The sequence below is a fragment of the Bradyrhizobium sp. 170 genome (genome assembly GCF_023101085.1).
GTDB lineage: Bacteria > Pseudomonadota > Alphaproteobacteria > Rhizobiales > Xanthobacteraceae > Bradyrhizobium.
In genome coordinates this window covers 9129019-9184465 of sequence record NZ_CP064703.1, presented here as the reverse complement: position 1 = coordinate 9184465, position 55447 = coordinate 9129019, and the positions used below count along the sequence as shown (strand labels likewise).

At 63.1% G+C, this 55447-nt stretch carries 59 protein-coding genes and 2 pseudogenes (1 of these 61 cut by a window edge); 24 read left to right on the top strand and 37 right to left on the bottom strand.

The window, feature by feature from the left end:
• Genes IVB05_RS43335 through IVB05_RS43325 form a run of 3 tightly spaced genes read left to right on the top strand, consistent with a single transcriptional unit; the run spans position 1 to position 2874 of the window.
• Positions 1-705 (top strand): Tim44/TimA family putative adaptor protein, encoded by a 705-nt coding sequence (locus IVB05_RS43335; protein WP_247782345.1) that lies wholly within the window; start codon positions 1-3, stop codon positions 703-705.
• Positions 683-2284: an MltA domain-containing protein gene (locus IVB05_RS43330; RefSeq protein WP_247782343.1), complete on the top strand. Its 1602-nt coding sequence runs from the start codon at positions 683-685 to the stop codon at positions 2282-2284. The genes IVB05_RS43335 and IVB05_RS43330 overlap by 23 nt, the downstream gene beginning before the upstream one ends.
• Positions 2281-2874, top strand: a complete 594-nt coding sequence (locus IVB05_RS43325; protein WP_247782339.1) for a Smr/MutS family protein — start codon at positions 2281-2283, stop codon at positions 2872-2874. Before IVB05_RS43330 ends, IVB05_RS43325 begins: the two co-directional genes overlap by 4 nt.
• 5 nt (positions 2875-2879) lie before the next feature.
• Here the strand turns inward: IVB05_RS43325 and IVB05_RS43320 are convergent, their stop codons facing one another.
• The 7 genes from IVB05_RS43320 to hslV all read right to left on the bottom strand — a co-directional run bounded on the left by IVB05_RS43320 (position 2880) and on the right by hslV (position 8821).
• Positions 2880-4004, bottom strand: a complete 1125-nt coding sequence (locus IVB05_RS43320; protein ID WP_247782336.1) for a hypothetical protein — start codon at positions 4002-4004, stop codon at positions 2880-2882.
• 208 nt (positions 4005-4212) lie between these two features.
• The gene (gene hslU, locus IVB05_RS43315) at positions 4213-5514 is read right to left on the bottom strand and encodes an ATP-dependent protease ATPase subunit HslU (protein ID WP_247782334.1); all 1302 of its coding nucleotides are present in this window, start codon (positions 5512-5514) and stop codon (positions 4213-4215) included.
• A 9-nt stretch (positions 5515-5523) separates the two neighbouring features.
• Positions 5524-6600, bottom strand: coding sequence for a hypothetical protein (locus tag IVB05_RS43310; protein ID WP_247787407.1), 1077 nt, complete (start codon positions 6598-6600; stop codon positions 5524-5526).
• A gap of 67 nt (positions 6601-6667) precedes the next feature.
• Complete coding sequence (locus IVB05_RS43305; protein WP_247782333.1) at positions 6668-7279, bottom strand: DUF2585 domain-containing protein; 612 nt, start codon at positions 7277-7279, stop codon at positions 6668-6670.
• Positions 7276-7734, bottom strand: coding sequence for a GNAT family N-acetyltransferase (locus IVB05_RS43300; RefSeq protein WP_247782329.1), 459 nt, complete (start codon positions 7732-7734; stop codon positions 7276-7278). Before IVB05_RS43300 ends, IVB05_RS43305 begins: the two co-directional genes overlap by 4 nt.
• Positions 7735-7777: 43 nt before the next feature.
• Positions 7778-8260 (bottom strand): GNAT family N-acetyltransferase, encoded by a 483-nt coding sequence (locus IVB05_RS43295; protein ID WP_247782328.1) that lies wholly within the window; start codon positions 8258-8260, stop codon positions 7778-7780.
• A 9-nt stretch (positions 8261-8269) separates the two neighbouring features.
• On the bottom strand, positions 8270-8821 hold the full coding sequence (gene hslV / locus IVB05_RS43290; protein WP_247782326.1) for an ATP-dependent protease subunit HslV: 552 nt from the start codon (positions 8819-8821) through the stop codon (positions 8270-8272).
• A 182-nt stretch (positions 8822-9003) separates the two neighbouring features.
• Here hslV and hisB point away from each other — a divergent pair, with 182 nt between their 5' ends.
• The 7 genes from hisB (at position 9004) to coaA (ending at position 13720) form a co-directional block, all read left to right on the top strand.
• On the top strand, positions 9004-9597 hold the full coding sequence (hisB, locus tag IVB05_RS43285) for an imidazoleglycerol-phosphate dehydratase HisB (protein WP_028348312.1): 594 nt from the start codon (positions 9004-9006) through the stop codon (positions 9595-9597).
• Between the two features lie 39 nt (positions 9598-9636).
• Positions 9637-10170 carry a DUF2628 domain-containing protein gene (locus IVB05_RS43280; RefSeq protein ID WP_247782325.1) on the top strand — a complete coding sequence of 178 codons (534 nt, stop codon included), beginning with the start codon at positions 9637-9639 and terminating at the stop codon, positions 10168-10170.
• Entirely contained in the window at positions 10167-10817 is a 651-nt protein-coding gene (gene hisH, locus IVB05_RS43275; RefSeq protein WP_247782322.1) for an imidazole glycerol phosphate synthase subunit HisH, read from the top strand. The genes IVB05_RS43280 and hisH overlap by 4 nt, the downstream gene beginning before the upstream one ends.
• Positions 10805-11554, top strand: a complete 750-nt coding sequence (gene hisA, locus IVB05_RS43270; protein WP_247782319.1) for a 1-(5-phosphoribosyl)-5-[(5-phosphoribosylamino)methylideneamino]imidazole-4-carboxamide isomerase — start codon at positions 10805-10807, stop codon at positions 11552-11554. Before hisH ends, hisA begins: the two co-directional genes overlap by 13 nt.
• Positions 11555-11564: 10 nt before the next feature.
• Complete coding sequence (gene hisF / locus IVB05_RS43265; protein ID WP_247782318.1) at positions 11565-12341, top strand: imidazole glycerol phosphate synthase subunit HisF; 777 nt, start codon at positions 11565-11567, stop codon at positions 12339-12341.
• A gap of 83 nt (positions 12342-12424) precedes the next feature.
• Positions 12425-12748: a phosphoribosyl-ATP diphosphatase gene (locus tag IVB05_RS43260; protein WP_214488182.1), complete on the top strand. Its 324-nt coding sequence runs from the start codon at positions 12425-12427 to the stop codon at positions 12746-12748.
• Positions 12749-12763: 15 nt separating this feature from the next.
• A complete protein-coding gene (coaA, locus tag IVB05_RS43255) occupies positions 12764-13720 on the top strand; it encodes a type I pantothenate kinase (protein ID WP_247782317.1) in 957 nt (318 codons plus the stop codon).
• A gap of 126 nt (positions 13721-13846) precedes the next feature.
• Here the strand turns inward: coaA and IVB05_RS43250 are convergent, their stop codons facing one another.
• On the bottom strand, positions 13847-16081 hold the full coding sequence (locus IVB05_RS43250) for an ATP-binding protein (RefSeq protein ID WP_247782314.1): 2235 nt from the start codon (positions 16079-16081) through the stop codon (positions 13847-13849).
• Positions 16082-16312: 231 nt separating this feature from the next.
• Positions 16313-16711, bottom strand: a complete 399-nt coding sequence (locus tag IVB05_RS43245) for a hypothetical protein (RefSeq protein ID WP_247782312.1) — start codon at positions 16709-16711, stop codon at positions 16313-16315.
• Positions 16712-17658: 947 nt separating this feature from the next.
• Here IVB05_RS43245 and IVB05_RS43240 point away from each other — a divergent pair.
• Positions 17659-18009, top strand: a complete 351-nt coding sequence (locus IVB05_RS43240; RefSeq protein WP_247782311.1) for a hypothetical protein — start codon at positions 17659-17661, stop codon at positions 18007-18009.
• Positions 18010-18113: 104 nt separating this feature from the next.
• Here IVB05_RS43240 and IVB05_RS43235 read toward each other — a convergent pair whose 3' ends face one another.
• From IVB05_RS43235 to IVB05_RS43635, 8 genes and pseudogenes are all read right to left on the bottom strand, one after another.
• A complete protein-coding gene (locus tag IVB05_RS43235) occupies positions 18114-18833 on the bottom strand; it encodes a cytochrome c3 family protein (RefSeq protein WP_247782310.1) in 720 nt (239 codons plus the stop codon).
• Positions 18834-18841: 8 nt separating this feature from the next.
• A complete protein-coding gene (locus IVB05_RS43230) occupies positions 18842-19339 on the bottom strand; it encodes a nitrate reductase cytochrome c-type subunit (RefSeq protein ID WP_247782309.1) in 498 nt (165 codons plus the stop codon).
• Complete coding sequence (napA, locus tag IVB05_RS43225) at positions 19312-21807, bottom strand: periplasmic nitrate reductase subunit alpha (protein WP_247782308.1); 2496 nt, start codon at positions 21805-21807, stop codon at positions 19312-19314. Before napA ends, IVB05_RS43230 begins: the two co-directional genes overlap by 28 nt.
• A 3-nt stretch (positions 21808-21810) precedes the next feature.
• Positions 21811-22074: a chaperone NapD gene (locus IVB05_RS43220; RefSeq protein WP_247782303.1), complete on the bottom strand. Its 264-nt coding sequence runs from the start codon at positions 22072-22074 to the stop codon at positions 21811-21813.
• The gene (locus IVB05_RS43215) at positions 22071-22352 is read right to left on the bottom strand and encodes a 4Fe-4S binding protein (protein WP_247782302.1); all 282 of its coding nucleotides are present in this window, start codon (positions 22350-22352) and stop codon (positions 22071-22073) included. Before IVB05_RS43215 ends, IVB05_RS43220 begins: the two co-directional genes overlap by 4 nt.
• Before the next feature lie 7 nt (positions 22353-22359).
• Positions 22360-22563 (bottom strand): nitrate reductase, encoded by a 204-nt coding sequence (locus tag IVB05_RS43210; RefSeq protein ID WP_247782301.1) that lies wholly within the window; start codon positions 22561-22563, stop codon positions 22360-22362.
• A gap of 258 nt (positions 22564-22821) precedes the next feature.
• Positions 22822-24276, bottom strand: a pseudogene (locus tag IVB05_RS43205) (YifB family Mg chelatase-like AAA ATPase); the annotation flags it as partial.
• Positions 24277-24292: 16 nt separating this feature from the next.
• The gene (locus tag IVB05_RS43635) at positions 24293-24424 is read right to left on the bottom strand and encodes a hypothetical protein (protein WP_256473128.1); all 132 of its coding nucleotides are present in this window, start codon (positions 24422-24424) and stop codon (positions 24293-24295) included.
• A gap of 413 nt (positions 24425-24837) precedes the next feature.
• On the opposite strand from IVB05_RS43635, the gene IVB05_RS43200 reads away from it, so the two are divergent.
• Positions 24838-25179 (top strand): DUF3892 domain-containing protein, encoded by a 342-nt coding sequence (locus IVB05_RS43200; RefSeq protein ID WP_247782300.1) that lies wholly within the window; start codon positions 24838-24840, stop codon positions 25177-25179.
• A gap of 228 nt (positions 25180-25407) precedes the next feature.
• Here the strand turns inward: IVB05_RS43200 and IVB05_RS43195 are convergent, their stop codons facing one another.
• The 8 genes from IVB05_RS43195 to rsmI all read right to left on the bottom strand — a co-directional run bounded on the left by IVB05_RS43195 (position 25408) and on the right by rsmI (position 33650).
• Positions 25408-25977 (bottom strand): hypothetical protein, encoded by a 570-nt coding sequence (locus IVB05_RS43195; protein ID WP_247782299.1) that lies wholly within the window; start codon positions 25975-25977, stop codon positions 25408-25410.
• A 671-nt stretch (positions 25978-26648) separates the two neighbouring features.
• Positions 26649-27593 carry a ParB N-terminal domain-containing protein gene (locus IVB05_RS43190; RefSeq protein WP_247782298.1) on the bottom strand — a complete coding sequence of 315 codons (945 nt, stop codon included), beginning with the start codon at positions 27591-27593 and terminating at the stop codon, positions 26649-26651.
• 18 nt (positions 27594-27611) lie between these two features.
• Positions 27612-29252, bottom strand: a complete 1641-nt coding sequence (locus IVB05_RS43185; RefSeq protein ID WP_247782297.1) for a recombinase family protein — start codon at positions 29250-29252, stop codon at positions 27612-27614.
• A 432-nt stretch (positions 29253-29684) separates the two neighbouring features.
• Positions 29685-29996, bottom strand: coding sequence for a hypothetical protein (locus IVB05_RS43180; protein WP_247782296.1), 312 nt, complete (start codon positions 29994-29996; stop codon positions 29685-29687).
• A gap of 132 nt (positions 29997-30128) precedes the next feature.
• Positions 30129-31112, bottom strand: a complete 984-nt coding sequence (locus IVB05_RS43175) for an MBL fold metallo-hydrolase (RefSeq protein WP_247782295.1) — start codon at positions 31110-31112, stop codon at positions 30129-30131.
• A 145-nt stretch (positions 31113-31257) separates the two neighbouring features.
• On the bottom strand, positions 31258-32205 hold the full coding sequence (gshB, locus tag IVB05_RS43170) for a glutathione synthase (protein ID WP_247782294.1): 948 nt from the start codon (positions 32203-32205) through the stop codon (positions 31258-31260).
• Between the two features lie 91 nt (positions 32206-32296).
• Positions 32297-32710, bottom strand: coding sequence for a YraN family protein (locus tag IVB05_RS43165; RefSeq protein WP_247782292.1), 414 nt, complete (start codon positions 32708-32710; stop codon positions 32297-32299).
• The gene (gene rsmI, locus IVB05_RS43160; RefSeq protein ID WP_247782291.1) at positions 32697-33650 is read right to left on the bottom strand and encodes a 16S rRNA (cytidine(1402)-2'-O)-methyltransferase; all 954 of its coding nucleotides are present in this window, start codon (positions 33648-33650) and stop codon (positions 32697-32699) included. The genes IVB05_RS43165 and rsmI overlap by 14 nt, the downstream gene beginning before the upstream one ends.
• Positions 33651-33882: 232 nt before the next feature.
• On the opposite strand from rsmI, the gene IVB05_RS43155 reads away from it, so the two are divergent.
• Positions 33883-35091, top strand: coding sequence for a penicillin-binding protein activator (locus IVB05_RS43155; RefSeq protein ID WP_247782289.1), 1209 nt, complete (start codon positions 33883-33885; stop codon positions 35089-35091).
• Positions 35092-35221: 130 nt separating this feature from the next.
• Here the strand turns inward: IVB05_RS43155 and IVB05_RS43150 are convergent, their stop codons facing one another.
• From IVB05_RS43150 to rph, 6 genes and pseudogenes are all read right to left on the bottom strand, one after another.
• Positions 35222-36097: a hypothetical protein gene (locus IVB05_RS43150; protein WP_247782288.1), complete on the bottom strand. Its 876-nt coding sequence runs from the start codon at positions 36095-36097 to the stop codon at positions 35222-35224.
• Positions 36094-36801 (bottom strand): annotated as a pseudogene (locus tag IVB05_RS43145) (aminotransferase class I/II-fold pyridoxal phosphate-dependent enzyme); the annotation flags it as partial. The gene IVB05_RS43150 and the pseudogene IVB05_RS43145, both read right to left, overlap by 4 nt.
• A 48-nt stretch (positions 36802-36849) precedes the next feature.
• Positions 36850-37197, bottom strand: a complete 348-nt coding sequence (locus tag IVB05_RS43140) for a hypothetical protein (RefSeq protein ID WP_247782286.1) — start codon at positions 37195-37197, stop codon at positions 36850-36852.
• 205 nt (positions 37198-37402) lie between these two features.
• On the bottom strand, positions 37403-38575 hold the full coding sequence (gene hemW, locus IVB05_RS43135) for a radical SAM family heme chaperone HemW (protein WP_247782285.1): 1173 nt from the start codon (positions 38573-38575) through the stop codon (positions 37403-37405).
• A complete protein-coding gene (gene rdgB, locus IVB05_RS43130) occupies positions 38568-39197 on the bottom strand; it encodes an RdgB/HAM1 family non-canonical purine NTP pyrophosphatase (RefSeq protein WP_247782283.1) in 630 nt (209 codons plus the stop codon). Before rdgB ends, hemW begins: the two co-directional genes overlap by 8 nt.
• Positions 39198-39208: 11 nt before the next feature.
• Positions 39209-39922, bottom strand: coding sequence for a ribonuclease PH (rph, locus tag IVB05_RS43125; RefSeq protein ID WP_247782282.1), 714 nt, complete (start codon positions 39920-39922; stop codon positions 39209-39211).
• 157 nt (positions 39923-40079) lie between these two features.
• Here rph and hrcA point away from each other — a divergent pair, with 157 nt between their 5' ends.
• A complete protein-coding gene (gene hrcA, locus IVB05_RS43120) occupies positions 40080-41168 on the top strand; it encodes a heat-inducible transcriptional repressor HrcA (RefSeq protein WP_247782281.1) in 1089 nt (362 codons plus the stop codon).
• Positions 41169-41286: 118 nt separating this feature from the next.
• Complete coding sequence (gene grpE, locus IVB05_RS43115; protein WP_247782279.1) at positions 41287-41892, top strand: nucleotide exchange factor GrpE; 606 nt, start codon at positions 41287-41289, stop codon at positions 41890-41892.
• A 12-nt stretch (positions 41893-41904) separates the two neighbouring features.
• On the opposite strand, the gene IVB05_RS43110 is transcribed toward grpE, so the two are convergent.
• The 4 genes from IVB05_RS43110 to IVB05_RS43095 form a co-directional block, all read right to left on the bottom strand.
• Positions 41905-42333, bottom strand: coding sequence for a VOC family protein (locus IVB05_RS43110; protein WP_346771815.1), 429 nt, complete (start codon positions 42331-42333; stop codon positions 41905-41907).
• 79 nt (positions 42334-42412) lie between these two features.
• Positions 42413-43264, bottom strand: coding sequence for an AraC family transcriptional regulator (locus IVB05_RS43105; protein ID WP_247782278.1), 852 nt, complete (start codon positions 43262-43264; stop codon positions 42413-42415).
• 27 nt (positions 43265-43291) lie between these two features.
• Entirely contained in the window at positions 43292-44005 is a 714-nt protein-coding gene (gene pncA / locus IVB05_RS43100) for a bifunctional nicotinamidase/pyrazinamidase (RefSeq protein ID WP_247782277.1), read from the bottom strand.
• A 510-nt stretch (positions 44006-44515) separates the two neighbouring features.
• Complete coding sequence (locus IVB05_RS43095; RefSeq protein ID WP_247782276.1) at positions 44516-45466, bottom strand: hypothetical protein; 951 nt, start codon at positions 45464-45466, stop codon at positions 44516-44518.
• Positions 45467-46059: 593 nt separating this feature from the next.
• Here IVB05_RS43095 and dnaK point away from each other — a divergent pair.
• From dnaK to IVB05_RS43055, 8 genes are all read left to right on the top strand, one after another.
• On the top strand, positions 46060-47961 hold the full coding sequence (gene dnaK, locus IVB05_RS43090; protein WP_247782275.1) for a molecular chaperone DnaK: 1902 nt from the start codon (positions 46060-46062) through the stop codon (positions 47959-47961).
• A 143-nt stretch (positions 47962-48104) separates the two neighbouring features.
• On the top strand, positions 48105-49235 hold the full coding sequence (gene dnaJ, locus IVB05_RS43085) for a molecular chaperone DnaJ (protein WP_247782268.1): 1131 nt from the start codon (positions 48105-48107) through the stop codon (positions 49233-49235).
• A 209-nt stretch (positions 49236-49444) separates the two neighbouring features.
• A complete protein-coding gene (locus IVB05_RS43080; protein WP_247782267.1) occupies positions 49445-50047 on the top strand; it encodes an rRNA adenine N-6-methyltransferase family protein in 603 nt (200 codons plus the stop codon).
• Positions 50048-50093: 46 nt separating this feature from the next.
• Entirely contained in the window at positions 50094-50672 is a 579-nt protein-coding gene (locus IVB05_RS43075) for an NAD(P)H-dependent oxidoreductase (RefSeq protein ID WP_247782265.1), read from the top strand.
• Positions 50673-50678: 6 nt separating this feature from the next.
• A complete protein-coding gene (gene pyrF / locus IVB05_RS43070; RefSeq protein WP_247782264.1) occupies positions 50679-51392 on the top strand; it encodes an orotidine-5'-phosphate decarboxylase in 714 nt (237 codons plus the stop codon).
• Between the two features lie 23 nt (positions 51393-51415).
• Positions 51416-51718: a DUF1330 domain-containing protein gene (locus tag IVB05_RS43065; RefSeq protein ID WP_247782261.1), complete on the top strand. Its 303-nt coding sequence runs from the start codon at positions 51416-51418 to the stop codon at positions 51716-51718.
• A 217-nt stretch (positions 51719-51935) separates the two neighbouring features.
• A complete protein-coding gene (gene dapB, locus IVB05_RS43060; protein WP_247782260.1) occupies positions 51936-52751 on the top strand; it encodes a 4-hydroxy-tetrahydrodipicolinate reductase in 816 nt (271 codons plus the stop codon).
• 33 nt (positions 52752-52784) lie between these two features.
• Positions 52785-53408 carry a 2,3-bisphosphoglycerate-dependent phosphoglycerate mutase gene (locus tag IVB05_RS43055; protein ID WP_247782259.1) on the top strand — a complete coding sequence of 208 codons (624 nt, stop codon included), beginning with the start codon at positions 52785-52787 and terminating at the stop codon, positions 53406-53408.
• Between the two features lie 106 nt (positions 53409-53514).
• Here IVB05_RS43055 and IVB05_RS43050 read toward each other — a convergent pair whose 3' ends face one another.
• Complete coding sequence (locus IVB05_RS43050; RefSeq protein WP_247787403.1) at positions 53515-54411, bottom strand: bifunctional helix-turn-helix domain-containing protein/methylated-DNA--[protein]-cysteine S-methyltransferase; 897 nt, start codon at positions 54409-54411, stop codon at positions 53515-53517.
• A 55-nt stretch (positions 54412-54466) separates the two neighbouring features.
• A complete protein-coding gene (locus tag IVB05_RS43045) occupies positions 54467-54988 on the bottom strand; it encodes a DUF2244 domain-containing protein (RefSeq protein WP_247782257.1) in 522 nt (173 codons plus the stop codon).
• 22 nt (positions 54989-55010) lie between these two features.
• Between IVB05_RS43045 and nth the strand changes: the two genes are divergently transcribed.
• Positions 55011-55447, top strand: partial view of an endonuclease III gene (gene nth, locus IVB05_RS43040; protein ID WP_247787401.1) — the 5' portion only. Its footprint extends 352 nt past the window's final position; 437 of the gene's 789 nt are visible here — the first part of the coding sequence; it begins with the start codon at positions 55011-55013; its stop codon lies off the right edge, out of view.

Below are 55447 nucleotides of genomic sequence, written 5' to 3'. Positions count from 1 at the left end.
GTGGATATTTACACCATCATCTTCCTGGCGCTGGCGGTCTTTATCTTCCTGCGCCTGCGTAGCGTCCTCGGACAGCGCACCGGAAGCGAACGGCCGCCCTACGATCGCGCCGCGCCCAACGTCGTGCAGCGAACGCAGGACAACAATAATGTCGTTCCGATGCCGGGTGCGGTGATCGATCAGGCGCCGCTGGCGCCGACCGCCGATGTCGCGCCGGCCGATCGCTGGAAGGGCGTCGCCGAGCCGGGCACGCCGCTGGCTGCCGGCCTCGATGCCATTGCCGCCCAGGACTCCTCGTTCGATCCGCTGCATTTCATCTCCGGTGCCCGCGGCGCCTATGAGATGATCGTGCTGGCCTTCGCCAATGGCGACCGCCGCGCCTTGAAGGATCTCTTGTCCGGCGAGGTCTATGAAAGCTTCGAGGCCGTGATCAAGGATCGCGAGAAGCATGAGCAGAAGACCGAAACGCGGTTTGTTTCGATCGACAAGGCCGAGCTGGTGAGCGCGGAAGCCCGCGACCGCGCGGCGCAACTGACTGTTCGTTTCGTGTCGCAGATGATCTCGGTCACCCGCGACAGGACCGGCGCCATTGTCGACGGCAACCCCGATAAGGTCGCCGATATCACCGATGTCTGGACATTCGCCCGCGACACGAGCTCTCGCGATCCGAACTGGAAGCTGGTTGGCACCGGAAGCGCGGCCTGACGCGCGACGCCTTGCGAGGCTCGCGTTTGGCGTGATCGCTTTGGCGTGTTCGCTGGCTCCGGTGGATGCCCTTGCGACACGTCATGCGCGTTCGCAAAGGCCTTCGCATCCGCCGTCCGTCCGTCACCTGCCATATCCACAGCTTGAAATCCCGTTTCAGATTAACGGCGGCCAATATGCACCGGTCGCCTGGTCCGGGATCGCGGGCTGGGCCGAGGACGATCATCTCGCCGCCTACAAGGCGTTTCGCGTTAGCTGCAAGCCGATATCGATTCAAGTAAAGCCGCCGGCCGATCCGAAGGCGCTCGGTACGTCGTTGCGCGATCCTTGCCGCATTGCCAAGGGTCTCGAACTAGCCGACGGCGCCAAAGCGAAGGCGTTCTTCGAGGAGCACTTCCTTCCTTTGCGCATTTCGCGGCTTGGCGAAGGCGAGGGCTTTGTCACCGGCTATTACGAGCCCATCGTCGACGGCTCGCGGACGGAGAACGAGGTCTACAAGGTGCCGGTCTATCGCCGGCCGTCCAATCTGTTCGTCCGCGGCACCACACAGAGCTCGGCCGGCTTGCCCAACAAGGGCCAGGTGTTTCGCAAGATCGGCCGCCGCAAGCTGGTGCCCTATTATGATCGCGGCGAGATCGAGGACGGTGCGATCGCCGACCGCGGGCTCGAAATCTGCTGGCTGAAGGAACAGACCGACCTGCTGTTCTCGCAGATCCAGGGTTCGGCGCGGGTCAGCCTCGACGACGGCTCGACCGTTCGCATCAATTACGATGCCCATAATGGCTATCCCTATACGGCGGTCGGCCGCATCCTGATCGAGCGCAACATCATCCCCAAGGATCAGATGTCGATGCAGAAGATTCGGGAGTGGATGGAGCAGAACCCCAATGAGGCCGACGAGCTGCGGCGGCAGAACAAGTCCTACGTCTTCTTCCGCGAAGTGCAGCTTTCCGACAAGGACGAGGCGGTCGGCGCCCAAGGCGTGCCGTTGACGCCGGGCCGCTCGATCGCGGTCGACAAGTCGCTGCATGTCTATGGCACGCCGTTCTTCATCGAAGGCGAGCTGCCGATCGAATCCGAACTGTCGAAAACGCCATTTCGCCGCCTGATGATCGCGCAGGACACCGGTTCCGCCATCATCGGCCCCGCGCGCGCCGATCTCTATTTCGGCGCCGGTTTAGAGGCGGGCAAGGTTGCCGGCCGCCTCCGTCACAATGCGCGCTTCGTCATCCTGGTGCCGAAGAGCCTCGATCCGGTGGCGCTCGGCCGCAAGATGCCGGTGCCCGACGACCGCCCCTCGGAGACGATCGCAAAACTGTTCCCGCAAACCGATCCGTCGAAAGATCCGTCCAGGGAGCAGAAGAACGCTGCGAGGCCGCCCGAGGTTACCGCGGCGACCAACACCGGGCCCGCGACTCAGACAGCACCGCCGACGCCTGCAACGGTGCCTTCGCAAGCCCCGGCGATCCAGGCAGCGGTGGCGAAGCCGGTGCCGCTTCCCGAGCCGCGGCCGAAGGTGGAAGCGGCCTCCGTAAAGCCGCATCAGCGTCACCCGCGCCGCTATCGCCATCGTCGATGAAACGCCGGTCGTCGAGCTTGATTCCCGAATTGCCGGAGCCGCCGCGACGCAAGCGCGGCCTGAGTGAAGAGGAGCGTGCGCTATGGGAGAGCGTCGCCAAGCAGGTCAAGCCGTTGCGCAAGCGGCGTGCCTCGAAACCGTCGGTCGCCTCCGTGGAAGCCGATACCAACGCCGTGCAAAAATCCGCTGCTGTACCGAGACACGTCGCGCTAGCGCGTATCGTTGCTCCTTCGAAACCGGAGCCGCCGCCGCTGGCGCCGATCGGCCGCCGCGAGCGGTCGCATCTGTCGCGCGGCCGGAAGGAGATCGATGCAAGGCTCGACCTGCATGGCATGACGCAGACGAGGGCGCATCGCGCGCTGTTCGGCTTCCTGCAGCGCGCCCATCATGACGGGCTGACCTTCGTGCTCATCATCACGGGCAAGGGCAAGATGGGCGCTGAGTCCGAGCGCGGCGTTTTGCGCCGGCAGGTGCCGCAATGGCTCGGTCTGCCGGAATTCCGTTCGCTGGTGGTCGGCTTCGAGGAAGCCCATATCGGCCATGGCGGCGAGGGCGCCTTGTATGTCCGGGTGCGGAGATCGAGAAGTTAGACCTGTCAGAACGGCCGCACGATTCCGACTCGCGGAATCAGCGTCACGATCCAGCCGAACACCATTGTCTTCCGATCATCGCCCGATATCGGCGGCACTTCCTTTGAAGCCGGCAGCGTCTTCACCGCGTGCAGGATCAGGAAAAGGCACACCGCCCAGTTCGAAATCCACCTCGAGTAATCGAAGATCATCGCGAACATGATGAGATAGCCGAGGCTGACGACGACGATCGCGGCCGTGACGATGCGGCGATGCGCTTCAATCGATAGCGCGGCGATCAGATTGCGGAAATATCGCCAGAGCGGCGTGTGCAGCCAGATCAGAAGCGCAAATACGGGAATGCCGAGGACGTTGTGCGGCAGCCGCTGCCAGGTATCCAGAACTTCCTTCGAGAGTGGCTGGTACCAGATATAGCCAAAGCTCAGCAGCCTGGTTTGCGATGGATCCGCCATCCTGCCTTGCAGATAGGTGACGAACTCCGCCTCCCGTACCGCCATCGTGCCGTAGAACTGCGCGGCGATGAAGAGCAGGCCTATGGCCGCGAGCGATGCGGCGCCAACGGCGACGTTCTGCCGGGTCACGCCCTGCATCAGGTAATGCCGCAGCACCACGATGACGGCGATGGTTGGTACGTACATCAGCAGATGGATGTGGTGGATCAGGACTAAGACGGCCGAGAAAGCCGCCGCGAGCAGCACATAGCCAAGCGAACGTGCTGGGATCAGCAGCAGGCAGATCGCAAACAGGCATCCGTAGATGTCGAAGTGCCCGAGCGTGTGCATGAAATTCTTCAGGAAAAATGGCGAGCCCGCCATGAACACGAACAGCGGCAAATGCTTTTGATCAAAACCAAACGTTCGGCGGAATAACTGGACGAACAGCCCTGCCGTAATCAGCCACACCGCGCCGCCGAGCACAAACACCAACCACACCGGCACCTTGGCGGTAAACAGCGAGACGATCGCGCCGATCAGGGCGCGCTTGGTGAAGCCGAAATGATAGTCGACCAGCAGATGGATGTAGGGGACGTAAGGCGGCAGCGCGATTTTGTGCAGGAATACCCCGAAGAATACGGCGACATTGACGGCAAGCATCAAGCGCCAGGGGTTTTCCCATAGCCGCAAATTCATTCGGCACCATCCGTCGTCCCTGCGAAAGCAGGGACCCATAACCACCGGCGGTGGTCGTAAACGGGATAGCGGCCCCAGCCGAAGCGCACAACGAAGATTTGGCGTTATGAGCGTAGCCCGGATGGAGCGTAGCGCAATCCGGGAACGGTGAATCCGCTTGCGGCAAGGCGCCGGATTGCGCTGCGCTCCATCCGGGCTACAAAATTCCCTACAAAATAAACCGGCTCAGATCGGCATTCTTGGCGAGATCGCCGACGTGCTTCTGCACGTAATCGGCATCGACCTTGATCGTCTCGCCATGACGGTCCGGCGCGGCGAACGAAATCTCGTCGAGCACGCGCTCCATCACCGTCTGCAGTCGCCGCGCGCCGATATTCTCCACCGTCGAATTGACGGCGACGGCGACATCCGCCAGCGCGTCGATGGCGCTGTCGGTAATGTCGAGGGTTACGCCTTCGGTCTGCAACAGCGCGACATATTGCTTGATCAGCGAGGCCTCCGGCTCGGTCAGGATGCGGCGCATGTCGTCGCGCGTCAGCGCCTCCAGCTCGACGCGGATCGGCAGGCGGCCCTGCAATTCCGGCAACAGGTCCGAGGGCTTTGCGATATGGAACGCGCCGGAGGCGATGAACAGGATGTGGTCGGTCTTGACCGCGCCGTGCTTGGTCGAGACCGTGGTGCCTTCGATCAGCGGCAGCAGGTCGCGCTGCACGCCTTCGCGCGAGACGTCGCCGCCAGTGCGGCCGTCGCGCACGCAGATCTTGTCGATCTCGTCGAGGAACACGATGCCGTTGTTCTCGACCGCGTTGATGGCTTCCAGCACCAGCTGGTCGCTGTCCAGCAATTTGTCGGATTCCTCGTTGACGAGGATTTCGTGCGAGCTTTCGACCGTCAGGCGGCGGGTCTTGGTTCGCCCACCCATCTTTCCAAAGATATCGCCGATCGAAATTGCGCCCAACTGCGCGCCGGGCATGCCCGGGATTTCGAACATCGGCATGCCGCCGGAGGATTGCGTCTCGATCTCGATTTCCTTGTCGTTGAGCTCGCCGGCGCGCAGCTTCTTGCGGAAGGAATCGCGGGTGGCCGGGCTCGACGCCGGCCCGACCAGCGCATCCAGCACGCGCTCTTCAGCGGCCTGCTGCGCGCGGGCCTGCACGTCCTTGCGCTTGCGCTCGCGCACCTGCAGGATCGCGACCTCGACGAGGTCGCGGATGATCTGCTCGACGTCGCGGCCGACATAGCCGACTTCGGTGAACTTGGTGGCCTCGACCTTGATGAAGGGCGCGTTGGCAAGCTTGGCCAGCCGCCGCGCGATCTCGGTCTTGCCGACGCCGGTCGGCCCGATCATCAGGATGTTCTTCGGCAGCACCTCTTCGCGCAAGCTGCCGGTGAGCTGCAGCCGCCGCCAGCGGTTGCGCAGCGCGATCGATACCGCGCGCTTGGCGTCGGCCTGGCCGACAATGAAGCGGTCGAGTTCGGAGACGATTTCACGGGGAGAAAAGTCGGTCATGCGTCCATCTTAAGCGGATAGGCTCGGTTGTGGTAGTCGACGCGTGAGCGCCGACGGTGCCAATTTTAATATCCCGGCGCGGAGTGGCTTCCATCCGGCACTGAGCAACAACACAAAAACGCCGAGGGTCAAGATTGTGAGAGGGGTCGTTATGTCGGAAAGGCCCGCCTGGCGGATCAGGGTCCAGAAGGCGCCTCCTGCATAAGCGAGGCCGGATACCAGCAGAGCGCGCCGGTCGATCAGGACCGCGACAAGGCTTAGTGCCAGAAACACTGCCACTACGGCAACAGCAGGTTTGGGTTCGAGTTTCGCGCCCACGTCGAACACGCCACCAATTAACGAGTGTACGATGAGCGGCGCAGCAAGCAGATGTAGCCAGAAGGCAATATCGGTTCGGCGTGTCAGCCGTTCCGGATCCGTCATGTCAAACCGCATGGCCAGGCCAAAAATAGCGAGGCCGCAGACGAAAGTCAGGGCGCTGTACGCGCCGTGCGGCAGCTGCGGAAAAAGCCCATAAGCTAGTCCCATGACCGTGAGCAGCAACGCGCCGCACCCCGCCGCGATAGTTATGGGCACCCGAAAGCGCCAGTAGTGCAGTGCCGTCAGCAGCACGGTCAGAAATGCGGCGCTCGCCAAAATCGCTGGCTCGATCCCATCAAGTCCGGAAAGCCCCCATGCAGATGGTAGAAAGCTGTATAGCCGAGCGCCCGCCCCGAGAAAGACGGCGCTGGCGGCGAAGGCGGCCCAGGCAAATACGATCAGAAGAACGATGCTTGGTAACGCCATGCGCCGCAGCCGGGTGAAAAATTCGGCGAGCAACCAGGCTGTAACGGCGACTGCTATCCACATACCAACCGGCCCGTTGGATGACAGGGCAAAATAGCCGACCGCCCCGATGAACATGGCAAGGCCAATGGTGACAAAGATGTCGCTGAAGCCGCTGATGAAGCGAAGCTGTTCGTCGTCGGGCGAGACGGGCAATTCAGGCGGCTCGCCGGCATTTTCCAGCGCGCGCAGGCGTTCGGCTTGTTCGGCCGTGATAATGCCGCGCTCAACGCCTTTCGCCAAAATCTCGCTTGCAATCATCGACACTGGACCTCTGGAGTTAAGTAAGCCGGATCAGGCCTGTCGCAAGCAGCCGACGCAATCGTCTCTAGATAATCGGCGGTCCGCCTTGCCAAACCTTGATCGCCTCGAAGGGGTGAATCAGCATGATGATGTTGAGCGTCAGATTGTCGCGAATGTGGAGCGTCATTACGAGTTCGAACAACAGCGCCAGCGCCACCGTGATGGCGACCGGAAGCCTTTTTGCCAGCAGGAAGCCGCCGATCATCGCAAGTGAATCGGAGATCGAGTTGACGATGGTATCGCCGAAATAATCCAGCGAGATCGTTCCGGCACGGTAGCGGTTGATGATCCAGTCGGAATTTTCGACAAGTTCCCAGCCGCCTTCCAGCAACATGGCAAGGATCAGGCGGCCCTGCCAGGCGAGGCGCGGGAAGGCGAGGAAGGCCGCGCCGTAGAACAGGATGCCGTGCAGGATGTGGGACGGCGTGTACCAGTCGGCAATGTGCTGCGAATTTTCCGAACTCTGCACCACGCCGTGCCAGAGTTTGACGTAGCCGCAGGCGCAGATCGGCAGACGGCCCATCGCATACAGGATGGCGGCCTGGAGGACGAGAATGCCGGCCGCGATCAGCGTCCAGTGCCAGGTCGAAAGCGTGCGGAACGCCAGAGCCTTGTCGATACTGCCGGTCGAGGTCATGCGTTGCGGACCATCAATAGAGCGGGGCCATCGGGTGTATCGACCATACCAGCTTTTTCAAAACCCGCCTTCTCGTAGGCGCGAACGGCCCGGGCATTGGCCGGATCGGGATCGGTGACAACGCGCGGCGCACCATTCCGCAGACGCTCGTCGACGAAGGCGCGAATGAACGCCGAACCATGGCCGCGTTCGATCATGCTGGGCTCGCCGATGAACTGGTCGATACCGCTTGTGCCGCGCGGATGTTCGCCAAAGCCCGAATTCCACGCGGTCAGGTCGTAGCACTGCAGATAGGCGAAATCGCTGCTTCCCGCCGAGACGATGAACTGGTCCATCGCGGGTTCATCGAGATCGCCGCTAACGAGATCATATTGCTCGGACGGATCGCCCCACCATTGCACGACATGCGGCTCCGCCAGCCAGCACCGAACCATCGGCAGGTCGCGAGCCGTCATCAAACGAAATTGATATGCGCCGTCCGGCATCGTCTACCTTATATCACGCATCGCGCACCATCAGCAGCGCGGGGCCATCGGGCGTATCCACTTCGCGCACGCGACGACAGCCCGCTTTCTCGTAGGCCCGAATCGCGCGCGAATTGGTCGGGCTCGGATCAATCACGATGCGCGGCACGCCTTTCTTCATCAGCGCTTCAATGAAGGCGCGGATGAAAGCCGATCCGTGGCCGCGCGAAAGTTTATCGGCTTCGCCGATAAACTGGTCGATGCCCCTTGTGCCAGCCGGCTGCGGTCCAAGGCCGTCGTGCCATTCGCTCATCTGGTAGCATTGCAGATAACCGAGAGGACGATCATCCAGCGTCACAATGAACTGCGCCACATCGGGATGGTCGAGATCGCCGCTGACGAACTCGAACGTCTCGGGATCATGCCACCATTCGGCGACATGAGGCTGCACCAGCCAGCGCTCGATCAGTGGGAGGTCGGCCGCCGTCATCGGACGGAAAGCATATTCTGGTGCCATGGGTGCGTCCTACAGCGTTTCGATCGTGACGTTCCGGTTCGTGTAGACGCAGATGTCGGCGGCGATATCGAGCGCGCGGCGCACGATGGTTTCGGCGTCCTTGTCGGTGTCGACAAGCGCCCGGGCGGCCGCCAACGCGTAATTGCCGCCGGAGCCGATCGCCATCACGCCCGATTCCGGCTCCAGCACGTCGCCGGTCCCGGTCAGGACCAGCGACACATCCTTGTCGGCGACGATCATCATCGCTTCCAGGCGGCGCAGATAGCGGTCGGTCCGCCAGTCCTTGGCGAGTTCGACCGCCGCCCGGGTCAGTTGCCCGGGATACTGCTCGAGCTTGCTTTCCAGCCGCTCGAACAGGGTGAAGGCATCGGCGGTGGCCCCGGCAAAGCCGCCGATCACGTCGCCCTTGCCGATCTTGCGGACCTTTTTGGCGTTGGCCTTGATGACGGTCTGGCCGATCGAGACCTGGCCGTCGCCGCCGATTACCACCTTGCCGCCCTTGCGAACCGTCAAAATCGTCGTGCCGTGCCAGATCGGCAGGCTGTTTTCAGATGCTTGCATGAATTGCCCTCGTTCCCATCAGATTTAGGGGCTGGCGGGGAGGGTTACAATCGCGGCCGGGATTCCGGTCACCATAGGTCGAAGTTCAGCCTCCAAAAGCGTCATCCCGCAGTAGCGAAGGCTGGATCGGCCTGTTAAAAGGGCCGCGTTTTCGGCCCCCAGGCCCAAGGGAAGCAGTTTTCATGCGCACAGCGTCCATCAAGCGCAAGACCAAGGAAACCGACATCGAGGTCGCGGTGAACCTCGATGGCACGGGAGTGTCAAAGGTTTCGACCGGTATCGGCTTTTTCGACCATATGCTCGATCTGCTGGCCCGGCATTCGCGCATCGACATCACCGTGAAGGCCGATGGCGACCTCCATGTCGATCACCACCACACCACCGAGGACGTCGGCATCGCACTGGGACAGGCCGTGAAGCAGGCGCTCGGCACCATGGCCGGCATCACCCGCTATGCCTCGATCCACATGCCGATGGACGAAACGCTGTCGCGCGTCGTAATCGACATTTCGGGCCGGCCGGTGCTGGTGTTCAAGGTCGATTTTCCGCGCGACAAGGTAGGTCAGTTCGATACCGAGCTGGTGCGCGAATGGTTCAACGCCTTCACCATCAACGCCGGCGTGACTTTGCACGTCGAGACCTTATATGGCGAGAACAGCCATCATATCGCCGAATCCTGTTTCAAGGGTCTGGCGAGGGCGCTTCGTGCCGCGGTTGCGATCGATCCGCGCGCGGCAGGCGAAGTGCCTTCCACCAAGGGTCAGCTCGGCGGCTGATTTCTTGTTTGCGTTTTTTGTTCGCGGCGGAGAGGTTCGATGCCGGTCTACACAGTGCATGCTCCCGTAGCCAACGCCGCCGATCTCGCGGCGGCCGACAAGTTCGTCTTTGTGCGTGACGGCTTCCATTTCTGGGCCGCGGTCGCGAGCGTGATCTGGCTGTTGTGGCATCGGCTGTGGCTGGCGCTGATCGGCTGGATCGTTCTGATGATAGCCATCCAGTTCGGGATGTCGGCGCTGGGCGCCAGCCGTGGCACAATCTTCGTAGTTGATGTCCTGATTGCGATCCTGATGGGCCTCGAAGCGGCCAGCCTGCGGCGCTGGACGCTGTCGCGGCGCAAATGGCGCCAGCTCGACATCGTGGTCGCCGACGACGAGGAAACGGCCGAGCGCCGCTTCTTCGATCGCTGGACCGGGCGGCAGCGCGGGCTCAGCAACGACCAATGGGCGGTCGATCGCGGCGGGCCGCCGCCGACCCGCAACATTCCGGGCCAGCCGTTCTCCAAACCGCCGCCGCCATTGCCGCAAGGCGGGATCATCGGCCTGTTTCCGGAACCGGGAGGGCCGCGATGAGCGTTGCGATCATCGATTACGGTTCCGGCAATCTTCACTCGGCGGCAAAGGCCTTCGAGCTTGCCTCGCGGAGCATGCAAGATCCGCAGAAGATCATGGTGACGCGCGATCCCGAAGCCGTATATCGCGCCGATCGCATCGTGCTGCCGGGCGTCGGCGCGTTCGCTGATTGCCGACGGGGTCTCGATGCGGTCGACGGTATGCTGGAAGCGATGACGGAAGCGGTGCGCGTCAAGGCGCGGCCATTCTTTGGCATCTGCGTCGGCATGCAGCTGATGGCCACGCGCGGCAAGGAGCATGTCGTAACCGAGGGCTTCAACTGGATCGAGGGCGACGTCGAGAAGATCGCGCCGCGTGAGGAAAATCTGAAAATTCCGCACATGGGCTGGAACACGCTCGACATGATCCGCGAGCATCCGGTGCTGGAGCGGTTGCCGCTCGGGCCGAAGGGACGCCATGCCTATTTCGTGCACTCCTATCATCTCAATGCCTCCAACGAGGCCGACGTGCTGGCGCGCGCCGATTACGGCGGGCCGGTGACGGCGATCGTGGGCAAGGACACCGCGATCGGCACGCAGTTTCACCCCGAGAAGAGCCAGCGCTTCGGCCTGGCCCTGATCTCGAATTTCCTGAAGTGGAAGCCGTGATTCTCTTTCCCGCCGTCGACCTGAAAAACGGCCAGTGCGTGCGCCTCGAACAGGGCGACATGGCGCGCGCGACCGTGTTCAACCTCGATCCTGCGGCGCAGGCGCGGTCTTTCGCCGAGCAGGGATTCGAATATCTGCATGTCGTCGATCTCGACGGCGCCTTTGCCGGCAAGCCGATGAATGCGCTTGCGGTCGAGGCGATGCTCAAGGCCGTCACCATGCCGGTGCAGCTCGGCGGCGGCATTCGCGATCTCAAGACCGTGGAATCCTGGCTCGACAAGGGCATCGCGCGCGTCATCATCGGCACTGCCGCGGTGCGCGATCCCGAGCTCGTGAAGAGCGCCGCGAAAAAATTCCCCGGCCGCGTCGCGGTCGGTCTCGACGCCCGCGACGGCAAGGTTGCGGTGGAAGGCTGGGCCGAGACCTCGCAGGTGACCGCGCTCGAAATCGCACAGCGCTTCGAGGATGCCGGCGTCGCCGCGATCATCTTTACCGACATCGCCCGCGACGGCCTGCTGAAGGGCCTCAACCTCGATGCGACGATTGCGCTCGCCGATCGCATCTCGATCCCCGTCATCGCCTCCGGCGGTTTTGCATCCATTGAGGACGTCAAGGCGCTGCTCTTGCCGCGCGCCAAAAAGCTCGCCGGCGCCATCGCCGGCCGCGCGCTCTATGATGGCCGGCTCGATCCCGCCGCCGCGCTGACGCTGATCCGCAACGCGCGCGCCGCGGCGTAGGAGTACTATCATGTTCAAGGTCCGCGTGATCCCCTGTCTCGACGTGAAAGACGGCCGGGTGGTCAAGGGCGTCAATTTCGTCGACTTGCGCGATGCCGGCGATCCGGTGGAAGCGGCGATTGCGTATGATGCGGCCGGCGCCGACGAATTGTGCTTCCTCGACATTACCGCGACCCACGAAAACCGCGGCACCATGCTGGATGTCGTCCGCCGCACGGCGGAAGCCTGCTTCATGCCGCTGACGGTCGGCGGCGGGGTCCGCACCATCGAGGACATCAAGACGCTGCTGCGGTACGGTGCCGACAAGGTCTCGATCAATTCCGCGGCCGTCTCCAACCGCGAATTCGTCAAGCAGGCGGCCGAAAAATTCGGCGAGCAGTGCATCGTGGTCGCGATCGACGCCAAGCGGGTCAAGCGCGCCGGCGGCGGTGAGCGCTGGGAGATCTTCACCCATGGCGGGCGCAACTCCACCGGGATCGACGCCATCGAATACGCGCAGGAAGTGGTATCGCTCGGCGCCGGCGAAATCCTGCTGACGTCAATGGACCGCGACGGCACCCGGCAAGGGTTCGACCTGCCGCTGACGCAGGCCATCGCCGACAGTGTCCCCGTACCGGTCATCGCCTCCGGCGGCGTCGGCAATCTCGACCACCTGGTCGACGGCATCCGCCAGGGCCACGCCACGGCGGTGCTGGCAGCCTCGATATTCCACTTCGGCGAATTTACCATACGCCAAGCCAAGGAGCACATGGTGCGCGCCGGGCTGCCAATGCGGCTCGATCCCTGACGACTCCCCGTCACAAAAGTGCTAAGTCCTTGATCGGGACGGCGTCGCGGCCTTTGGCCCGGCGCGAGTGTTGAGTTCGGTTGATGTCGCGTTTCACGATCCATGATCTGGCCGCCACCATCGATGCACGGGCTGCATCGGGAGGAGAGGCGTCCTACACCCGCAAATTGCTCGACAAGGGCGCGGAGCATTGCGCCAAGAAACTTGGCGAGGAGGCGGTCGAGACCGTGATCGCGGCCGTCGAGAACGATCGGGACCACCTGATCGCCGAAAGCGCCGACCTGCTGTTTCACCTGCTGGTGCTGTTGAAGGCGCGCGGCGTCAAGCTCGACGAGGTCGAGGCCGCGCTGGCGCAGCGGACGTCGATGTCCGGGCTCGAGGAAAAGGCGTCGCGCAAGCGCGACTGACCGAAGGGGCAGTTCATGGATATCCGGACCACCGAACAGCAATACAATCCCTACCGTATCTTCACGCGTGAGCAGTGGGCGCGGTTGCGCGACGATACGCCGATGACGCTGGAGCCGGGCGAATTCGAGCGGCTGCGTTCGATGCACGATCGCCTCGACATGCTGGAGGTCGAGGACATCTACCTGCCGCTGTCGCGGCTGTTGTCGATCTATGTCGACGCCACCCATCGGCTTTATCAGGCGCAGCGCCAGTTCCTCGACATCCGCGACCGCAAGGTGCCCTACATCATCGGCGTCGCCGGGTCGGTCGCGGTCGGCAAATCGACCACCGCGCGCGTGCTGCAGGCGTTGCTTGCGCGCTGGTCGCCGCGGCCCAAGGTGGATCTCGTGACGACCGACGGCTTTCTGTTTCCCAACGCCGTGCTCGAGCGGCAGGGCCTGATGCAGAAAAAGGGCTTTCCCGAGAGCTACGATCTGCCGATGCTGCTGTCGTTTCTCTCCGACATCAAGGCCGGCCGCCGGCCGGTGCGCGCGCCGGTCTATTCGCATCTGGTCTACGACATCGTGCCGAACGAGTGGATCGAGGTCGACCGCCCGGACATCCTGATCGTCGAGGGCGTCAACGTGCTGCAGACCGGCCGCCTGCCGCGCGACGGCAAGGCAGTGCCCGTGGTGTCCGACTTCTTCGACTTCTCGGTCTATATCGACGCCGAGGAATCGGTGCTGCGCGAATGGTATGTGCGGCGCTTCCTCGCGCTCAGGGATACCGCGTTCCACGATCCCAAATCGTACTTCCATCGCTATGCAGTCTTGTCTGACGAGGAGGCCACGGCGACCGCGATCGCGATCTGGGAGCGCACCAACCTCGCCAATCTCGAGGACAATATTTTGCCGACCCGGCCGCGCGCGACGCTGATCCTGAAAAAGCGCGCCGATCATTTGGTTGAGACGGTGGCGCTGCGGCGGCTGTAGTCTTGTAGGGTGGGCAAAGGCGCTCTTGCGCCGTGCCCACCATCTGTCCTCAATCGCTGAATGGTGGGCACGCTTCGCTTTGCCCACCCTACGAATTCTGCGTTTGCGGTGACGATTTTTGCTACCTCACGCCGCGATGTGCCTGGACGCGACGAGGCCGGCGAGTGCTTCGGCGAGTTTTTCGCGGTCGAGCGGTTTGATCAAAAATCCGTCCATGCCGGCCTCGAAGCAGGCGTAGCGGTCTTCCACCAGCGTGTTGGCGGTGAGCGCGAGGATCGGCGTCCGGCCGCCCGGCTCGCCGGCCTCGAGGGTGCGAATCCGCTTGGTGGTTTCGATGCCGTTGAGCTGCGGCATCTGGATGTCCATCAGGACGAGATCATAGGGGGTCCCTGCGGCTTTTGCCGACAGCCAGGACTCCAGCGCTTCGGCGCCGTTGGTGGTGATGACGGCGTGATGGCCGAGCCGGCCGAGCAGCGAGCGGATCAGCAGCGCATTGATCTGATTGTCCTCTGCCACCAGGATCGACAGGCCCTTGGCCGACGCCGCGGCTGATGTCTCGATCGGGTCAATGGCCGGCTCGAGGCTCGGCGCGGCCACTTCCGGTGCGGTCGTCAGGCGGGCCGCGAGCGAAGCCGCGCGCAACGGCTTGACCAGATAGCCAGTGAGGGCGGAGGTGGCGGATGGCTGCAATTCCTGCCGCGTCGCCGGCGTGAACATCACGATCCGCTGCGTGGCATGCAGGCGCGCGGCTTCGCCGAGCCGTTCGATATCGGCCAGCCCCAGCGCGTGATCGATCAGCACGGCGTGCCAGGGCCGCTCGGGCAGCAGGGCCTCGGCGACATCGGCGTCCGATACCATGCAGGTCTGCCCGCCCCAGCGCTGCAGCCGCCGCGCGGTCAGCGAGGCTTCGATGCTCTGCGGCGAGACCAGCATGATCGACTGGCCGGAGAGATCCGGCGCGGCGAAAGAGATTTGTTCGCCGTCGGCGGCGGCGAGCGGGATAGACACTTCGAATGTCGCGCCGGCGCCCGGCTGGCTCTCCAGCGTGATGCGGCCGCCCATGCGCTTGACGATGCGGTCGGAGATGCTCAGGCCGAGGCCAGTTCCGCCATAGCTGCGCGCGATCTTGTCATCGGCCTGCTCGAACTCGCGAAAGATTCGCTCGCGCGCCTCGGGCGCGATGCCGATGCCGGTGTCGCGGACCAGGAAACTGATTTCATTGGGCCAGATGCCGGGTTCGACGATCAGGGCGACGCCGCCGGTCGAGGTGAACTTGATGGCATTGCCGGCGAGATTGAGCAGCACCTGCCGCAACCGCGCCGCGTCGCCGATCACGTGCATCGGCAGCCGCTCGTCGACATAGGCGGCGATCTCGATCTTCTTGGCCTCCGCGCGCGGCGCCAGCAATTCGGTGATGTCCTCGATCATGCCCGACAGCGCGAACGGGCGATGTTCGAGATCGATCTTGCCGGCCTCGATCTTGGAATAGTCCAGCAGCTCCTCGATCAGCGAGAGCAGCGCGTCGCCGGAAGTCTTCACCGCCTTGACATAGGTCGCCTGTTCCGGCGTCAGCGGCGTATCCATCAACAGCCCGCTCATGCCGATGATGCCGTTGAGCGGCGTGCGGATTTCATGGCTCGCCATCGCAAGGAAGCGCGACTTGGCGCGGCTTGCCGCATCCGCCTGGTCGCGGGCCTCGGCCAGCGCGCGCTCGCTTTCGGTGCGATCGGTAACGTCGCGGCCGACGCTTTGCATTTCCGCCGGTCCCCCGGCGTCGTTGCGGACGAGGCCCTCGCGCCACGCAATCCAGCGCGGGCCGAGCGGACCTGTGATCCGCTGGTCGTGAACGCGGGTGCCGTTCGGTTCGAGCGCGGTGTCGCCCTGTTCGAGAACTTCAAGCGCGAAGCGCGTGCCGATCAGCGGACCGCTCGGCATTTGCGCGAGTTCGCAATAGGCATCGTTGGCATAGGTGATGCGGCCCTCGGCGTCGCGCAGCACGATCAGATCGCCCTGCGATTCGAACAAGCGGCGGGCGCGCTGCTCGGCTTCCTGCAATTCCCAGTTCCGGTCGGCCAGCGCTTCATTGTGCAGGGCGACGTTGCGCATCTTCTTGCGCATCAGGCGGAGCCGGACGCTGAAAGTGGCGAGCGCGACGCAGGCGAGAGCAAACAGGAAAGCGACGCCGATCGCAAAGGCGTGCGGGTCATAGCCGGAATTTTCCGTCTTGCTTCCGGCAATAAATCCATAGGCGGCGCCGAACACGATCGAGAAGATCATGAAGGAGCGCAGCGTGAAGGTCAGCCAGGGATGCCGGCGACCGAAACGGCGAAAGCGAAGTTTGATCCGGAAAGTCCGTCCCATCGCCAATGACCCTGAGATTGCTGCCTGAACTGAACCGGCCTGCTTCGCCGCCCCTCTGGGGCACACGATGCGTTGCCGACGTTGCAAAGTGCTTGAGGCTCCCAGCGCGCAACGGCCGCGATGAGAACAGGGTAAATGAAACCTTAACCGAGCATGGTCCGAAAAAAGCGGGAACCGGTTTTCCCTCGCGACAAACGCGGTACGCGTTTGCGCGGAGACCATGATCAAACCTTAAAGTAACGCCGCTTCGACGCGGTGGCGCTCGCTGCGGGCGCCGACGATCAGGGCTGCGGCATCGAGCAGCGAAAAGCTCTTCGAGGACACGAAGATCCGGTAGTCGGCCGGGCCATCCCGGGAAAGATAGATGACGGGATCGGAGGGCGAGGGATTGCGGGAGATCGCGACCAGCCGCGGCGGGGCGTTGCTCTCGCAGGCGCCGGCTTCGGCCGTATCGATGTCGTCGATCACGGTGAAGTCGGCCGCTTGCGCGTCGTCGGAGATCTGGACCCGCACCGTGGCGTGGGAGGGATCGTCGATGCAGGCTCTGGGCCCTGCCAAAAACTCGCCGCGCGCGAACAGGGCGGCAATCGCCAGCGGAATAACCGAGGCCAGGATCTTCAAACGCAACATGACACGCTACCCACTCACCATAAGCCCGCGACAGGCGGCTTATGGTTGGCAGAGGGTAAAGGAAACTAGTTACCGCGGTGTTGACGCCGGTTGTTTTTTGTTGGCTCGGCATCTTCAGTGCGAGTGGGGTGAAGCGAGCCGAGGTTGCAGCCACAAGGGAGGCCGTCATGCCCAGCGAAGACGGAGTATCTAGTACGCTGCGGCCCATCCGCGTCATTGCGAGCGAAGCGAAGCAATCCATTCTTTCTTTGTGCCGGGGCATGGATTGCTTCGCTTCGCTCGCAATGACGGCGGGATACAGTTTCGCGATCTCGCGGCGCATTCCGCCCGAGCCCAGCATCTTCGTTTGGCCCTCCAGAAGTTAGAGGGCGCAGGGAAGACCGGGTGCTTGCTGCACCCGCGGTCTCGCGTGCGATTTGCGCAAACAAAACTGCACACGAGCATACAGGGCAGCGGGAGCATTCCGGCCTTCCCTGCGCAATGGCTTTACGGCTTACTTCGTGCTCTTCCCGGAGAACGGCTCTTTTGCCTCCGTCGTCGGCGGGACACTTCCCGCCAACTTAGCGCCAGCACCGCGGCGCCCGAACCACACGACTTCGCCGTACGCCTCACGTCACGTACGTCGTCATGACATCAGCGTCCATCGCATCTCACCGCGCGTTCGTGACGATGGCCAACGCCCCTCATCTGCAGCGAGACGAGCGGAGTTATGCTGCTGATTTGGGCGAGAACGAAAGCAGAATATTTTTGATCCTTATCGGTTCTTGCGCTTGACATGATTTCGGAAAATCAGAAGTGATTCGCCCGTCGTGTCGGTTTGCCGCAGTTGCTGCATAAAATTGCCCTTGTAGGCGAGGCAAATCAGCTTGCGGCGTCACGGACACGACGCAAGCAGGTTTGCCAACGGCGCGCGTCCACAGATGGATTGACCAAGGAAGGGTTGCGTCATGCGAAAATTTTTGGGGCTCGCCGTCACGATTGTCTGCGCCACAATCTCCACCGCAGATTCCGCGTCGGCCAAGAAGATGAAGCAAGTGCTCGAGGCGAAGATGGCCTGCGCCAAGGCCAGATCCGATCTGACTATCGGGCCAAAATTCCTATCGCATGTGAAGCGCATGTGCGAGGGCAAGACGGAGTGTAGCGTCGGGCCAGGTGAGTTGTTCGCGGCCGAAGACATGGAGCGCTGGGGATGCAACAAGGGATTCTTCGTTCTCGTCAACTGCGGCGGCAGTGACAAGCAGCAGTATCCTTCCGACAACGTGAAACAGAAGATCGACGTGTTTTGCGACGCGCCATAGCCGCGATCGGCCTGCCCGGACGTCGTGCCGGCGCGATTGGACACGCCGCCGCAAACCCCCGGCCGACAGGAACTTGTCTGAGCTCCGCCATTTATACCGTCGGGCTAATCACGGGAGGTGCCGATGGGGGGCCGCCCGTCGACAGTGGTTGCGGCGAGGTAGCGTGCCAGCTCCGCCCGGGGATCCCCGCGAAAGCTCTGGCGATCCCGTTGTTCGGGCGGCGCCTGCCAGCCCGGCTCGATGCCGGTCATATCGGGCAGCTCGTGGGCGATACCCTTGTGACAGTCGATGCAGGTCTTTTCCTTCGTGACGAGAAACTTGGCGTGGATGTCAGCAGCGCGCCGCGTCTGCTTGTTGAAGTCCATCGCCGCTGAGGAGTGGCAGTTGCGGCACTCAAGGGAATCGTTGGCCTTCAGCCTCGCCCATTCGTGCTTGGCGAGTTCGAGCCGGTGATCCAGGAACTTCTGCCTGGTATCGATCACGCCGAAGATCTTCCCCCAGACTTCCTTGGACGCCTGCATCTTGCGGGCGATCTTGTCGGTCCAGTCGTGCGGAACGTGGCAGTCGGGGCACGTCGCGCGGACGCCCGAGCGGTTCGTGAAATGGGGGGTGCGCTGCAACTCCTGAAACACGTTGGCGCGCATTTCGTGACAGGAGGTGCAGAACTTCTCGGTGTTGGTGACCTCCAGCGCGGTGTTGAAGGCGCCCCAGAACAGCACGCCGCAGACGAAGCCTCCAAGCGCGAGAAACCCAAGGCTCAAATGCGCGCTTGGACGGCTGGCTATCTGCCAGAACCAGATCAGGAGTGCCTTGAGCCGCTGCATCGACGCTCTCACTTCTTCTCGGGGTCGACGAGCAGCATGTCCTTGAACGTGCTCGGAACGAGCGGCTGTGCATCATTCTGCTGGACGTGGCACGCGGTGCAAAAATATCGGCGGGGCGTGACGTCGGCGAGAACCTGGCCGTCGCGGTCCATGAAGTGGGTGACGCTGATCATCGGCGCACCCGAGCCTTCCGTGAACTGCCGGCGATGACAGTCGAGGCAACGATTGGTCTTCAGCGTGAGCTGATAATTATCGATGGAATGCGGGATAATCGGCGGCTGCTCCGGATAGTTGCGCATCAGCCGCTTGTCATCCGTGATCGGCCGCGCCAAAGGCGGCGCCGGCACATCTCCCATCGGCGCCGCGGCCCCCGTCACCCGCGGCACGATCTGCGGCGCGTTTTGCGCGTAGATCGCACCGCAGACGAACACCAGCAGGCCGCCGAGCAGCGCGCCCGCTACGGGACTTCGAAATCTCTTCAGACCGGGATGATCTTGACCGCGCATTTCTTGAAGTCCGTCTGCTTGGAAATGGGATCGGTTGCGTCCAGCGTCACCTTGTTGATGAGCTGGCTGGCATCGAACCAGGGAACGAAGACGACACCGCGCGGCATCCGGTTGCGCCCCTTGGTGTCGACCCGGGTTCGGATTTCGCCGCGCCGCGACACCACCCGGACCTCGGCGCCCTGGTTGATGCCTCTGGCGTAAGCGTCCTCGGCATGCATGAAGACTTGGGCGCCGGGATAGGCCTTGTAGAGTTCCGGCACCCGCATGGTCATGGAGCCGGAGTGCCAATGTTCGAGCACGCGGCCGGTGACCAGCCAGATGTCGAACTCCTTGTCCGGAGATTCCGCCGGTGGCTCATAGGGCACCGCAATGATCCGCGCGCGCCCGTCCTTGTTGCCGTAGAAATCGACGCCCTTGCCCGGCTTGACGTAGGGGTCGAGGCCTTCCCGGTAGCGCCACTTCGTTTCCTTGCCGTCGACGACCGGCCAGCGCAATCCCCGTACGTCGTGATAGGTGTCGAAGGGCGCGAGGTCGTGTCCATGGCCACGGCCGAATTCGGCGTACTCCTCGAACAGACCCTTCTGCACGTAGAACCCGAAAGCCTTGGCCTCCTGGTTTTCGTACTCGGCGGGGATTTCAGTGGTTGCGTACTTGTCGACCTTGCCGTTCCGGAACAACGCGTCGAATAGCGTCTTGCCGCGATAGTTGGGGTTGGCATCCAGGAGCTGCGCCGGCCACACTTCGTCGGTGGTGAACCGCTTCGAAAATTCCATCATCTGCCAAAGGTCGGAGCGCGCTTCGCCGGGAGCGTCGACGAGCTGTCGCCACACATGGGTGCGGCGCTCCGCGTTGCCAAACATGCCTTCCTTTTCGACCCACATCGCCGCGGGAAGAACGAGGTCGGCGGCCATCGCGGTGACGGTCGGGTAGGCATCGGAGACGACGATGAAGTTTTCCGGATTCCGGTAACCCGGATAGGTCTCGCGGGAGCTGTTCGGAGCGGCCTGCAGGTTGTTGTTGACCTGGATCCAGTAGAAATTCAGCTTGCCGTCGCGAAGCATCCGGTCGTGTTCGACCGCGTGGTAACCCGGCTTGTCCGGAATGATGCCGTGCGGGACGCGCCAGATTTCCTCGGTGTGCTTGCGATGCTCCGGATTGGTGACGGTCATGTCGGCGGGCAGACGATGCGCGAAGGTGCCGACCTCGCGCGCCGTGCCGCAGGCGGATGGCTGCCCCGTCAGCGAGAACGGCGAATTGCCGGGCTCGGAAATCTTTCCCGTCAGCAGATGCAGATTATAGACGAGCTGATTTGCCCATACGCCGCGAACGTGCTGGTTGAAGCCCATCGTCCACAGCGACATCACCTTGCGCTTCGGATCGGCATAGAGCTCGGCGAGCTCCTGCAGGAAGCCGCGTTCGACTCCCGTAAGTTCGGACACCTTCTCGAGCGTGTAGTCCTTTACGAAGGTGGCATAGGCGTCAAAGTCGATCGGCTCAGTCGCGCCTGCGGTCGCCGCGCCTTTGGCTTTGACCTCGAGCGGATGCTCCGGGCGCAATCCGTAGCCGATGTCGACGGTGCCCTTCACGAAGGTGGTGTGGTTCTTGACGAAATCCTGGTTGACCCGCCCGGTCGTGATGATGTGGTTGGCGATGTAGTTCAGGATTGCGAGATCGGTGCCCGGCTTGAACACGATGGGGATGTCGGCGAGATCGGAGCTTCGGTGGGTGAAGGTCGAGAGCACCGCGACCTTGACATGCGGATGGCTCAAGCGCCGGTCGGTGAGACGCGTCCACAGGATCGGATGCATCTCGGCCATGTTCGAGCCCCATAGCACGAACGCGTCCGCGGCTTCGAAGTCATCATAGCAACCCATCGGCTCGTCCATGCCGAAGGTGCGCATGAACGCGTATGCCGCCGACGCCATGCAGTGGCGGGCGTTCGGATCCAGATTGTTGGAGCGAAAGCCGGCCCGCATCAACTTGGTGGCGGCGTAGCCCTCGTAGGCCGTCCATTGTCCCGAGCCGAGCATGCCGAGCGCCGTCGGCCCCTTTTCCTTCAGCGCCGCCTTGGCGCGGGCGGCCATCACGTCGAAGGCCTCGTCCCACGACACCGGCGTCAGTTCGCCGTTCTTGTCGAAGACGCCGCCCTTCTTGCGCAGCAGCGGCGTGGTCAGGCGGTCGCCGCCATACATGATCTTGGAGAGGAAATAGCCCTTGATACAGTTCAGCCCGCGATTGACCTCGGCGAGCGTGTCGCCGTGGGTGGCAACGACCTTGCCTGACTTGACGCCGACCATGACCCCGCATCCGGTGCCGCAGAAGCGGCAGGGGGCCTTCGACCATTTGATCTCCAGCGATCCGATGCCGCCTGCGACCGGCTGCGCCATCGTAGGAACGTTCATGCCGGCGGCTGCCGCGGCGACGGCGGCGGCCTGCGCCTTCAACAATTCGCGTCGCGAGAGTGACATGTTCTAGCCTCCGATATCGGCGAGCCGCTCGACCTGCTCGAACACCATGTTGGCCGACAGGACGCCCGGCCAGGCTGCGATCTCGGCGAGGCGGCTTCCGAGAATTCCGCTCTCGGTCGCCTCCATTACGATGACGATTTTCGACGCGTCGCTTTGATGTATCTCAACTTCGGGCAGCGCAGCGAGCGTGCGCAACACCTCGTCCCGGCGCTGCGGCAAGACGGATATGACCGCGCTCGAAATGTGAATGGTGGCCTCGTCCGTCATGAGGCGTCTCCGCGACGCGCTGCACCCAGCGTGATGGCGTCGCCCGGGCACGCGCCGACGCATTCGCCGCATCCGGTGCAGGCGGCTTCATTGACGAGAGCTTGAGGCGGCAATCCAATTCTGGGAGGGAAACGAATGGCCGAAGCAGGACATACATCGCCGCAGGAGCGGCAGATGATGCCGGCTTCGGCGAGACAGTCGTCGTTGATGATAGCGACCGGTTTGGAGAGGAGCTGGCCGCGAAACAACGCGCGGCGCGAGGGTCCCTGGGTTTCCATGGCGACCTCATCCTCCCGGCGGGCCGGGCGGTCCCAGGATGACCTGGGACATCCAGACGAGGAAGCCATATCCGCCGACGACACCGACGGCGACCACCGGCCAGATGAAGGCTGCGATGATTGCGAAGACGAAAAATTCCGAGCGCCGGCTGGTCGCAGGAGCAGCCCCATGCAACGGCGGGGCATCATGTCTGCCAGACGTGTCGCTCATACAACGACCTGCCACTTCGGAATCGGACATTTGTTGAGCCGGCGGCACGCTCCCGTGCGGTGCCAGTCAACCTGTCATCTGCAATCGGACGGAACGCGCCGCGCCTGCGCCATTGCAGGAAGTATCATTGCGCACCGGCAGCATAGTTGCGCACGGGAAATTCTTCATTGATCTGGATCGAACAAAGAAGGACAAACGCTTGGATCATTTGATGATATTTCGGCGTCCCCTGCGCGAGGCAGGGGCAGCGCGCTGCACCTATGCCGCCCGGCGCAGATATTCTGCGAGCGCGCGATAGGACAGCGCCTCCGCCAGATGCAGCCGGCCGATTTTTTCCGCGCCGTCGAGGTCGGCGAGCGTGCGGGCGACGCGCAGCACGCGGTGATAGCCGCGCGCGGTGAGCTTCATGGTCTCGGCGGCGTCGCGCAAAAGTTTTTGTCCTTGTGCGTCGGGCTGCGCGATCGTTTCCAGAAGCGAAGCCGGCGCCTCGGCATTGGTGCGGATATGCGGCAGGCCGGCCGCCGCATAGCGCGCGAGCTGGAGGTCGCGGGCGGCCGCCACGCGGGCGGCGACTTCCGCGGAGCCTTCGGAAGGCGGCGGCAGGATCAGGTCGGCGGCCGTCACCGCCGGCACCTCGATGCGCAGGTCGATGCGGTCCATCAGCGGGCCGGAGATACGCATCTGGTAATCTGATGTGCAGCGGTCGACCGGTGCGCGCCTGCAGGAATAGCCGGGATCATAGGCATGGCCGCAGCGGCAAGGGTTCATCGCCGCGACCAGCATGAAGCGCGCCGGATAGGTGACGCGGTGGTTGGCGCGGGACACCGAGACCTCGCCGTTTTCCAATGGCTGGCGCAGCGAATCGAGCACGCGCGCATCGAACTCCGGCAATTCGTCGAGGAATAATACGCCCTGGTGTGCGAGCGAGATTTCGCCGGGTTTGGCGCGCATGCCGCCGCCGGTGAGTGCCGCCATGCTGGCCGAATGATGGGGCGCGCGGAACGGCCGCCGTGCCGTCAAGGCGCCGTCGCGGATTTCGCCGGCGACGGACGCAATCATCGAGACTTCCAGAAGTTCTGACGGAGACAGCGGCGGCAGGATCGACGGCAGCCGCGCCGCCAGCATCGATTTGCCGGCGCCGGGCGAGCCGATCATCAGCAGATGATGCCCACCGGCGGCCGCGATCTCGAGTGCGCGCTTGGCGCTTTCCTGGCCCTTGATGTCGCGCAGGTCGAGATGCGACGCCTCCGGCTCGTGCACTTTCGGCTGCGGGCGCGAGAGCACCTGCGTGCCTTTGAAATGGTTGGCGATCTGGATCAGCGACTTTGCCGCGATGATCTGGATATCGGGGCTTGCCCAGGCGGCTTCCGTTCCGCACGCCGCCGGACAGATCAGGCCTTCCTCGCGCGCATTCGCGCCGATCGCGGCCGGCAGCACGCCCGCCACGGGCGCGATCGATCCATCGAGCCCAAGCTCGCCGAGCACAGTAAAGCCGTTGAGCGCATCCGGCGGGATCGCGCCGATCGCGGCCATCAGGCCGAGCGCGATCGGCAAATCGTAATGGCTGCCTTCCTTCGGCAGATCGGCCGGCGCGAGGTTGACGATAATCCGCCGCGCCGGCAGCGCCAGCCCCGAGGCGATCAGTGCCGAACGCACCCGCTCCCGCGCCTCGGACACCGCTTTGTCGGGGAGGCCGACGATGGCAAATGCTGGCTGTCAATGACAACAATCAGGTGAGACGACGGCGGAGCTTCCGAATGATTTCTCGCAGGCTTTCCGCGTATTCTTCGATGATCCGCCGCGCCTCCTCCACCCGCGAGGGCGTGGGCTTTTCTGAAGCGGTATCGTCGGGCCGGTTCATTGCCGGATCGTCCAGCCCCAACCGCGGAGGACGTTGAGCCAAATCAATGGTCGTACGCAGATGGGTCCCCTATCGGGCTATGGGACCCTTTTTGCCTGTCTGGCGCTCGTGACTTCAAAAAAAGACGCCCTAAAGCCGCCGCCGCTGCCCAGCTCGCCGCTGCTGTGCGTGCTTTCAAAAACGGACTTATCCCCCCTTTTCCCCCACATGTGGTGTGAATAGGCGAATTAGCCGACAAGACCTTGACGGAATCGGAATCAACCATCAGGCTTCAAGGAACCAAAACGAACGAAGCCGCCAAACCCTGCCAGGTTCAACGGCTTCTGTAGTTCTGGCCCGCTACTTAACCCGTGAGATGGGCAAAGCGGGGCATTGGTCGTTACGCAACTCCGATAGAATCGGAGATACAGCCGGTGGTCAAGCCTGTCTCACAAGCACAGGCTATTATTATGAACAGCATTACCAAGACCCAGACCGCTCAGATCAACTGCATCAACAAGACTGACCGGTACAATCCTCACGAGCGGATTACGCACATCGGTGGAAACGCCGGTGGCGGATGGAGGATCACGCAAGAAGACGCCATTGTCCTCATAGAGACGCGCCAATGGAGCTTCTGGGTGAAGCCTCCCGGTGCTGATGCCGTTTGGGTCGTCGTCGCCATCAGCCGTTTTGGCAACAAGTATCTCAAGACGGCGTCGGACGGGGAGCAGCCCAATAATTTGCTGTCCCTGCCGGAGTGCCCGAAGGCCTAACGGTGACCTCAGGCTCCCGTTTGGGGTGAGCGCTTGCCGCGTCAGTGGCCATAATCCCGGCCCGACGCGGCCACGCTTTCCACTGAAATCACCGGGTCCCTCGTTCTTCTATGGGACCCTTTTGGCAGGCACCGCTCGCTGCCTTTCAAATTTCGCCCGAGCCCCTTTCGGTCTCACGCGGATTGCGTGAATGCGTTGCTATCCTAAGCAGGTCCGGCTGTCCGGAAATCAGTGCACGATTTGATGCGAATGAAACCTGATAGCTGACGGTGCGTTCTCCGCCTCTACCTGAATTAAGTCTGCACAAAATGCGGCAGCCTTTGACACATGGACACGGCAGCTATTGATCAAGCGGGTTGCTGCGTAAACCGGTAGTCCGACGATCATCGCAACTGGCGACTTGACGATCATCATCACGATAAGCGCCTTCATTGCCACGAAAACCTTCCGCGCGACCTTGGCGCGGATTTCTGGAGGCAGGTCCTCAATAGCGCGGCGCAAGGTGCTCTTCTCGGTCAAATTGTCTTTGCGCAAAATTAGAAGGAGGAGGAAATTGGGCAGCGTTAGGTCATGCGCGAACCGTATGTTCATCTCCAATGATCGGCGAATGTCTCGATAGGCTTGCGATTTGAAGTTCAACTCGCCGTCCGCTGCCATATCAAAGATTTCGTCTCGGACTTCAAACAGCCGTTGACGCGCGTAGTCTGTACAGGCCCACTGCCATGGGCCGTAAACAACAAAAAGGAGTGCTATCAAGACTGCCAAACTGACCAACGCATCTGCTGCGACCACGGTCATTTTTTGTCCTTTGGGTTTGTCTTGCCTTTTGGCGTAAGCCCTGAACTGGAGCGATTGGGGTCCAATCTCGTTTCCAATTCCTTAATCCGGCCCTGCATCTGTTCGACTTTTCGATGTCTAATTATACGCTCCGCGACCGCCCATGTAGTGGCTGCCCCCGCCAGTGCAAACGTCAACGTAAACTTAACGTCAGCAAGCACAGATAGTTCGAGCGCTAACTTTGTGGTCTCCCCGGCCAGAACCTCAAGCGCCCCGTGTCCCAAGTAGACGGCATAAACAGCGCCTGCGACCCGGATCAGCGTTCGGAGGGTTCGGTATCGCTCCTCTACCGTGGCAACGGCAATCCGCTCCTGGGTGCGTGCACTTGGGGGCTTATTCATTCTGAACTGCCATCCACTGACGGCTATCTCTCAGTTCGTGGCTCGCCGAAAGGTATAGCAGCTCAGTTTCCTCTACCTTCAGCAAGGTATTCCTGATTTGCCGCCCTTGTAAACTGGCGCTTTGGCGGGCCCGCCTCGGGAGAGCCATAGGGTCATTGCGGCGTGCCTCGGGCCAAGCCTCGACGGCCGGTCGTTCCCTCCCGCTCATTTACTTTAGGTCCGTTTCGGTCCTAATTGGCAGCCTTCGGAACTGGACTGGGGTGCAATTTGCATGCCCTGTATCTGCACCCCTCAAAGTTCCAAATCATCCGGTGGGTTGTCGATTCGCGCAGCCAATTCTGAGATAAGGTCTTGATGGTCCCCTGCCCATTGTTCGATCAGCGCTCCCGGCAGCCCCTCGGAGAGCCTAAGGAGGGCAAGGGCGGTGACCTCGACATCTTGTAGGAGACCTGCGGCCACATTTGTCCTCCTGATCAAATCAACGACCTCCTGAGCCTTCTTCTCTATCCAGCCCTCCTGATCGAAATCGCTGTCCACCTCATTGCCCTCCCAGAGGTCTCTGGCTTTGCTCCATGTCAGGTCCGGTAATGTCTCCCTGTTGATGTCTTCGCGTTGGTTTAGCTCGCGCCAAACCTTCCGCATGAAGCGCACTTGGCGCAGTGACACGCCAGTTAGTTCGACCACCTGTGCCGCTGTGAGGCCCCCGAGGTCTTCCTTCGTGATCCGCCATGCAGCCGCACTCTTCGCTTGCGTCGTCATCGGTAGCTTGTCTTTGACGTTGCTGGAGAGTGCTCGTACCCGTGCGTGAGTCAGGGTGCCCGCGAAGACTTCCACCGGGATGCCCTTGGTCCATCCCGCGGTGTCGTACGCTGCAAGGCGATGGTGTCCATCAATCACGTAGAACTGCGCGCCCACCTGTAGCACCAAGAGGCGCTCCAGAGGCTTCTCGCCGTCCCTGACTGCCTTGGCGAGAGTGAGGATGTGGTTCTCTCTTGTCCATTGGTCCCTTCGGTGGTCTCCCCGCCACTGAAAAACCTTCTCAGCGATGTGGACCGTGTCGCGTGCCACGTTGGGCCGAGGCGGCCCCTGCGTATTCGGGGCTCGATCAATCTCAGCCTGGAGCTGCTCCGTTGTTTTCCCGCTGTCTGCAGGCAAGCTCACGTCTGCCTTGCGGATGCGGGTAGGCTTGATGTCCCATGCGGGTGCGGTGTTCTTCTTGGTAGCATCGGTCGCCAAAGTGATCGTCCTTGCTTTCTAAGTCGTCTTTTGTTCAGGGAACAGCGCCTGCATCGGCGGTGTCGTCTCTCGCATCTCCGTCCAGTCCATGTGTCGTGTGATGCACAAGATGTCCTGCACCTCATCAGAGTGATGCCAACGTACCCACAGGTGCCCTTGCTGAGGATCAAGCACGATGCGCCGTATGGCGTCCCGCAGTGTCTTGTTGGTCTCCACAACGTCCGTGTTGCCGATGAGTGCTCGCTCCACAGCCTTCAGGCGGTCCTTCACGCTTGCGGTGGTTAAGGTGTCCCTGTGGGCTCTCAGGCTGCGGAGTTCCTTTTGAATGTCCTTCAGTTGCCGTTCCATCTCGGCAAGTCTGCGGCTTGCTGCTGGGCTTCTCTCCTGTGCGGCAAGGTCGGCCAAGTCAAATGTTCGTTGTTCGGCCGCATTAGCGTTGGTCTGTAGAGCCTCAATCTGTTTCTCCAGCGCAGCAGTGCTTTTGCCTCGTGGTGCTTCTTTGACGAGGCGGCGCGCGTTCTCTCTCAACGCCTTCTCAACGGCGTGGTACCGAACGGCCTTGTATTCGCATCCTTCGGCCTTCATGTTCGCCCGTGAACACACGAGGTAGACGTAGTCTCCCTTCGCCACCCTTGTGACCGCGTGCCCACACGTCGCGCAGAACACGATGCCTGACACGATGGACTTCGGCGGTTGTCTGGCGTTGCGGCCTCGGGCCGCCTTGGTGTTGAGCTTGCGGTTCACTCTCCAGTATAGGTCCGCGTCCACCGCAGCAGGAAACAGGTTCTCCACGGGTTCCATGGGTTCATCTCGCCGCGCCCTCGTGGCTTCGTCATGGGTAGTGGTGTGCGGCGTGAATGTGCCGATGGGCGCGGTGCTTGTGAGGACCTTGCGGATGTAGCTGGTTCTCCAGTGGTCGGCGGTCTTCTGTTTGCCACTCCGTCCCCAAGTCGGAACACCGCGCTGATTGAGGTCACGCGCTATGCGCGTAAGCCCGTCGCCCGCGCCCATGCGCTCGAACATTTCACGCACGATGTCCGCTCGCTCCTTGATCAGCGTGTATCGCTTCTCCTCCTCCGACCAGATTATCCACGCGGGCGTTTGGCGCGTGTACGGCTTGCCTTCGGGTCCGTGCTCCGCAAGTCGCTTCTTCTTCCGTGCCTTGGCGTCACCTATCAACTGCGCTTTGCGCGTACTTTCCCGGTTGGCCCTGATCAACTCCAGCACGACGAATAAGATGGCCTCAGGTTCACGTTGGAGGCGTTCCGCTGAGTAGGCTTCACCAGTCGTGAGTGTCACGAGGTTGATGCCGCTTCCAACCAACTGAAGGAACAGTCCCTGTGCAGTGACGATGTCAGCGCGTGAGAGACGGTCCATGTTCTCGATCAGCAGATAGCTACCTCTCTCGACGTAGCCCCTCTCAACGGCCTCCAGAAATCCACCAAGTGCCCCGGTGCGCGCATTCTTCCCTCTGAAGGCGGACACGCCCAAGTCGGTCATCTTCAACTCGGTGTCCAGCGTAAGCCCGTGATCAAGGGCGTATTTGGCCGCCCTCTCGCTCTGCCGCTGCAGGCTGGCTCCAGCGGCTTGCGAAGGTGTCGAGAAACGTACGTAGGAATAAGCCCGCGTCTGGGCCTCGGCTTGCACAGGGGCTTCCATGGGTTCGCCTCAGGCCGTCGCGTCGGCGATCAGGGGTTCCAACACTTCGGCACTGTCCACCCGCCTCCGGGGTGCCTGACGATCCAAAGCGCGCTCAAGACGCTCCCCGAGCGCTTCCAGCGTTGATGTTGCCCGTGCTATGACGCACGCGCGCCGAACGGCCGCTCTGAGGGCCATGAGGGGGATGCGGTCCCGCAATTCCATTGCAATCTCCGTGTGATGCAGCCGTATACTGTTGGCATTCACACTCTGCAATGGCAAACGCCGGCAAGCCGGGTGCGACCTGCACCTGCACGTCGACCGCGCGGGCCTCGATCCCCTCAAAGGCTACCGTAGAAACCCGCGCAACCATGCCTGCCTCTCGTGATACAATCGAAGGTAGCGGGGAACCGGAGGATAAGTCAAGAACATTAAGAGAACAGAAGAGGGCGCCTAATTCAGCTTCCCCGCCGCGATTGCCGCCGCGCCACCTTGCGGCTGCTCCAGCATCTTCAATGCCGCATCGAGGCCATTGCGCAGATTGGTGGCGGCGTTGGCGCTGCAGCGGATGCGGCCGGAGGAGATGAATTCGACCTCCGTCGATCCATCAGGCTTCGGCACCAGAATACGGGTCGCCAGTTCGACCTCGACCGTACCGTTCATGGTGCCGTAGGCGCCGACAATATCGAAATAGACCAGCGGAGCCGCGGCCCCGGTGTCCTCGTAGATCAGGTCGGACGGCTTGGCGGGCGGTTGGTCGGTCAATGAGATTCTCCGGGATCGCATAGGTCATGCTTCGCTGAACCAGACTTACGCCAAACGGAGTACCGCCCCTGGCGCTTGCAAGACGGCTTCCGGGGCGGGCCAAGCCGGCCGCCCCGGAAGATACGCATTGCCTTAGAGCTGCATGTTCATCGGCTCGGGATAATACCTGAAACCGTCGCCGTTCCTGGCGACGTGGCCGTAGCCCGGCCAGGCGAAGTGATAGGACATCACCGGGATCTTTTGCGCAGCGAGCATCTCCAGCATCTTCACCCGCGATGCCGCGGCCTGCTTTGGGTCCGAGTCATAGGAGAATTCCATCCGCGGCTTCTCCAGCAGCAGCACCGCATGATGGGAGAGGTCGCCGAGGAAGCAGAAGGATTTTCCCTTTGAGCTCACCATGAAGATGGTGTGGCCGACGGTGTGGCCGGGGGCTGAGAGCGCGGTGACGCCGGGCAAGAATTCCTGGTTGTCCTTGATGAACACGATGCGGTCGCGCACCGGCATCAGGTTCTTGCGGGCATGGAGGATGAAATCCTTCAGCGGACTGCCGAGCTTGCCCTCATCGGTCCAGAAATCGAAATCGCTCTGGGCGATGTAGACCTGCGCGTTCGGGAACAGCGGCTTGTCGTCGGCGCCGACCAGGCCGCCGATGTGATCGATATGGGCGTGCGAACATACCACCGCGTCGATGTCGGAGGCCTTGATGCCAGCTTCGGTCATGCTCTTCTGCTGGCGGCCGGTGGTCGGGCCGAACGCCTTCGAGGTGCCCATGCCGGTGTCGAACAGGATCAGCTTGTCGCCGGTGTTCACGATCGGCGAGTTCTGTTCGAGCACGACATTGTCGGGGTTGAGGAAGTTGTCGGAGAGCATCTTCTTCACTTCTTCCTTCGGCACGCCGGTGAAGGTGCCGGAGGGATCGCCGAGCGGCAGCGGGCCGTCGGAGACCACGGTCACTTCGGCGTCGCCGAGGACGAAGCGGTGCCAGTAGGGCGTCTGCGTGCCGAGCTTTGGCGCCTTGGCCAGCGCACTGCCGCCGAGAAAGGTCGACGCGCCAAGATTCACACCGAGTCCTGCGCCAAGCGCAAGCAAAGACCGTCGCGAAAGATTCGTCGTCATGCGTCTTCCTCCACTGATTTTATGTATTGCAGTTTGTGCCCGGACGGATTCATCCGTGGCTACAGGCTGCTCCCGCTTCCCGAAATTGGCAAGTGGGCTGAGACGGCACAACAGGGATGTGAAAATACAATGACGCAGCGCGGCGCTATTTTGCGCCGCGCTTCTTCTCGATGGTATCCCAGATCCTTGCCGCGATATCCGGCCCGCCGAGCTTGGCAATCGCGCGGATGCCGGTGGGGCAGGTGACGTTGATCTCGGTGAGATTGCCGTCGATCACGTCGATGCCGACGAACAACAATCCGCGCTCGCGCAGCGCGGGGCCGAGGGTTGCGCAAATTTCGCGTTCGCGCTCCGAGAGGTCGGTGGCTTGAGCGGCCCCGCCGCGGACCATGTTGGAGCGCAGGTCATCGGGGGCCGGCACACGGTTGACGGCGCCGGCGAATTCGCCGTCGACCAGGATGATGCGCTTGTCGCCGTGCTTCACCTCGGGCAGGAAGCGCTGGATCACCCAGGGCTCGCGAAAGGTGACCGAGAACATGTCGAACAGCGAGCCGAAATTCATGTCCTGCGGCATCACGCGAAACACCGCGGCGCCGCCATGGCCGTGCAGCGGCTTCATGACAACGGCGCCGTGCTCGTCGCGGAACGAATTGATTTCGTCGAGGTCGCGCGAGATCAGCGTCGGCGGCATCAGCTGCGGAAAGTTCAGCACGAACATCTTTTCCGGCGCGTTGCGCACGCTGGCCGGATCGTTGACGACCAGCGTCTTGGGATGGATTCGTTCCAGCAAATGCGTCGAGGTGATGTAGGCGATATCGAACGGCGGCTCCTGCCGCAACAGGATGACGTCGAAATTGGTCATCGGCTCGCGTTTGGGTTCGCCGAGGGTAAAATGGTCGCCGATCTCGTCGCGCACGGTGAGCTTTTGCACCGGCGCCACCAGCTCCTCGCCGCGCAGCGAAAGCTGGTCCGGGGTGAAATAGGAAATGCTGTGGCCGCGCTTTTGCGCTTCCAGGAGCAGCGCGAAGGTCGAATCGCCGCGAATGTTGATACGCGCGATGGGGTCCATCTGGACGGCGACATTCAGTTTCATAAGGGGGGTCCGGGTCTCTGGAGGGGTCATAGCGTTTTCAAGCGAAGTGGGTACCGGTTCGCGTCAAGAAAACGCGTCCAAATGAGAATCTTCAGGTGCTGGCGTCGAACGCCGCTAACAGATGGCGTGGCAAACGCCGCGGCGCAATCAGGATGGCGTCGAATCGCAGCTCAAATTCGGCATGCTCGGGATGCGCCATCAGCCAGCCTTGGGCGGCATCGATGATGCGCGCCTGCTGGCGCGGCGTCACCGCGTAGGCGGCGTCATCGAGGCTGGCCCGTGCCTTGACCTCGACGAAGGCGACCAGATTGCGCTTCTTCGCCACCAGGTCGATTTCGCCATACGGGGTGCGAAAGCGTTTGGCGAGGATGCGGTAGCCTTTGGCCATCAGAAAGGCGGCGGCGCGGCTTTCGGCGGAAAGTCCGGTGTGGAAGGCCGCGACCCGCTCGGGCGCGGCGAGCTTTGTCACGGCCTCCGGTGGGAACGGGCCTTCAGTCTTCGCCATCGCCGCCTCTGACTTCTTTGGCAAGTTCCAGCGCGCGGGCGTAGACCTCGCGGCGCGGCCGCCCGGAAAGTTCGACCGCGTGCGCCACGCTGTCCTTGACGCTGTCGCGCGCAAGCGAGGCACGCAACAGGTCGTCGAGATCGTGCTGCGTCATGACCCCTTCGTCGGCGCGCGGCGGGCCGACCACGAGCACGAACTCGCCGCGGGTTTCCAGCGTATCGGCGGCTTTCGCCAACTCCGCGATGGGCGCACGCTTGATTTCCTCGTGCAGTTTTGTGAGTTCACGGCAGATCGCGGCGTCGCGCCCGCCCATGATGTCGGAAAGATCGGCCAACGTGTCCTGCACGCGGTTGCCGGATTCGAACATCACGAGCGTAGCGTCGATGCGGGCAAGCTCCGTGAGCCGCGTCCGCCGCGCGCCTTCTTTGGCAGGCAAAAATCCCTCGAAGAAAAACCGGTCGGTGGGGAGTGCTGCGACCGAAAGCGCCGTCAGCACCGAGGAAGCGCCCGGCACCGCGATCACGGCGTGGCCGGCGGCACAGACCTCGCGCACCAGCTTGAATCCGGGGTCCGATATCAGGGGCGTGCCGGCGTCCGACACCAGCGCGATCGAGGCACCCTGCGCCAGCTTTTCCAGGATTCTCGGCCGCGCCATCGCCGCGTTGTGCTCGTGATACGGCTTGAGCTCCGCCGAGATCGCATAGCGCTCGGTCAGGCGGCGGGTGATACGGGTGTCCTCGCAGGCGATGATGTCGACGCCGGCCAGTGTCTCCAGCGCGCGCAAGGTAATGTCGCCGAGATTGCCGATCGGGGTTGCCACAAGATAGAGGGCGGGAACCGGTTTTGGGGCATGCAGGGTGTGGCCGCCAATTAAAAATGTTCTGTTGGCCGAACCCGGTTCGGTGTCAGACCCGTAGTTGGAACTGGGTTTTGCGCGCATAATGGCAATCTAGAGGGGTCTTGGTGCAAGCGCCATATCCGGCGGGAAGGGAGGCAAGGCGGAAGTTCCCCGCGACTTGCGATCTCCGACGGGGCCGTAATCCTTCTGTTTTGGTTAACTAATCCTCGACAATATTGCAGAATCCCGCGTTCGGGTTCAGTAGCGGTTCAGGTGCCTCGGCCCAGAAAGCCGGAATCCTGGCCGACGGCGGTCGGTCAAGAGAAGAGACAAGATGGTAGGCCCGCTCAATCCCAAGCCTGGATCCCCGGATGCTCGGCCGTCAGGACCGACCCGGAGGACCGCGGTCGGACTTATTCTCGGCGCGCCGTTGCTCGCCGCCTGCTCCGGCGGCCCGATTTCGAATCCGTTCGCTACTCCTCAGCCCGAGGGACCCGCAGGTCCGCAACAGCAGCCGCTTGCGGTCGGCACCGGGCAGGTCAAGGTCGGCCTGATCCTGCCGCTCTCGGCCGCCGGCAATGCCGGCGTCGCCGCCCAATCGATGAAGAACGCTGCCGAAATGGCGCTGTCGGAATTCCAGAACCCGAACATCCAGCTTCTGATCAAGGATGACGGCGGCAGCCCGCAAGGCGCCCAGCAGGTCACCCAGCAGGCGCTCGGCGAGGGCGCGGAAATCATTCTGGGCCCGCTGTTCGCGGCCTCGGTGCCGGCAACCGCGCAACTGACGCGCGCGCGCGGCGTTTCGGTGATCGCTTTCTCGACCGATTCCAGCGTCGCCGGACGCGGCGTCTATCTGCTCAGCTTCCTGCCCGAATCCGACGTCAACCGGATCGTCGATTATTCCGCCAGCATCGGAAAGAAATCCTTCGCGGCGCTGTTGCCGGACAATGCCTATGGCAATGTGGTGGAAGCAGCCTTCAAGCAGGCGGTCGGCCGCAAGGGACGCATCGTCGCCTTCGAGAAATATAGCGTCGATCGCTCCGCGGCGGCGCGGACGGTGGCGCAGTCGCTGGGATCGGCGGACGCGCTGTTCATCGCCGACGACGGCGAATCGGTCGTCGCAGCGACGGATGCCTTGGCCGCAGCCGGCGCGAATTTGCGCAACATCCAGTTGCTCGGCACCGGGCTTTGGGACAATCCGCGCGTCTATGCGAGCCCCGCGTTGCAGGGCGGGCTCTATGCCGCGCCGGATCCGTCGGGCTTCCGCGCCTTCTCCGGCCGCTACCGCGCCAAATACGGCGCCGACCCCGTGCGCACCGCAACGCTCGCCTATGACGCGGTCGCGCTCGTCGCCGCGCTATCGAAGCAGGGCGCCCAACGTTTTGCGCCGGAAACCCTGACCAACCCGTCGGGCTTCGCCGGCATCGACGGCCTGTTCCGCTTCCGCTCCGACGGCAGCAACGAGCGCGGGCTTGCGGTGATGAAGGTCGCCAGCGGCGGCAGCACGCCGGTTGCGGGATCGCCGAAGAGTTTTGGGGCGTAGGGTTGTCGCGAACGTAGCCCGGATGGAGCCAACGGGTCGCGCGAGTGCGCGCCCGGCGACGAGCGCAATTGCGCTCGCACAGGGATGACAGGCTCCGCGTAATCCGGGACCGTCGCGCAAGCTGATGGACTTACCCCGGATTGCGCTTCGCTCCATCCGGGCTACGCCCCTTTGTCGTGGCCGCGAATTCGGTTTCGTAGCGACGCCGGTTGCTCCAATAGATGTTCGCGAACAACGCTGCTTCCTGACGGTAGGGGATGTGATCGTCGCCATCCTGCGCCGCCTCCGCCTCGATCCATGCGGCGTGCTGCTGAATGGCGCCTGAGCGGTCGCCCTGCAAGGCGCGGATCTGGAATTCGAACATGTGCTGCTCGATCTCGCCGTAGCGATCGTACCAGCAGGTCGACCACTGCCGGTTCTGCAGCGCGAAGCGGCGGATCCAGCGTTCCGTCAGGTCCATCTCGTGCTCGGGCTTGGAAAACATCACGTCGCGCCGCGCTTCCTGCAGCGTTTCGATCGCAACCGGCTTGTTCTTGCGCCAGAGCGTCTGCATCGACGCATCGGACAGGAAACGGTCGGCGTAGATCGGATACGGAAAGGCGATCTCGCGCAAATGCGGCAGTTCGAAATAAACGCGGATCTCTGAACAGACGCTGGCCTTCAGCTCGTTGTCTTCCATCTTGCGATGAAAGGCGTCGAAGCCGATGCCGGGGAAATAGGGCATGAAGGCCGCGTGGAACATCTCATGCAGGCGATAGAGATCCTCGATCGCCGGATTGTCGTAGGTGCGATTCATGGTGACGCCCCACCACGAGCAGAAATGGGCGCGCTCGAGCCGGTCGTCGGTCGAGTCGCAGAACAGCCGTGGCAAGCTGGCGAACTGCTCGACGATGTCGTGAATGAAACCGCCGTCGGCGTGCGAGGCGCGGATCGCCGCACTCCGCCACAGCCCGTGCACGTGGCGGTGAATCTCTTCAGGGCTCGTCAGGATGATCGGGTTCTTCACGGCGTGGCTCCCGTGATCGGTCCCGCCGTGCCGATCATTTCGGCCATGGTCGGCGTCAGGCAGAGCCGCAGCGATGCATTGGGATCGCTGGACGGCCGGCGCAGGAATGCGGTGAGTTCACGATCGGTAGTCGATTGAGGCTGCGCTTGCGCCAGCACGCTGACGTCGCAGGGCGACAGCATCAGTCCCAGGCGGCGGCCGACGCGCGCCGCGGCCTCGCGCTGGACGGATTTGTAACGGTGCGGCAGATCGAACACGTCGTGACGCTCGAGCAACGCCTGGCCCAGCTGCAGCGATGTCAGGTTCTTGAACCATTGATTGCCGGACAGGCTCGGCATCGCCTTGCGGCACAACACGCCGCCGATGCGGTCGTAATAAACCCCGAACGGTTTTGACAGGCTGAACGCCAGCGCCTGCACGGATGGGCTGTCGGCGGCAATGCGGACGGACGGCGGTTCGGCGATCGAGCCGACATAGGTGACGTCGAGCAGTGCGCGGGGCTGCTCGCTTGCGGCAGCGAGCAGAGAAAGAAATTCATTGGCGTGCGGCCACACATTGCCGTCGATCGCGGACGGCTGGCTCAGGCAGAACAGCGCGGTTGCAGGCAACGTCCGGCCGACGGCTTGCCAGTCGGCGCGGGGATGTTCGATCACGGCAATGCCGCAGGCTTCGGCATAGGCCTTGTAGCCTTCATACTCGCCGGCAAAGACATGAACTTCCGGATTGAAGCGCTCGCCGCGGGCGCGGTTGCCTTAGGCTGCGATCACATGAAACAGCGCTTCGCTGCCGCCGGCGGTCGGGTAACGCCAGGGAAAACCAGCCGCATCGATCGTGACGACCGGCGCCGCCCACGCCATCCAGCGCTCGATAAAGGCTTCATGGAAGGCATACTGCTTGCCGGTCCACGCGTCGCGGAATTGCTCGAGATAGTGACTGCGAGCCGCATCCGGCCCGGCCACGGCATTGCCGAGGATGAAGTGCTTCGCGGCTTCCGTCTCGGGTGTGACGAGGGCGTAAACGGTCTTGCTCGCGCCGGCGTCTTTGACGCGGCGGTCGAGGTCGGGATCATGGATCGGGGGAGTTTTGGTCCGGTCGTTCACGATCGTCGTTCAAGGAGGGGACATAGCGGAGTTGATCTAACACACTCTGTCAGGCAATGCCCGAAATCCCTGCGCGGTGGCTTATTAAAGCGTTACGCAGCGAGTTGCGTAGCCCGGGTGGAGCGAAGCGTAACCCGGGGACGGTCTCGCAACGGATATACCGTTCCCGGATTGCGCTGCGCTCCATCCGGGCTACAGTTTCTTGCTACGCCGCGAGGTCGGCCACCACCGCGTCGAGCACCGGAAATCCAGCCTGCGTCACGCGCAGCCTGCCATCGGCGTCGACGATGATGGCGCCTTCCTCGCGGAGCACGGCGATCCGGCTCGGGTCGAGTGCGCGGCCGGACAAGGCCGCATAGCGTTTGGGATCGATGCCCTCGGCGAGCCGCAATCCCATCAGCAAAAATTCATCGGCGCGCTCTTCGCTGTTGAGAAAATCGTCGGTCACGACGCCATGGCCGTTGGCCTCGACGCGCATCAGCCAGGCCTCGGGGCGCTTTTCGGTCGCGATCGCGTGTCGCGTGCCATCGATGTCGAGGCGGCCATGCGCGCCCGGGCCGATGCCCGCATATTCGTCGCCGCGCCAGTAGACCAGATTGTGCTGGCATTCGGCGCCTGAGCGCGCGTGGTTGGAAATCTCGTAGGCCGGCAAGCCGTGATGCGCGCAGACTTCCTGGGTCACATCGTAGAGCGCGCGGGCAACCGCCTCGTCCGGCGTTTTCAATTTGCCCGCCGCATGCAGGCCGAAGAACGGCGTGCCTTCCTCGATCGTGAGCTGGTAGAGCGAGAGATGTTCGGCGGCTTCCGAGATCGCGAGCTTCAGTTCATCCGCCCACATCTGCGGCGTCTGGTCGGGACGGGCGTAGATCAGGTCGAACGAGTAACGGTCGAACGCGGTGCGCGCGATCGCGACCGCGTCCAGCGCCTCGCGCGCGCTGTGCAATCGTCCGAGCGCCTTCAGCGAGGCGTCATCCAGCGCCTGCACGCCGAGCGAGACACGGTTGACCCCGGCGGTGCGATAGCCGCGAAACCGTGTCGCCTCGACGCTGGTCGGATTGGCCTCCAGCGTCACCTCGACATTGCCGGCGACGCGCCAATGCTTGCCGATCGAATCCAGGATGGCGCCTACGGTTTGCGGCTGCATCAGCGAGGGCGTGCCGCCGCCGAGAAAGATCGACGTGACGGTGCGTCCCGGCGCGCGCGCTGCTGACGTCTCGATCTCGCGCGCAAACGCACGGACAAATCTTTCTTCGTCGATCGGCGCGTGGCGGACGTGGCTGTTGAAATCGCAATACGGGCACTTCGACAGGCAGAACGGCCAGTGCACATAGACGCCGAAGGCGGCTCGCTTCGGGTAATGGCGTTCGGCACTAGCCAAGACAGATCTCCGCCAGTTTGACGAAGGCTCGCGCCCGGTGCGACAGGCCGAGGCCGATCGGCGGCAGGCCGTGTTTCTCTATCGAGGTCATCTCGCCAAAGGTCCTGACGTGCCCGTCGGGCAGGAACGCCGGATCATAGCCGAAACCGGCGGTGCCGCGGGGCGGCCATACCAAAGTTCCATCGGCGCGGGCCTCGACCTCTTCGACATGACCGTCCGGCCAGGCGACGCACAGCGCTGACACGAAGTGCGCCTTTCGCTTGTCGGGCGTGGTCGCGCCGCGTTCCTGCAGCAGGCGCTCGATCCGCGTCATCGCCGCCATGAAATCCTTGCCCTCACCGGCCCAGCGCGCCGAGTAAATGCCGGGTGCGCCGTCCAGCGCATCGACCACGAGGCCGGAATCGTCGGCAAAGGCCGGCAGTTGCGCCGCCTGGGCGGCAGCGATTGCCTTGATTGCTGCATTGGCGCGAAACGTCTGGCCGGTTTCCTCGGGCTCGCCGAGGCCCAAATCGCCCGCGGAAACGGCCTCGACGCCATGCGGCGCCAGCAATTCCCGCATCTCGGCGAGCTTGCCGGGATTGTGGGTCGCGATCACGAGGGCGCCGGTGATTCGACGGTGCATATGCGATCAGACTACGCGACGGCCAGCTTCTGCAAGTCCACCAGACGCGCGACACCCTTGCGCGCCAGTTCCATCAGCGCCAGGAACTCGTCCTGCGAGAACGGCGTCTTCTCGGCGGTGCCCTGCACCTCGATGATGCGGCCGTCGCCAGTCATGACGAAATTGGCGTCGGTCTCGGCCTCGGAATCCTCGGCATAATCGAGGTCGAGCACCGGCGTACCGTTATAGATGCCGCAGGAGATCGCGGCGACATTGTCGCGCAGCACGTTGGCCTTGATCATGTTGCGGCTCTTCATCCACGAGATGCAGTCCGCCAGCGCCACCCAGGCGCCGGTGATCGAGGCGGTGCGCGTGCCGCCATCGGCCTGGATCACGTCGCAATCGACCGTGATCTGGCGCTCGCCGAGCGCTTCGAGGTCGACGGCTGCGCGCAAGCTGCGGCCGATCAGCCGCTGAATCTCGACCGTGCGGCCGCCCTGCTTGCCGGCGGCGGCCTCGCGGCGGGTGCGCTCCAGGGTAGCGCGCGGCAGCATGCCGTATTCGGCCGTGACCCAGCCGCGGCCCTGGCCCTTCAGCCACGGCGGCAGCCGCTCTTCCAGCGTGGCCGTGACCAGCACATGGGTGTCGCCGAATTTCACCATGCAGGAACCTTCGGCATATTTGACCACGCCGCGTTCCAGCGACACGGGGCGCAGCTGATCGGGCGCACGGCGGCTTGGCCGCATGGGAAGTCCTTTCGAAATCGAGCGAAATACCGTTTGCGGTGCTTGTAGGTGGGGGCGTGCGCAGCGGCAAGGGCTTTTGGCCCCGTTTGGAGGGAAAGGGACGCTTGTCATTAGCCCGCCGGAGCGACAAATTAGGGGCTGTCCAGGGAGTTAAGCCGTGGCCCACCACGATCCGATTGGCCTGATCGCGCCGCATGCCGGGCTCGCCCAGCTCAACGAGCGCTCACGCGACATTTTTCGTCAAATCGTCGAGAGCTATCTCGCGACCGGCGAACCCGTCGGCTCGCGCAACATCTCGCGCCTGATCGCGGTGCCGCTGTCGCCGGCCTCGGTCCGCAACGTGATGTCGGACCTCGAGCACCTCGGGCTGATCTATGCGCCACATACCTCGGCCGGGCGGTTGCCGACCGAACTCGGCCTGAGGTTCTTCGTCGATGCGCTAATGCAGATCGGCGACCTCACCGAACCGGAACGGGAATCGATCCAGAGCCAGCTCGCCTCCGTCGGGCGGGCGCAATCGGTCGAGGCGGCGCTCGGCGAGGCGCTGACGCGGCTTTCCGGCCTGACCCGGGCCGCGGCCGTGGTGCTGACAGCCAAATCCAATTCGCGGCTGAAACACATCGAATTCGTCCGGTTGGAGCCGGAGCGTGCACTGGTGGTGCTGGTCGGAGAAGACGGCCAGGTGGAAAACCGCGTGCTGGCGCTGCCGCCCGGCGTTCCCTCGTCGGCGCTGACCGAAGCGACAAATTTCCTCAATTCGCGGATTCGCGGGCGGACGCTTGCGGAAGCGCGGTTAGAGCTCGAAACCGCGCTGACGCAGAGCCGCGTCGAACTCGATCAATTGACGCAGAAGGTGATCGCGGCCGGCATCGCAAGCTGGTCCGGCGGCGACAACGACGACCGGCAATTGATCGTGCGCGGTCACGCCAACCTGCTCGAAGACCTGCACGCGCTGGAGGATCTCGAACGCGTCAAGTCCCTGTTCGACGATCTCGAGACCAAGCGCGGCGTGATCGATCTGTTGGGCCGGGCCGAGCGCGCCGAGGGCGTCCGCATTTTCATCGGATCGGAGAACAAGCTGTTCTCGCTGTCCGGTTCCTCCACCATCATCGCCCCCTATGGCGATGCCGCGGGCCGCATCGTCGGCGTTCTCGGCGTGATCGGGCCGACGCGGCTGAACTATGCAAGGGTGATTCCGACGGTGGATTACGCCGCCCGGATCGTCAGCCGGATGCTGGGCGGCTAATCCGCCCGAATAGGGCCTCAATCCCGGCTGGTTGTGCTTGATTTTCGGCCCTTAAAGCACGATATCCGGCCTAGCAAATCCCCATCGAACCAGATCCGTTTTTTGAGAAGGCAGTCTTATGACCGATCCCAACCGGCCGAGTGATGATGCGGTGAAACCGGCCCAGACCGGCGAGCCCGTGGTCTCAAAACCCTACATCATGCCCGACGATCCCGAGGAAGGATCAAATGAGGCCCTGACCAAGGAACTGGCCGAGGCGCGCGATAAGATGCTGCGCACGCTGGCGGAAATGGAAAACCTGCGCCAGCGCACCAGGCGCGAGGTGGCCGACTCCAAAATGTACGGCATCACCGGTTTCGCGCGCGACATTCTCGATATCGCCGACAATCTGCAGCGCGCGCTCGACGCCATTCCGGCCGAGGCCAGGGAGACCGCCGATCCCGGCATCAAGGCCTTTATCGAGGGCGTTGAACTGACCGAACGCTCGCTGCTCAACACGCTGGAGAAGAACGGCGTCAGGAAGTTCGATCCGTCGGGCGAGAAGTTCGATCCCAACTTCCAGCAGGCGATGTACGAAGTGCCCGACCCGTCCGTGCCGTCGGGGACGGTGGTTCAGGTCGTGCAGGCCGGCTTCATGATCGGCGAGCGCGTGCTGCGCCCGGCGCTGGTCGCCGTCTCCAAGGGCGGTGCGAAGGCCGCGCCGGCGGCCGACGTCACGAACTGAGCCGGGTCTAGCCTACGGCGGTTTCTCACTGGTCTTCGGCCAGTAGGTGCCAAAACTCCAGAGATTGCCTTCCGGATCCCGGCAGGCGAAATCGCGGCTGCCATAGTCGGTGTCGTGCAATTCCATCTCGATTCTAGCGCCTGATGCCTTGACCCTGGCGTGCAGCGCGTCGGGATCATCGACGGCGACGTAGAGCGCGTCCGTGCGGCGGCCGCCGATGTCACCGACAAGCTTGCCGTATTCGTCATCGCGGCATTGGCCCAGCATCAGCAGCGAGGAGCCGTAGGCGAGTTCGGCATGCTGTACCGAGCCGTCCTTGCGGTAAATGACATACTCGGTGAAACCGACTACGTCCTTCAGCCAGCGGATCATGGCCTCGGCATCGCAACAGCGCATCGTCGGATAGATGCGCGGCGCTTCGATCTTGCTTTGCTCGGTCACGGAAAACTCCTCCCTCACGGCTGTTCCGCCAATATGCGCGGACGCGTCAGCACAGGCTTGAAGATTTGTTACCGGACCGTCAGGCGTCGAGCTCGTCCAGCGGGCGCAGCAGGCGACTGTCGGTCAGCGCCAGGCGCCGGGCCCAAGCCGTCGGCGTTTCGCCGGCAAGGGTTGAAAATTCACGGGCGAGATGCGCCTGATCGGCATAACCGCTCTCGGCCGCAATCCCTGCCCAGCCGCTGCGGGCTCCACCCCGTGCGAGCCGACAGGCTCGATGGAAACGCATGATGCGGGCAACCGGCTTCGGCGCGAGACCGAGTTCGGATCGAAAACGGTTCACCAGGTGCTTGCGGCTCCAGCCGATCTCTTTCGCGAGCGCGGTGATCCGCGCGCCGCCCGCAGTGCGCGCCAGCCGTCGATAGGCGAATTCGATCTCGGGGGACGGCAGGTGGTTGGCGCGATCAGCAACAAAATCCTCGACCAGATCGAAGCGGTTTTGCCAACCGGATGCGGCCCCGAGCCGTTCGCGCAGTTGCCGGCCTTCGCGGCCCAGCACGTCTGACATGTCGACCATGCGCGCGGCGAGATCGACGACAGCGCCGCCAAAAAAGCGATAGGCGCCGAGCGGGGTGAAATCGACCTGCACGCATTCGGCGCCGCCATCGGATTCGATAAAGACCGGGCCGGCATGGAGCCCGGCGGCAAAGCTCGGCTGCCGGTCGGCGGCGTCGGGCTTGCGGTCGAGCGCGATCAGGAACGGCGTGCCGAAGCTGATGATCAGCGGCACCACCAGGCCTGCGGTTTCGCGCTGGAAAAACCGGCCGCGCGCCGTCTCACGGTAACCGGTCATGCCCGAAATAAGCCCCGCCGTGCGTTGCGACGGCGCACGACGGGCCAACTCGAAAGCGGACGGAGCCGTCAGGTCGGACATCCCTGACCCCTGCGAGAGGATACGGCGTCAAGCCGCGATATCGCTCGACTGGATGCGCTTGACGCCGGCCTTGGTCATGTCGGCCCAGGCTTTTGCGAGCGAGCCGTCGTTGTCGATGCCGCGGCAGGCGTCCTCGATCACAAAGGTTTCAAAACCGGCCTTGCGCGCGTCGAGCGCGCTCCATGCCACGCAGAAGTCGGTGGCGAGGCCGGCGAGGAACACCCGCTTCACCTTGCGCGCCTTCAGGTAGGCGGCGAGCCCCGTCGTGGTCTTGCCGTCAGCCTCGGTGAAGGCCGAATAGCTGTCGACGTTCTTGTTGAAACCCTTGCGGATGACGAGCCCGGCATGCGGGATCGCGAGGTCCTTCGATAGCGACGCGCCCTCGGTCCCCTGCACGCAGTGATCTGGCCACAGCACCTGCTTGCCGTAGGGCAGGCTGACGGTCTCGAACGGCTTCTTGCCGGAATGGGTGGAGGCGAACGAGATATGGCCCGCCGTGTGCCAGTCCTGTGTCATCACGACATTGGCAAAACCCTTGGCGATGCGGTTGATAATGGGCACGACCTGCTCGCCGTCCTTGACCGCGAGGCTGCCGCCGGGAAGGAAACAGTTTTGCACGTCGATGACGAGCAGCGCGGATGCATCGTCAGGTTTGATCGGCGCGGCCCAAAGCGCCGATGGAACGAGGGCAGCGACGGACGTCGCGCCGAGACCTGTCAGAACCAGCCTACGAATAAACATGGTGCGTCTCCCCGGTTATGAACCCGACTGCGAGAAGCCTATTTCCATCCGTGTACGAACGTAAGCCTGAAATTTAGGGCTTGCTGGCGCAAAATGGGTGCCTCAAGAGCCGCCATCCAAACCGCTTTACCTGCCGCTCGCACCATCGAGGAAAGCAGCCCATTCCTCTCGCACCGTCACGCGGAAGATTCCGGGAAGCACGGCCGGTACCTTCGATATTGCGCGTTCGTTCACCGCGATTGACCCGAAGAGGTCATTCAGCACGGTTTTGCCGCATCGATTGAGAAGAAGCTCTTCGGCATCGCGTGTTGTCCTTATGCCGAGGGCGTAGACTCCGGCAGCATGTGACCGGACGCAGGCCCGTAGGCCTGATAAGAGCTGCTGCAATGGTCCATCGTCATGGGCTTGCTGCCCGAATGATGGACCGGCCGTGAGCAAAAATGCGGCCGCAACTGCGATGATTGTTTTGCTCGCCACCTCAACCCGACTCGATTTGTGAGCTATTGGGCATCAGCCGCGCGGATGGATTCCGTCGCGCACCGCGCGGAAGCGCGGAAAGGCCTTGGTCCAGTCGGTGCGCGGCGAAGAGCCGATGATGCGCATCGAGCTCTGGGAGCCGAACCGCAGCCATTGCACGATGGTAACCGGCGTATTGTCCTTGCCGCTGGTGGCGTCGATCCGCGTCTCGTAGCCGGGCTGGCCATCGATGCGGACCGGCTCCGACATCGTGATCCTGCCGTCGCGCACGCCGGGAATCGTGGTCGCGATCTGCTGGGCAAAGCGGCCGCGATCGTCGGGCGAAGCTGCCGTCGAGCCGATCAGGCCGATGATCATGAAGGGCGCGACTTCGAAGCCGGTCTTTTCGTCACCGTCGGAGAGAATGAGGGCCGCGCCCGGCGCCAGCGTGCGGATGTTCTTGAAGCTCGAGAGCTCGCTGACCTTGAACGGCATCAGCCCGAGCTGCTCCTCGATCGGAACCTCGTTGCGGATCACGGCGGAAGCGAACATCTGGCGGATGGCGTCGTCGGTATAGATCCTGGAAGCGTTTTCGGGCACCTGCACGGCGACATAGCCGGAGAAGGTGGGGCCGGGCAGGATCATCGAATAGCGGCGCACATTGGTGGCGCCGTCCTTGGCGTTTTCGACGGTGTAGTAGGCGAGCCCCGCCGCGGTCTCGATGCTCTCGGGCTTGATGCCGCCGGTGCCGCCCGGGTTGGCCTTGAAGGCATTGGAGACTTCGCCATAGGCCGCCTCCGGCAGGTCCGTGACCAGCACCTTGACCCCCTGATCCTCGGTCTCGAAGCCGATGAATGTTCTGGCCTTGTTGAGGCCGACCAGTGGCGTCATGCCCACCCTGGCGCCCGGCGGGAAGACCGGGTCGGCGGCGAACGCGGAAGAGAATACGGTAGAATTGGCGGCAACGATCAGGGCAACCGCAGCGAAGTATCGAAGGAGCTTCATGGAGTATCTACCGGGTTTGCATGGGGCCGTTCAGTGGTCCGACAATGCAGCTTACGAATCTCTGGTGGAATCCTGGAGCCTTGCGGGCACCATAGGGGGTCGTTCCAGTCGGCCCGCTTTTAGCGGTTTTGATGTCCCTGCAACAGGGCAGGGTAGGCGTCCGTTCCACCGTTACGTTCCGATATGTCGGCGATTTTGCGGGATTTTGCCCGGTATCCGAGCTCTTTTTGGGGCGCTTCCAGCGGCCAAATACCGCTCCCCCTTCCGCGGTGGCCGGGCCCCTCGATGGGGAAGATGCCGCATTGCTGCGCAGCGCTCCGGCGGTGCGAGCGAGGAGCGGCCGAAGGTGAGCGGCCTTGCCGATTTCTTAACGCCACTACAGGCACTGATGCGCCCCCGCCCCGGGCTGACATAATCTTTCAAACGTCAGCCATTTCAGGCCTTAAGCTTGCGTTCAGTCCTTGCAGGCCCGACCCCCCCTCCTATATGAGGCTCACCGTCGCAATATCGCGAGTAATTGATCGTTGGGGGTTCGGTTAGGTGCGCCGTCCAGGGCCCAGCCAACCTGCCGCAACAAGAAGGATATGAGGACCATGGGAAAGGTCATTGGGATCGATCTCGGCACCACGAATTCGTGCGTCGCCGTAATGGATGGCAAGACTGCGAAAGTCATCGAGAACGCGGAAGGCATGCGCACGACGCCTTCGATCGTTGCCGTCACCGATGACGGCGAGCGCCTCGTCGGCCAGCCCGCCAAGCGCCAGGCGGTGACCAATCCCGAGCGGACGTTCTTTGCGGTGAAGCGCCTGATCGGCCGCCGCTATGACGACCCGATGGTCGAGAAGGACAAGAAGCTCGTCCCCTACAAGATCGTCAAGGCATCGAACGGCGACGCCTGGGTCGAAGCCGACGGCAAGACCTATTCGCCCTCGCAGGTCTCCGCCTTCATCCTGCAGAAGATGAAAGAGACCGCGGAAGCCCATCTCGGCCAGAAAGTCGAGCAGGCCGTCATCACCGTCCCCGCCTATTTCAACGACGCGCAGCGCCAGGCCACCAAGGACGCCGGCAAGATCGCCGGCCTCGAAGTGCTGCGCATTATCAACGAGCCGACGGCGGCAGCGCTCGCCTACGGTCTCGACAAATCGAAATCCGGCACCATCGCGGTCTACGACCTCGGCGGCGGCACCTTCGACGTCTCCATTCTTGAAATCGGCGACGGCGTGTTCGAGGTGAAGTCCACCAACGGCGATACCTTCCTCGGCGGTGAAGACTTCGACATGCGCCTCGTCAGCTATCTCGCCGACGAGTTCCAGAAGGAGCAGGGCATCAACCTGCGCAACGACAAGCTTGCCTTGCAGCGCCTGAAAGAGGCCGCCGAAAAGGCCAAGATCGAGTTGTCCTCAACCACGCAGACCGAAATCAACCTGCCCTTCATTACGGCCGACCAGACCGGGCCGAAGCATCTGACGATGAAGCTGACCCGCGCCAAGTTCGAGGCGCTGGTCGACGATCTCGTCCAGAAGACCATCGAACCCTGCCGCAAGGCGCTGAAGGATGCGGGCCTCACGGCGGCCGAAATCGGCGAAGTGGTGCTGGTCGGCGGCATGACCCGCATGCCCAAAGTGCAGGAAGTCGTGAAGCAGCTGTTCGGCAAGGAGCCGCACAAGGGCGTCAACCCGGACGAAGTCGTCGCCATTGGTGCTGCGATCCAGGCCGGCGTGCTGCAGGGCGACGTCAAGGACGTGCTGCTGCTCGACGTCACCCCGCTTTCGCTCGGCATCGAGACGCTGGGCGGCGTGTTCACCCGCATCATCGACCGCAACACCACGATCCCGACCAAGAAGAGCCAGGTGTTCTCGACCGCCGAGGATAACCAGAACGCGGTCACCATCCGCGTCTTCCAGGGCGAGCGCGAAATGGCGGCCGACAACAAGGTGCTCGGCCAGTTCGACCTGATGGGCATTCCGCCGTCGCCGCGCGGCATGCCGCAGATCGAGGTGACGTTCGATATCGACGCCAACGGCATCGTCAACGTATCAGCCAAGGACAAGGCGACGGGCAAGGAGCAGCAGATCCGGATTCAGGCATCCGGCGGCCTCTCGGAAGCCGACATCCAGAAGATGGTCAAGGATGCCGAGGCCAATGCGGCCGAGGACAAGAAGCGCCGCGAGGCGGTCGACGCCAAGAACCATGCCGACGCGCTGGTGCATTCCACCGAGAAGGCGCTGGCCGAACACGGTTCGAAGGTCGAGGAAAGCGAGCGCCGCGCCATCGAGGATGCCGTCAGCGATCTGAAGGAAGCGCTGAAGGGCGACGATGCCGAGGCGATCAAGGCCAAGACCAACACCGTGGCGCAGGCTTCGATGAAGCTCGGCGAGGCCATGTACAAGCAGCAGGCCGAGGCGGACGCCAAGCGCGATGCTGCCAAGGATGACGTGGTCGACGCGGAGTTCACCGAGGTCGACGACGACAAGAACAACAAGAAGTCGGCATAAACGGGCTTTCGACCATGACCCTCATCCAAAAGAGCGCGCGGCTTGCGTTCCTTGGGTGGGGGTCATTTTTCGTTAAGCCGAGGGCTGCATCTTTTCAGGAAGCACCCTTCGGCATGAAGACGAACTTCGGGCGGGTTTGACTGATGTCCACCAAGCGCTGCTATTACGAAACCCTGGAAGTCGAACGGAACGCGGACGAGTCCAAGCTCAAGGCGGCGTTCCGCAAGCTCGCGATGAAATGGCATCCGGACAAGAATCCGGGCGATGCCTCCAGCGAAGTCCGCTTCAAGGAAATCAACGAAGCCTACGAGGTCCTGAAAGACGGCGAGAAGCGCGCTGCCTATGACCGCTACGGCCATGCCGCGTTCGAGCAGGGCATGGGCGGCGGTGGTCCCGGTTTCGGCGCCGGCTTCGCCTCGTCATTCTCCGATATTTTCGAAGACCTGTTCGGCATGGCCGGGCAGCGGCGCAGCGGTGGACGCGAGCGCGGCGCCGACCTGCGCTACAATATGGAAATCACGCTGGAAGAGGCTTTTCAGGGCAAGACCGCACAGATCGAGATCCCGGTCTCGGTCACCTGCGAGCCCTGTTCGGGCACCGGCGCCAAGGCCGGCACCAAGCCGAAGACCTGCTCGATGTGCGGTGGCCAGGGGCGGGTGCGGCAGGCCCAGGGCTTCTTCACGCTGGAGCGGACCTGCCCCGGCTGTCAGGGCCGCGGCCAGATGATCGAGGACGCCTGCCCGAACTGCGCAGGGTCAGGACGGGTGACGCGCGACCGGATGCTGTCGGTCAACATCCCCCAGGGCGTCGAGGACGGCACGCGCATCCGCCTTGCCGGCGAGGGCGAGGCCGGCGTCCGCGGCGGGCCACCCGGCGATCTCTATATTTTCCTGTCGCTGGCCACCCACGAATTCTTCCAGCGCGACGGCGCCGATCTGCATTGCCGGGTTCCGATCTCGATGGTTGCGGCAGCCCTCGGCGGCGAATTCGAGGTCCCGACCATCGACAAGGGCAAGACCAAGGTGAAAGTGCCGGCCGGGACGCAGTCCGGCCGCCGTTTCCGCATTGCATCAAAAGGCATGCCGGTGCTCCGCTCGCGCCAGACCGGCGACATGTATGTCCAGGTCATGGTCGAAACGCCGCAAAATCTGACCAAGAAGCAGCAGGAACTGCTCGCGGAGTTCGAAAAATTGTCGTCCGGCGCGACCCAGCCGGAAGCAGCGGGCTTCTTCACCAAGGTCAAGGACTTCTTCGGCAGCCGCGCGGGCTCCTGAGCCTGCGCGAACGCGAGCTGGGCGAAGCGCAGTTCGCACTCGGCAGTCATGATTCATTCAGCTTGCACAGGGTCTTATCGCCAGATCGTGGGCACTTTGGCGGACCTGGCGCGTTACCGTTTGGCTTGACCATATCCCCGTCGACCTATACGTGTTTATGACTGTTTTCTGACATTCCCGCGCGTCAGCGGGTCCCGCCTGGTAGCGACATGCCTTTGCAATCGTCCGTGCGTGCGTTGAAGAAGCCTCTCCGTCTGGACGATGAGGTTCGCTTCCTTCGTTCATGGATCGAAAAACCGCTGCACATGGGTGCCGTGATGCCGTCGAGCAAGTTGCTCGCCCGGACCATGGCGCAGTATGTCGACGTCGAATCCAAAGGGCCGGTGATCGAACTCGGACCGGGGACCGGGGCGATCACCAATGCGCTGATCGAACATGGCGTCGACCAGAAGCGGCTGGTGCTGGTCGAGTACAATCCCGGCTTCTGCGCGCTGCTGCGCGACCGCTATCCGCAGGCCAAGGTGGTGCAGGGCGATGCCTACGCGCTGCGCGACTCGCTCGGGGACGTGCTGGATGCTCCGGCCTCCGCCGTGGTCTCCGGCCTGCCGCTCGTGACCAAGCCGATGCTGACGCGCCTGAAACTGATCCGTGACGCCTTCGTGGCGCTCGCGCCCGGTGCCCCCTTCGTGCAGTTCACCTATTCGGTCGCGCCGCCGATCCCGAAATCGCTGCCGGGCGTGTCCACAGAAGCCTCCGAGCGGATATGGATGAACCTTCCGCCCGCCCGGGTCTGGGTGTATCGCAAGGGCTGATGCCACGTATTCGCGTGGCAAGTCTGCCCCGAATACGAATTCAAATATGTCCGCGCTCAAAATCCTCGTGATCCCGGGATCGCTCCGATCAGGCTCGCTCAATGCGAAGCTGGCGGCCGTTGCCGCACATGCGCTGGCGCAGCAAGGCGCCGAAATCACCCGGATCTCGCTGTCAGACTTTCCGCTGCCGATCTATGACGGCGACCTGCAGGCGAAGTCCGGCGTGCCGAAGCACGCGGTGAATTTGAAGCGCATGATGGCGGCCCATCATGGCGTGCTGATCGTGACGCCGGAGTACAATTCCTCGGTGCCGGCGCTGGTGAAAAACACCATCGACTGGGTGAGCCGGGTGCAGGACGCACACGAGACCCGCGGGCAGGTGTTTCGCGAGCGGGTGTTTGCGATCGCGTCTGCTTCCGGCGGCCGGCTCGGCGGCTCCCGCGCGCTGGCGGCGCTGCGGCTGATCCTGTCGGCCTGCCATGCCCAGGTGATCCCGAACCAGTTCGCACTGTCGTTTGCCGACGATGCCTATGACGAGATGGAGCGGCTGAAGAATTCTACTGATGCCGACGCGCTGAAAGCGCTGGTGCGGCAGTTGATCGACGTTTCCCAACGCATGATGTGAGGTGACATGCAGCCAGCCGTAATCGCGCCGAAAGACCGCTTGATCGTCGCGCTCGATTTGCCCGGCTTGGCCGAGGCGGAAGCGATGATCGCGCGGCTCGGCGACAGCGTGAGTTTTTATAAGATCGGCTATCAACTCGGCTATTCCGGCGGCCTGCCGCTGGCGCAGCAATTGGCGAAATCCGGCAAGAAGGTCTTCCTCGATCTCAAGCTGCACGACATCGGCAACACGGTGGCGCGCGGCGTCGAGAGCGTGGCGAAACTCGGCGCGACTTTTCTCACCGTGCACGCCTATCCGCAGACAATGAAAGCCGCGGTCGAGGCGCGCGCCGGATCAGGCTTAAAAATTCTCGCGGTTACCGTGCTGACTTCGTATGACGACGGCGATCTTCATGCCGCGGGCTATCGGCTCAACGTCTCCGACCTGGTGGAAGCGCGCGCGCAGCAGGCGCAGGTGCTTGGCGTCGACGGGCTCGTGAGCTCGCCGGAAGAGGCGGCGGCGCTGCGAAAAATCGTCGGTCATCAGATGAACCTGGTGACACCAGGCATCCGCCCGGCTGGAGCGGCGACCGGCGACCAGAAGCGCATCATGACGCCGGCGCGTGCCATCGCCGCCGGCGCCGACTATCTGGTGGTCGGGCGACCCATTACGGAAGCCGCCGATCCCAAGGCGGCGGCGGATGCCATTCAGGCGGAAATCAAACAAGCGTCGGCAAAGTAGCGAAGCAAGAAACGGAGAGTGAGATGGCCAAGGGATACTGGATCGCACGCGTCGACGTGCACAATGACGAAGGCTACAAGGCCTATGCGGCGGCCAACCCGGCCATCTTCAAGAAATTCGGCGGGCGCTTCGTCGTGCGTGCCGGCAAATTCACGGCCATCGAAGGCGAAAGCCGCTCGCGCAATGTGGTGATCGAATTTCCCGACTATGAGACCGCGCTGGCCTGCTACCACTCGCCGGAATACCAGGAAAACATCAAGGTGCGGCAGCCGCATTCGGTCGCCGATCTCATCATCATCGAAGGCTATGACGGCCCTCAGCCCTGAGCGGACTTGAACGTCCATTTCCTCCGTCATGCCCGGGCATAGCCGTCTGAAGGACGGCGTCGCTTCCGCTCGCCTATGTCCCGGGCATCCACGTCTTGACAGAGCAGCGGCAAGGAAGACGTGGATGGCCGGGACTAGCCCGGCCATGACGAACCATGGACCCTGATTGGTTGCCGGAACGGCCTGCCCCGGCTATACCCCGTTCAGAGGTAAAGCCATGGCCGATATGCGATTGATCGTTGCGGGGGCCGGCGGCCGGATGGGCCGCGCGCTGGTGCGCGTCATTTCGGAAACGCCGGGCGCGGTGCTGGCCGGTGCGCTGGAAGCGCCGGGTTCGGAACTGCTGGGCAAGGATGCCGGCGTGCTCGCCGGCCTGCCGGAGAATGGCGTCAAACTTTCCGCCGACCTGTGGGCGCTGTCGGCGAACGCGGACGGCATTCTCGATTTCACCATCCCCGGCGCCACCATCGCCAATGTCGCAATCGCCGCCGAGCGCGGGCTGGTCCATGTCATCGGCACCACCGGCCTGTCGGCGTCGGACGATGCCGTCATCAAGAGCGTCACCTCGCGTGCGATCGTGGTGAAGTCAGGCAATATGAGCCTCGGCGTCAACCTGCTGGCGGCGCTGGTGAAGAGGGTCGCGCAATCGCTCGACCAGAGTTTCGATATCGAGATTCTCGAAATGCATCACAAGGCCAAGATCGACGCGCCGTCGGGCACGGCCTTGATGCTGGGCGAGGCTGCCGCCGCCGGCCGCGGCGTCGATCTCTATACCCATTCGGCGCGTGGCCGCGACGGCGAGACCGGAACGCGCCGTCCCGGCGACATCGGCTTTGCCGCGCTGCGCGGCGGCACTGTCACCGGCGATCACAGCGTGATCTTCGCCGGTGCCATGGAGCGGATCGAACTGACCCACCGCGCCGAGGACCGAACGATGTTTGCGCAGGGCGCCGTCAAGGCGGCGCTGTGGGCGCGGGGCAAGACGCCCGGCTTCTATACGATGACCGATGTGCTCGGGCTTGCCGACTTCTAATCCAATCCGAAACGAAAAACGGAAATCCTTTCAATGAGCGATCGTCTTCTCGTGCTCGTGCGGCACGGCCAGAGCGAATGGAATCTGAAAAACCTGTTCACCGGCTGGAAAGACCCAGACCTCACCGAACAGGGCATCGCTGAGGCCAAGGAGGCCGGCCGCAAATTGAAGGCACAAGGCCTGACGTTCGACGTCGCCTTCACCTCGGACCTGACGCGCGCCCAGCATACGCTGAAGCTGATGCTCGCCGAGATCGGCCAGACCGGGCTGCCGACGACGAAAGATCTCGCGCTCAACGAACGCGATTACGGCGATCTCTCCGGCCTCAACAAGGATGACGCCCGCAAGAAATGGGGCGAGGACCAGGTGCTGGTCTGGCGCCGCTCCTACGACGTGCCGCCGCCCGGCGGCGAAAGCCTGAAGGATACGCTGGCGCGCGCGTTGCCCTACTACGTGCAGGAGATCTTGCCCGGCGTGCTGCGGGGCCAGCGCACGCTGGTCGCCGCCCACGGCAATTCGCTGCGCGCGCTGATCATGGTGCTGGAGAAGCTGACGCCCGAGCAGATTTTGAAACGCGAACTCGCCACCGGCGTACCGGTGATCTACCGTCTGAATGCGGATTCGACCGTGGCGACGAAGGTCGATCTGGCGGCGTGAGTTCGGGCGTGTAGGGTGGGCAAAGCGAAGCGTGCCCACCATTCCGATTGGTGATCTGGAGAGATGGTGGGCACGGCGCAAACGCGCCTTTGCCCACCCTACGAAGTCAATGCAATCCGACTTGTCCGGCTTCCCAGCCGAGCATCGCCTGCTTGCGCGTAATGCCCCAGTGATAGCCGGTCAGCGCGCCGCCCTTGCCGAGCGCGCGATGGCAGGGCACCACGAACGACACCGGATTTCTTCCGACCGCGGCGCCGACGGCACGCGAGGCCTTCGGGTTCTTGATCTTGTTGGCGATGTCGGAATAGCAGACCGCGCGGCCCATCGGGATCTTCAGCAGCGTCTCCCACACCCGCACCTCGAAATCGGTGCCGATCAGGACCACGCGCAGCGGCTGGTCCGGCCGCCACAGCCGCGTATCGAAGATGCGTTGCGCGAGGTCGGCCGTGCCGTCGTGGTCCTCGACATAGGTCGCGTTCGGCCAGCGCCGCTTCATGTCGGCAAACGCCGTCGGCTCCTCACCGGGATCGGCGAAGGCGAGCCCTGCCAGCCCGCGGTCGCTCGCGATCACGATCGCGGTGCCGAAGGGGCAAGCGTGGAAACCGTAGCGCAGCGTCATGCCGGCGCCGCCGTTCTTCCATTCGCCCGGCGACATCGCTTCATGGGTGACGAACAGGTCATGCAGCCGGCCCGGGCCAGAGAGCCCGGAGTCGAGCGCGGCATCAAGCACGCTGGCGGAATCGCGTAACAGGCCCTTGGCGTGATCCAGCGTCAGCGCCTGCATAAAAGCCTTTGGCGTGAGCGATGCCCAGCGGCGGAACAGGTGGTGCAGCTCATCCGGCGTCACCGCGGCGGCATCCGCCATCGCTTCGATGGTCGGCTGCGTGCGCCAGTGCTCGGAGATGAAGGCGATGGCGCGGCGCACCGAGTCGTAGTCGCGCAGCGCGGCGGCCTGGTGGCCCGGCTTGGCCAGGCGTTGGTCATGTATGGCTGATATCATCATGGGGTCTGATTTAGGGCTCATGCGCGGTCCAAACCACCCGATTTCTGACAACTGCCTACACGACTGGATTGTATGTGATACCGCGCTTGGCGGCCTGCAACGCAGCCAGTAAGGCTTTGGCAAAGCTTGCTTTTTCGTCAGGTCCAAGAAAGTGGCCGACCGTGACCCGGCGGCCGCGGGAAACCAGATAGAGGTGCTCGATGCCGAATTCGGGGTCGCCGGTCTGTTCGAGCTGGACCCAGAGCGGATTGAACGACCATTCGATCAGATGGCCGCGATGGCTGACGCGCCGCACGCGCAATTCCGATGGGGTCATCAGGATATCCTCGGTGGCGTCAGCGCTGCGGAAGTTGATCCGGAACGCCCAGTAGATCACCAGCAGATCGAGGCCGAAAAAGCCGAGCACCGGCCAGGCGCCCATCAGCAAAAATGCGATGCCGGCGACAAAGCTGATCGCGCCGATGAATGTCATCAGCACCAAAAAGCCGGTACGGTTGAGCGAGCGATGCGGCGTCACCCGCGCCGAAAACAGCGTCGGCTGGTCAAGCGCCGGATCAAAGTCGTTGCCTGCGGTCATCGCGTATCAGTATATCCCGATCATGGCCAAAATCATCCGCTCTCTCAGCGCCAAAAAATCGGGCGTTCCGTCTGCGCCGAAGAAACCGGCCAAGAAGGCGGCCAAAGCGCCGCCCGGCCTTGCGAGGAAATCAGCCAAGCCAAACTCCCCAAAGCCGAACTCTCTAAAGCAAAAGCCCTGGACGCCGGCCGAGGTCCACGAGGCCTTCAGCCGGTTTCGCAAAGCCAATCCGGAGCCGAAGGGCGAGCTCGAACATCTCAACCCCTACACGCTATTGGTCGCCGTGGTGCTGTCGGCGCAGGCTACCGACGCCGGCGTCAACAAGGCGACGCGGGCGCTGTTTGCGGTGGCCGATACGCCCGAGAGGATGCTGGAGCTCGGCGAAGCGAAAGTGCGCGAGTACATCAAGACCATCGGGCTCTATCGCAACAAGGCCAGGAACGTCATCGCGCTGTCGGA

Coding starts and splice junctions, on each gene's coding strand:
- IVB05_RS43220 (WP_247782303.1), bottom strand. CDS start 22,074: ATGACGGACGAGGCCACCATTCACATTTCGAGCGCGGTCATATCCGTC.
- hisB (WP_028348312.1), top strand. CDS start 9,004: ATGCGCACAGCGTCCATCAAGCGCAAGACCAAGGAAACCGACATCGAG.
- coaA (WP_247782317.1), top strand. CDS start 12,764: ATGGATATCCGGACCACCGAACAGCAATACAATCCCTACCGTATCTTC.
- IVB05_RS43325 (WP_247782339.1), top strand. CDS start 2,281: ATGAAACGCCGGTCGTCGAGCTTGATTCCCGAATTGCCGGAGCCGCCG.
- gshB (WP_247782294.1), bottom strand. CDS start 32,205: ATGAAACTGAATGTCGCCGTCCAGATGGACCCCATCGCGCGTATCAAC.
- IVB05_RS43055 (WP_247782259.1), top strand. CDS start 52,785: ATGAGCGATCGTCTTCTCGTGCTCGTGCGGCACGGCCAGAGCGAATGG.
- IVB05_RS43050 (WP_247787403.1), bottom strand. CDS start 54,411: ATGATGATATCAGCCATACATGACCAACGCCTGGCCAAGCCGGGCCAC.
- IVB05_RS43245 (WP_247782312.1), bottom strand. CDS start 16,711: ATGTTGCGTTTGAAGATCCTGGCCTCGGTTATTCCGCTGGCGATTGCC.
- IVB05_RS43260 (WP_214488182.1), top strand. CDS start 12,425: ATGTCGCGTTTCACGATCCATGATCTGGCCGCCACCATCGATGCACGG.
- rsmI (WP_247782291.1), bottom strand. CDS start 33,650: ATGCGCGCAAAACCCAGTTCCAACTACGGGTCTGACACCGAACCGGGT.
- IVB05_RS43045 (WP_247782257.1), bottom strand. CDS start 54,988: ATGACCGCAGGCAACGACTTTGATCCGGCGCTTGACCAGCCGACGCTG.
- IVB05_RS43300 (WP_247782329.1), bottom strand. CDS start 7,734: ATGACGGCTCGCGACCTGCCGATGGTTCGGTGCTGGCTGGCGGAGCCG.
- IVB05_RS43095 (WP_247782276.1), bottom strand. CDS start 45,466: ATGAAGCTCCTTCGATACTTCGCTGCGGTTGCCCTGATCGTTGCCGCC.
- IVB05_RS43175 (WP_247782295.1), bottom strand. CDS start 31,112: ATGACGACGAATCTTTCGCGACGGTCTTTGCTTGCGCTTGGCGCAGGA.
- IVB05_RS43065 (WP_247782261.1), top strand. CDS start 51,416: ATGGCCAAGGGATACTGGATCGCACGCGTCGACGTGCACAATGACGAA.
- IVB05_RS43215 (WP_247782302.1), bottom strand. CDS start 22,352: ATGGAAACCCAGGGACCCTCGCGCCGCGCGTTGTTTCGCGGCCAGCTC.
- dnaJ (WP_247782268.1), top strand. CDS start 48,105: ATGTCCACCAAGCGCTGCTATTACGAAACCCTGGAAGTCGAACGGAAC.
- IVB05_RS43310 (WP_247787407.1), bottom strand. CDS start 6,600: ATGATTGCAAGCGAGATTTTGGCGAAAGGCGTTGAGCGCGGCATTATC.
- IVB05_RS43230 (WP_247782309.1), bottom strand. CDS start 19,339: ATGCGCGGTCAAGATCATCCCGGTCTGAAGAGATTTCGAAGTCCCGTA.
- IVB05_RS43165 (WP_247782292.1), bottom strand. CDS start 32,710: ATGGCGAAGACTGAAGGCCCGTTCCCACCGGAGGCCGTGACAAAGCTC.
- IVB05_RS43195 (WP_247782299.1), bottom strand. CDS start 25,977: ATGACCGTGGTCGCAGCAGATGCGTTGGTCAGTTTGGCAGTCTTGATA.
- hslU (WP_247782334.1), bottom strand. CDS start 5,514: ATGACCGACTTTTCTCCCCGTGAAATCGTCTCCGAACTCGACCGCTTC.
- IVB05_RS43155 (WP_247782289.1), top strand. CDS start 33,883: ATGGTAGGCCCGCTCAATCCCAAGCCTGGATCCCCGGATGCTCGGCCG.
- pncA (WP_247782277.1), bottom strand. CDS start 44,005: ATGTTTATTCGTAGGCTGGTTCTGACAGGTCTCGGCGCGACGTCCGTC.
- hslV (WP_247782326.1), bottom strand. CDS start 8,821: ATGCAAGCATCTGAAAACAGCCTGCCGATCTGGCACGGCACGACGATT.
- hisH (WP_247782322.1), top strand. CDS start 10,167: ATGAGCGTTGCGATCATCGATTACGGTTCCGGCAATCTTCACTCGGCG.
- IVB05_RS43235 (WP_247782310.1), bottom strand. CDS start 18,833: ATGCAGCGGCTCAAGGCACTCCTGATCTGGTTCTGGCAGATAGCCAGC.
- napA (WP_247782308.1), bottom strand. CDS start 21,807: ATGTCACTCTCGCGACGCGAATTGTTGAAGGCGCAGGCCGCCGCCGTC.
- IVB05_RS43075 (WP_247782265.1), top strand. CDS start 50,094: ATGTCCGCGCTCAAAATCCTCGTGATCCCGGGATCGCTCCGATCAGGC.
- IVB05_RS43280 (WP_247782325.1), top strand. CDS start 9,637: ATGCCGGTCTACACAGTGCATGCTCCCGTAGCCAACGCCGCCGATCTC.
- dnaK (WP_247782275.1), top strand. CDS start 46,060: ATGGGAAAGGTCATTGGGATCGATCTCGGCACCACGAATTCGTGCGTC.
- hisF (WP_247782318.1), top strand. CDS start 11,565: ATGTTCAAGGTCCGCGTGATCCCCTGTCTCGACGTGAAAGACGGCCGG.
- IVB05_RS43210 (WP_247782301.1), bottom strand. CDS start 22,563: ATGAGCGACACGTCTGGCAGACATGATGCCCCGCCGTTGCATGGGGCT.
- IVB05_RS43635 (WP_256473128.1), bottom strand. CDS start 24,424: ATGAACCGGCCCGACGATACCGCTTCAGAAAAGCCCACGCCCTCGCGG.
- grpE (WP_247782279.1), top strand. CDS start 41,287: ATGACCGATCCCAACCGGCCGAGTGATGATGCGGTGAAACCGGCCCAG.
- rdgB (WP_247782283.1), bottom strand. CDS start 39,197: ATGCACCGTCGAATCACCGGCGCCCTCGTGATCGCGACCCACAATCCC.
- dapB (WP_247782260.1), top strand. CDS start 51,936: ATGGCCGATATGCGATTGATCGTTGCGGGGGCCGGCGGCCGGATGGGC.
- rph (WP_247782282.1), bottom strand. CDS start 39,922: ATGCGGCCAAGCCGCCGTGCGCCCGATCAGCTGCGCCCCGTGTCGCTG.
- pyrF (WP_247782264.1), top strand. CDS start 50,679: ATGCAGCCAGCCGTAATCGCGCCGAAAGACCGCTTGATCGTCGCGCTC.
- IVB05_RS43305 (WP_247782333.1), bottom strand. CDS start 7,279: ATGACCTCGACCGGCAGTATCGACAAGGCTCTGGCGTTCCGCACGCTT.
- IVB05_RS43240 (WP_247782311.1), top strand. CDS start 17,659: ATGCGAAAATTTTTGGGGCTCGCCGTCACGATTGTCTGCGCCACAATC.
- IVB05_RS43295 (WP_247782328.1), bottom strand. CDS start 8,260: ATGGCACCAGAATATGCTTTCCGTCCGATGACGGCGGCCGACCTCCCA.
- IVB05_RS43105 (WP_247782278.1), bottom strand. CDS start 43,264: ATGTCCGACCTGACGGCTCCGTCCGCTTTCGAGTTGGCCCGTCGTGCG.
- IVB05_RS43320 (WP_247782336.1), bottom strand. CDS start 4,004: ATGAATTTGCGGCTATGGGAAAACCCCTGGCGCTTGATGCTTGCCGTC.
- IVB05_RS43250 (WP_247782314.1), bottom strand. CDS start 16,081: ATGGGACGGACTTTCCGGATCAAACTTCGCTTTCGCCGTTTCGGTCGC.
- IVB05_RS43185 (WP_247782297.1), bottom strand. CDS start 29,252: ATGGAAGCCCCTGTGCAAGCCGAGGCCCAGACGCGGGCTTATTCCTAC.
- IVB05_RS43080 (WP_247782267.1), top strand. CDS start 49,445: ATGCCTTTGCAATCGTCCGTGCGTGCGTTGAAGAAGCCTCTCCGTCTG.